At 47.0% G+C, this 57,671-nt stretch carries 46 protein-coding genes, 1 pseudogene and 1 riboswitch (1 of these 48 running past the window's edge); of the genes and pseudogenes, 30 read left to right on the forward strand and 17 right to left on the reverse strand.

What is annotated here, in order from left to right:
* Window positions 1–82 precede the first annotated feature (82 nt).
* The gene (locus tag ACN6NF_RS01825; RefSeq protein ID WP_025679609.1) at window positions 83–757 is read right to left on the reverse strand and encodes an NAD(P)H-dependent oxidoreductase; all 675 of its coding nucleotides are present in this window, start codon (window positions 755–757) and stop codon (window positions 83–85) included.
* A 187-nt stretch (window positions 758–944) separates the two neighbouring features.
* Between ACN6NF_RS01825 and ACN6NF_RS01830 the strand changes: the two are divergent.
* Window positions 945–1,328 (forward strand): annotated as a pseudogene (locus tag ACN6NF_RS01830) (winged helix-turn-helix transcriptional regulator).
* A 98-nt stretch (window positions 1,329–1,426) separates the two neighbouring features.
* Here ACN6NF_RS01830 and ACN6NF_RS01835 read toward each other — a convergent pair.
* The 5 genes from ACN6NF_RS01835 to ACN6NF_RS01855 form a co-directional block, all read right to left on the reverse strand.
* The gene (locus ACN6NF_RS01835) at window positions 1,427–2,674 is read right to left on the reverse strand and encodes a stalk domain-containing protein (protein ID WP_474314620.1); all 1,248 of its coding nucleotides are present in this window, start codon (window positions 2,672–2,674) and stop codon (window positions 1,427–1,429) included.
* Window positions 2,675–2,917: 243 nt separating this feature from the next.
* Window positions 2,918–3,667: a YcnI family copper-binding membrane protein gene (locus ACN6NF_RS01840; RefSeq protein WP_474314623.1), complete on the reverse strand. Its 750-nt coding sequence runs from the start codon at window positions 3,665–3,667 to the stop codon at window positions 2,918–2,920.
* Between the two features lie 31 nt (window positions 3,668–3,698).
* Entirely contained in the window at window positions 3,699–5,417 is a 1,719-nt protein-coding gene (locus tag ACN6NF_RS01845; RefSeq protein ID WP_474314625.1) for a copper resistance CopC/CopD family protein, read from the reverse strand.
* A 255-nt stretch (window positions 5,418–5,672) separates the two neighbouring features.
* Window positions 5,673–7,523, reverse strand: a complete 1,851-nt coding sequence (locus ACN6NF_RS01850) for a bifunctional diguanylate cyclase/phosphohydrolase (protein ID WP_474314627.1) — start codon at window positions 7,521–7,523, stop codon at window positions 5,673–5,675.
* Window positions 7,524–7,805: 282 nt separating this feature from the next.
* Window positions 7,806–8,399: a DUF5317 domain-containing protein gene (locus tag ACN6NF_RS01855; RefSeq protein WP_474314629.1), complete on the reverse strand. Its 594-nt coding sequence runs from the start codon at window positions 8,397–8,399 to the stop codon at window positions 7,806–7,808.
* Window positions 8,400–8,601: 202 nt separating this feature from the next.
* On the opposite strand from ACN6NF_RS01855, the gene ACN6NF_RS01860 reads away from it, so the two are divergent.
* The 5 genes from ACN6NF_RS01860 (at window position 8,602) to nfsA (ending at window position 14,152) form a co-directional block, all read left to right on the forward strand.
* Window positions 8,602–9,822, forward strand: a complete 1,221-nt coding sequence (locus ACN6NF_RS01860; protein ID WP_474314630.1) for a multidrug effflux MFS transporter — start codon at window positions 8,602–8,604, stop codon at window positions 9,820–9,822.
* Window positions 9,823–9,943: 121 nt separating this feature from the next.
* On the forward strand, window positions 9,944–10,294 hold the full coding sequence (locus ACN6NF_RS01865; protein WP_063212350.1) for a metal-sensitive transcriptional regulator: 351 nt from the start codon (window positions 9,944–9,946) through the stop codon (window positions 10,292–10,294).
* Between the two features lie 55 nt (window positions 10,295–10,349).
* Entirely contained in the window at window positions 10,350–10,550 is a 201-nt protein-coding gene (locus tag ACN6NF_RS01870) for a copper ion binding protein (RefSeq protein ID WP_017427195.1), read from the forward strand.
* 114 nt (window positions 10,551–10,664) lie between these two features.
* Window positions 10,665–13,121, forward strand: a complete 2,457-nt coding sequence (locus tag ACN6NF_RS01875; protein WP_474314633.1) for a heavy metal translocating P-type ATPase — start codon at window positions 10,665–10,667, stop codon at window positions 13,119–13,121.
* 287 nt (window positions 13,122–13,408) lie between these two features.
* The gene (gene nfsA, locus ACN6NF_RS01880) at window positions 13,409–14,152 is read left to right on the forward strand and encodes an oxygen-insensitive NADPH nitroreductase (RefSeq protein WP_474314634.1); all 744 of its coding nucleotides are present in this window, start codon (window positions 13,409–13,411) and stop codon (window positions 14,150–14,152) included.
* Between the two features lie 177 nt (window positions 14,153–14,329).
* Here nfsA and ACN6NF_RS01885 read toward each other — a convergent pair whose 3' ends face one another.
* The 4 genes from ACN6NF_RS01885 to ACN6NF_RS01900 are packed head-to-tail and all read right to left on the reverse strand — an operon-like array spanning window position 14,330 to window position 17,233.
* The gene (locus ACN6NF_RS01885) at window positions 14,330–15,175 is read right to left on the reverse strand and encodes a TatD family hydrolase (RefSeq protein ID WP_474314637.1); all 846 of its coding nucleotides are present in this window, start codon (window positions 15,173–15,175) and stop codon (window positions 14,330–14,332) included.
* Window positions 15,168–16,121 carry an ABC transporter ATP-binding protein gene (locus ACN6NF_RS01890; protein WP_474314639.1) on the reverse strand — a complete coding sequence of 318 codons (954 nt, stop codon included), beginning with the start codon at window positions 16,119–16,121 and terminating at the stop codon, window positions 15,168–15,170. Before ACN6NF_RS01890 ends, ACN6NF_RS01885 begins: the two co-directional genes overlap by 8 nt.
* Before the next feature lie 45 nt (window positions 16,122–16,166).
* Window positions 16,167–16,943 carry an ABC transporter permease gene (locus ACN6NF_RS01895; protein WP_474314641.1) on the reverse strand — a complete coding sequence of 259 codons (777 nt, stop codon included), beginning with the start codon at window positions 16,941–16,943 and terminating at the stop codon, window positions 16,167–16,169.
* Window positions 16,940–17,233, reverse strand: a complete 294-nt coding sequence (locus ACN6NF_RS01900) for a thiamine-binding protein (RefSeq protein WP_474314642.1) — start codon at window positions 17,231–17,233, stop codon at window positions 16,940–16,942. Before ACN6NF_RS01900 ends, ACN6NF_RS01895 begins: the two co-directional genes overlap by 4 nt.
* Window positions 17,234–17,292: 59 nt before the next feature.
* On the opposite strand from ACN6NF_RS01900, the gene ACN6NF_RS01905 reads away from it, so the two are divergent.
* A complete protein-coding gene (locus ACN6NF_RS01905) occupies window positions 17,293–17,736 on the forward strand; it encodes a hypothetical protein (RefSeq protein ID WP_474314643.1) in 444 nt (147 codons plus the stop codon).
* 8 nt (window positions 17,737–17,744) lie between these two features.
* On the opposite strand, the gene ACN6NF_RS01910 is transcribed toward ACN6NF_RS01905, so the two are convergent.
* A complete protein-coding gene (locus tag ACN6NF_RS01910) occupies window positions 17,745–18,788 on the reverse strand; it encodes an ABC transporter substrate-binding protein (protein WP_474314645.1) in 1,044 nt (347 codons plus the stop codon).
* A 194-nt stretch (window positions 18,789–18,982) separates the two neighbouring features.
* Window positions 18,983–19,092: riboswitch (TPP riboswitch) on the reverse strand.
* A gap of 268 nt (window positions 19,093–19,360) precedes the next feature.
* Here ACN6NF_RS01910 and ACN6NF_RS01915 point away from each other — a divergent pair.
* The 6 genes from ACN6NF_RS01915 (at window position 19,361) to ACN6NF_RS01940 (ending at window position 27,102) form a co-directional block, all read left to right on the forward strand.
* Window positions 19,361–19,795 (forward strand): pyridoxamine 5'-phosphate oxidase family protein, encoded by a 435-nt coding sequence (locus ACN6NF_RS01915; RefSeq protein ID WP_474314646.1) that lies wholly within the window; start codon window positions 19,361–19,363, stop codon window positions 19,793–19,795.
* Window positions 19,796–20,013: 218 nt separating this feature from the next.
* On the forward strand, window positions 20,014–22,116 hold the full coding sequence (locus ACN6NF_RS01920) for a bifunctional 2',3'-cyclic-nucleotide 2'-phosphodiesterase/3'-nucleotidase (RefSeq protein WP_474314649.1): 2,103 nt from the start codon (window positions 20,014–20,016) through the stop codon (window positions 22,114–22,116).
* Window positions 22,117–22,390: 274 nt separating this feature from the next.
* Entirely contained in the window at window positions 22,391–23,452 is a 1,062-nt protein-coding gene (locus ACN6NF_RS01925; protein WP_474314651.1) for an EAL domain-containing protein, read from the forward strand.
* A gap of 518 nt (window positions 23,453–23,970) precedes the next feature.
* Window positions 23,971–24,984 carry a zinc-dependent alcohol dehydrogenase family protein gene (locus tag ACN6NF_RS01930; protein ID WP_474314652.1) on the forward strand — a complete coding sequence of 338 codons (1,014 nt, stop codon included), beginning with the start codon at window positions 23,971–23,973 and terminating at the stop codon, window positions 24,982–24,984.
* Between the two features lie 153 nt (window positions 24,985–25,137).
* Window positions 25,138–26,295, forward strand: coding sequence for an SMP-30/gluconolactonase/LRE family protein (locus ACN6NF_RS01935; RefSeq protein ID WP_474314654.1), 1,158 nt, complete (start codon window positions 25,138–25,140; stop codon window positions 26,293–26,295).
* Between the two features lie 18 nt (window positions 26,296–26,313).
* Window positions 26,314–27,102: an SDR family oxidoreductase gene (locus ACN6NF_RS01940; protein ID WP_076294512.1), complete on the forward strand. Its 789-nt coding sequence runs from the start codon at window positions 26,314–26,316 to the stop codon at window positions 27,100–27,102.
* A 296-nt stretch (window positions 27,103–27,398) separates the two neighbouring features.
* Here the strand turns inward: ACN6NF_RS01940 and ACN6NF_RS01945 are convergent, their stop codons facing one another.
* Window positions 27,399–28,490 carry a hypothetical protein gene (locus ACN6NF_RS01945; RefSeq protein WP_474314657.1) on the reverse strand — a complete coding sequence of 364 codons (1,092 nt, stop codon included), beginning with the start codon at window positions 28,488–28,490 and terminating at the stop codon, window positions 27,399–27,401.
* 271 nt (window positions 28,491–28,761) lie between these two features.
* Here ACN6NF_RS01945 and ACN6NF_RS01950 point away from each other — a divergent pair, with 271 nt between their 5' ends.
* On the forward strand, window positions 28,762–30,462 hold the full coding sequence (locus tag ACN6NF_RS01950; RefSeq protein ID WP_474314659.1) for a glycoside hydrolase family 13 protein: 1,701 nt from the start codon (window positions 28,762–28,764) through the stop codon (window positions 30,460–30,462).
* A gap of 71 nt (window positions 30,463–30,533) precedes the next feature.
* On the opposite strand, the gene ACN6NF_RS01955 is transcribed toward ACN6NF_RS01950, so the two are convergent.
* Window positions 30,534–30,734, reverse strand: a complete 201-nt coding sequence (locus ACN6NF_RS01955; protein WP_474314662.1) for an HAD hydrolase family protein — start codon at window positions 30,732–30,734, stop codon at window positions 30,534–30,536.
* 282 nt (window positions 30,735–31,016) lie between these two features.
* Window positions 31,017–31,814, reverse strand: a complete 798-nt coding sequence (pdaA, locus tag ACN6NF_RS01960; protein WP_474314664.1) for a delta-lactam-biosynthetic de-N-acetylase — start codon at window positions 31,812–31,814, stop codon at window positions 31,017–31,019.
* A gap of 267 nt (window positions 31,815–32,081) precedes the next feature.
* Here pdaA and ACN6NF_RS01965 point away from each other — a divergent pair, with 267 nt between their 5' ends.
* The 5 genes from ACN6NF_RS01965 (at window position 32,082) to ACN6NF_RS01985 (ending at window position 42,043) form a co-directional block, all read left to right on the forward strand.
* On the forward strand, window positions 32,082–33,104 hold the full coding sequence (locus ACN6NF_RS01965; RefSeq protein ID WP_016818826.1) for a methionine ABC transporter ATP-binding protein: 1,023 nt from the start codon (window positions 32,082–32,084) through the stop codon (window positions 33,102–33,104).
* Complete coding sequence (locus ACN6NF_RS01970) at window positions 33,101–33,766, forward strand: methionine ABC transporter permease (protein ID WP_016818825.1); 666 nt, start codon at window positions 33,101–33,103, stop codon at window positions 33,764–33,766. Before ACN6NF_RS01965 ends, ACN6NF_RS01970 begins: the two co-directional genes overlap by 4 nt.
* 221 nt (window positions 33,767–33,987) lie before the next feature.
* Entirely contained in the window at window positions 33,988–37,431 is a 3,444-nt protein-coding gene (locus ACN6NF_RS01975; RefSeq protein WP_474314666.1) for an S-layer homology domain-containing protein, read from the forward strand.
* 161 nt (window positions 37,432–37,592) lie between these two features.
* Window positions 37,593–40,733, forward strand: coding sequence for an ATP-binding protein (locus ACN6NF_RS01980; protein ID WP_474314668.1), 3,141 nt, complete (start codon window positions 37,593–37,595; stop codon window positions 40,731–40,733).
* Between the two features lie 158 nt (window positions 40,734–40,891).
* Window positions 40,892–42,043, forward strand: a complete 1,152-nt coding sequence (locus ACN6NF_RS01985; RefSeq protein WP_474314670.1) for a response regulator — start codon at window positions 40,892–40,894, stop codon at window positions 42,041–42,043.
* A 141-nt stretch (window positions 42,044–42,184) separates the two neighbouring features.
* Here the strand turns inward: ACN6NF_RS01985 and rpoN are convergent, their stop codons facing one another.
* On the reverse strand, window positions 42,185–43,504 hold the full coding sequence (gene rpoN, locus ACN6NF_RS01990) for an RNA polymerase factor sigma-54 (RefSeq protein ID WP_474314672.1): 1,320 nt from the start codon (window positions 43,502–43,504) through the stop codon (window positions 42,185–42,187).
* 250 nt (window positions 43,505–43,754) lie between these two features.
* Here rpoN and ACN6NF_RS01995 point away from each other — a divergent pair, with 250 nt between their 5' ends.
* The 6 genes from ACN6NF_RS01995 (at window position 43,755) to ACN6NF_RS02020 (ending at window position 50,056) form a co-directional block, all read left to right on the forward strand.
* A complete protein-coding gene (locus ACN6NF_RS01995; RefSeq protein ID WP_474314673.1) occupies window positions 43,755–46,547 on the forward strand; it encodes a sigma-54-dependent transcriptional regulator in 2,793 nt (930 codons plus the stop codon).
* 198 nt (window positions 46,548–46,745) lie between these two features.
* Window positions 46,746–47,165 (forward strand): PTS sugar transporter subunit IIA, encoded by a 420-nt coding sequence (locus ACN6NF_RS02000; RefSeq protein WP_474314674.1) that lies wholly within the window; start codon window positions 46,746–46,748, stop codon window positions 47,163–47,165.
* Window positions 47,166–47,167: 2 nt separating this feature from the next.
* Window positions 47,168–47,656, forward strand: coding sequence for a mannose/fructose/sorbose PTS transporter subunit IIB (locus tag ACN6NF_RS02005; protein WP_474314676.1), 489 nt, complete (start codon window positions 47,168–47,170; stop codon window positions 47,654–47,656).
* A gap of 31 nt (window positions 47,657–47,687) precedes the next feature.
* Complete coding sequence (locus ACN6NF_RS02010) at window positions 47,688–48,458, forward strand: PTS mannose/fructose/sorbose transporter subunit IIC (protein WP_305167885.1); 771 nt, start codon at window positions 47,688–47,690, stop codon at window positions 48,456–48,458.
* Between the two features lie 11 nt (window positions 48,459–48,469).
* Complete coding sequence (manZ, locus tag ACN6NF_RS02015; RefSeq protein WP_474314679.1) at window positions 48,470–49,312, forward strand: PTS mannose transporter subunit IID; 843 nt, start codon at window positions 48,470–48,472, stop codon at window positions 49,310–49,312.
* Between the two features lie 591 nt (window positions 49,313–49,903).
* Complete coding sequence (locus ACN6NF_RS02020) at window positions 49,904–50,056, forward strand: hypothetical protein (protein ID WP_474314682.1); 153 nt, start codon at window positions 49,904–49,906, stop codon at window positions 50,054–50,056.
* 163 nt (window positions 50,057–50,219) lie between these two features.
* Here the strand turns inward: ACN6NF_RS02020 and ACN6NF_RS02025 are convergent, their stop codons facing one another.
* The gene (locus tag ACN6NF_RS02025) at window positions 50,220–51,989 is read right to left on the reverse strand and encodes an alpha-glycosidase (RefSeq protein ID WP_474314684.1); all 1,770 of its coding nucleotides are present in this window, start codon (window positions 51,987–51,989) and stop codon (window positions 50,220–50,222) included.
* Between the two features lie 150 nt (window positions 51,990–52,139).
* On the opposite strand from ACN6NF_RS02025, the gene ACN6NF_RS02030 reads away from it, so the two are divergent.
* Genes ACN6NF_RS02030 through ACN6NF_RS02050 form a run of 5 tightly spaced genes read left to right on the forward strand, consistent with a single transcriptional unit; the run spans window position 52,140 to window position 56,662 of the window.
* Window positions 52,140–52,814 carry a response regulator transcription factor gene (locus tag ACN6NF_RS02030; protein ID WP_474314687.1) on the forward strand — a complete coding sequence of 225 codons (675 nt, stop codon included), beginning with the start codon at window positions 52,140–52,142 and terminating at the stop codon, window positions 52,812–52,814.
* A complete protein-coding gene (locus tag ACN6NF_RS02035) occupies window positions 52,814–54,244 on the forward strand; it encodes a sensor histidine kinase (RefSeq protein WP_474314689.1) in 1,431 nt (476 codons plus the stop codon). Before ACN6NF_RS02030 ends, ACN6NF_RS02035 begins: the two co-directional genes overlap by 1 nt.
* A gap of 59 nt (window positions 54,245–54,303) precedes the next feature.
* On the forward strand, window positions 54,304–55,221 hold the full coding sequence (locus ACN6NF_RS02040; protein WP_474314691.1) for an ABC transporter ATP-binding protein: 918 nt from the start codon (window positions 54,304–54,306) through the stop codon (window positions 55,219–55,221).
* Complete coding sequence (locus ACN6NF_RS02045; RefSeq protein ID WP_474314693.1) at window positions 55,218–55,934, forward strand: ABC transporter permease; 717 nt, start codon at window positions 55,218–55,220, stop codon at window positions 55,932–55,934. Before ACN6NF_RS02040 ends, ACN6NF_RS02045 begins: the two co-directional genes overlap by 4 nt.
* Window positions 55,934–56,662 carry an ABC transporter permease gene (locus ACN6NF_RS02050; RefSeq protein WP_474314694.1) on the forward strand — a complete coding sequence of 243 codons (729 nt, stop codon included), beginning with the start codon at window positions 55,934–55,936 and terminating at the stop codon, window positions 56,660–56,662. The genes ACN6NF_RS02045 and ACN6NF_RS02050 overlap by 1 nt, the downstream gene beginning before the upstream one ends.
* 108 nt (window positions 56,663–56,770) lie before the next feature.
* Here the strand turns inward: ACN6NF_RS02050 and ACN6NF_RS02055 are convergent, their stop codons facing one another.
* A protein-coding gene (locus tag ACN6NF_RS02055; RefSeq protein ID WP_474314695.1) for an L-lactate dehydrogenase crosses the window boundary here: on the reverse strand, window positions 56,771–57,671 show its 3' portion. The gene runs 56 nt beyond the window's last position; the window shows 901 of its 957 coding nt (coding positions 57–957); the start codon falls outside the window, past its right edge — the gene reads right to left on this strand; its stop codon occupies window positions 56,771–56,773.

Raw genomic sequence — 57,671 nt, forward strand, 5'->3', positions numbered from 1 at the left:
GTGTTCATCATTCAGATGAACACACCGCAGCCCGCTTTTTAGATGTTTAATCTCCTAGGTTTGGAAGAGCATGAGTCCCAGGTTACAGGACCCAGCGTGTGACCTTCTCCAGTGGTTGTCTGGATTTTTCCCGCTTGGGTTCATGAGCACGATAACCGAAGGCGGCGATGACTGAAATATCCAGTAACCCGTTCTCCAGCAGGCCTTCTTCCTCCAAAATGGCGTGCACCTGATCATAGTTAAAGCCCTCAATCGGACAGGAATCAATGCCGATCTGAGCTGCCGCTGTCATCATATTGCCTAAGGCAATATAGGTTTGCTTGGAGGCCCAGTCGAATAACGTGCGTTCGTTTTCCAGCAGGCGTTGGTTTTCACCTTGGAAAATCTTATAGCGGCCTGGGAGGGAGGCAAAGTCTTCATCAGACATCCCCTTCACCTCTTTATACATGTACTCCACGTAAGGAGAATCATAACGAACATCCTTACGTGCCAAAATCAGAACGACGTGGCTGGCCGCTGGAATCTGCTTTTGACCACCACTGGAAACCGCAGCCAGTTTTTCTCTCAACGCCTGATTTTGCACGACCACAAACTGCCACGGTTCAAATCCTACGGAGCTTGGGGAAAGTCGCCCGGTTTCGAGAATGAACTGAAAATCTTCCTCCGGTATGATGCGATTAGGGTCGAATTCTTTCGTGGCATGTCTGAATAGAAAGGCATCCAAAATTTCCTGTTTTTTAGCTGATGTATTGGACATGAAATGTACTCCTTTAGATTTGGGTTTAGTTGGTACTCCATTGGTTTTCTGCTACTATAATGAGAGTTGATATCGAATATATAGTCATCATATAGAAAGTTTTTTGCGGGAACAAGTACGCACATATTTGTTCCTTGTCATAGGTCTGAGGCTATTAGTCTACATCCTGTAGAAAGAAGGGGAGTACATGGAACAGGAGAAGGAACATACAGTTAGCGTTAATTTTGGATGTCCTGTAGCGAAAACTGTTGGGATTATAGGCGGCAAATGGAAGGGAGTCATCTTGTATCATTTGACCACAGGACCGCGGCGCTATAATGAAATTCGACGGACCTTGCCTAATATTACACAGCGGATGCTAACCTTGTAGTTACGCGAATTGGAGCGTGATGGCATTGTGCACCGTGAAATTTATAACGAGAATCCACCGCGTGTGGAATACTCGCTTACCCCGTTGGGAGATACGTTAAGACCGTTGCTGGACTTTATGAGAGACTGGGGTATCTTCTACGGAGAACAGGGTTGTGAGCCTGTGGCGACAACTTCCAAGTCAGGCAAGTATTTTTGCTAAAATAAACATGAGAAAAGCCCACCGATGATTTCATAGAAGACGCATGAGAATCATTAGCGGGCGGAATAAGGGCGGATTACCTTTTACAAAATGTACACTTATTTAAACTCGATCGATTCGTTCATCTGTGCCCAGGCTGTTTCTCCGATGATGCCCAGACGCCAGATCGCAATTCCTTTGAGATCATAACGTTTGGCTAAACCGATCTTGGCGTTAACGGTGCTGTCTTTTTCGCTACCCATTGAAATTCCCAAAATGAGCTTATCCCGCGAGGTTTCCTTCAACGCCAGTTTTATGGCTTCGTCCACTTTATCCAATGGCTCAGGCGTAGATTTTTGTCCGTAATCATAGGCCATGATGATCAGGTCGTCCGCCAGATTACCCAGCGTTTTGTAATCATAACCAGTGTAAGAGCTATTCAGCGGATGCAGAACGACGGTGAGCTTGAGTCCAGCTTGATGAGCTTTGGCCGATAACTTTTTAATAAAGGCGTTGTAGTCAGAACGAGCTTTAGCTTTATCACCGCTCCAGCCTAATCCTTCAAGATCTAACGTAATCCCCTTGAACTGCTTATCGGTGGCAGTGCTGACGATTTGGGAAATGGTTTGTTCTTGAAGCTGCGTATTTTCCAAAACCTTGGTTAGCTCATGATTACCGTCTACAGAATAAACCATCAGGTAAGGGGAAGTCCCCTGGCTATCTGCTTCTTGTAGAATAGACTCAGGCGTTACAGCTCCAGCAGCTTGAGGCCATTTATATTCTTTGCCAGTCGTCGTGAACTGTCCGTTCGTATCAATTCGGCTCCAGCCGAAGGCAACGGTATTAAAATTCGGTATTTTGGATTTTTGGTCAAAGGAGGACAGCGCATAGAAGCCTACAGTATACATAGCTTCACGTGGCGATGTAATAGAGACCGTCCGTGTTCCCTGATTCCAGTTCACTGTGGCTCCAAACTGTTGTCCGAAAAAGCCCAGCGGAATCATCGTGCTACCGTGCACGGTTTGCGGTGCGGCTGTGAGTTGAACCGTTTGTCCGTCTACCGTGGCATTGCGGCTCCCCATTTTGAGGACCACCTGTTTGGTTACATTGCCTTGCGCTTTGGTAGCGGTGATGCTTTGGCTGGCTTGATCCCATTTCACTGTAATGCCTAGAGCCTCAGAAATAGCGCGAAAGGGAACCATCGTCGTGCCGTTCATCATGGCAGGCTGTACAGGGAATGGCAATGGATATCCGTCCAGCATGATGCTGACCTTACCCGCCTCCGCGTGTGCCATAGGGCTATAGATGACCGCTGCGGTACTCAGAAAGATAGCGCTAGATAACAGAGCCTTATTTACGATTTTCATCCTATGATCTCCTATGCTCAATAGATTGCAATGCTATCATGTTAGAATCGTGAGGTTCCTATCATTTTACCAAAAAAATGATAGATAGGTGAATGTGAAATGATAGGATGATAAATCTGAGGATGTATTTAGGCTGAATAGTATATGAAAACATTGTTATTTCTCATATAAAAAAGCTGACACCTTTTATAATGGTGTCAGCTTTTTCCTTTTAAAATAGTCTTATATTTATTGTAACCCCGTTTACTTGCGGCGCTTGAGCGCAATGCCTACTGCTGCTGCACCAAGCACGACTGCGACAATCGAGAGGACAAGTGCTGTGGTTTGTGCAGCAGAGCTGGCTGGAGCAGAAGCAGCAGGAGCAGCCTCAGCAGCATTGTCCGAGGTCGGCGCGGTGTTGCTGCTATCTTTTGCCGTATCTGTGCTTGCATGACCCTCTGCGGTGCCTGCCGAATCATGTCCGCTGTCTGCGGCAGGAGCAGGAGCTTCCGGTGTGGCGTCCGCCGTGATTGTAGTAATGGAATGAGGATTGTTACTTCCTTCATCACCTGTCCATTCCACAATACTTCCGTCACTGTAATATTGGAAGGCATCCCAGGCTGCTGCGGTATTCTGGTCCGCATTTTGTGCGACAAAGCTGAAGCGTTGGTACTGACCCGCTTGGATGCCGTCTTTTTCGGACGTCCAGGTGACGGTAGTTATCTTGCCGGAGCTGTCTTTTTCGGTGGCTACCTTCCATTCCGGTACAGGCTCGTATTGTTTGAAAACGACCTCTTTAGGAATTTTTAAGGCGACTTTAGTGGTTGGAATGTTTTTTTCCACAGGCACTTTCAACGTGTACGTTTCCCACGCATTAGGTTGTGAAACGGAAGGCTTGACCGTCACATGCGCACTGGCCATACCTGCAAAAAGCAAGGCGCCAGCCGCAATTAGACCCATGGAAGTTGCTAACCTGGAAAACCTGGATTTTGCTGTTTGAATCGTTGTATTCATATTTATTTCGCTCCTTTTAAGAATAAAATAATTATTTTTTACCGCCTACTTGCAGAGTGAATTCAGCATCAACCGCATCGAGTGATGCTGTCAGAGCATGTACTTTTACCGCCCATGTTCCTTCGGAGGTTATCAATTCCTGACTGCGGAAAGGCTGTTGCTGCTTCACGGGCAGAACAAATTCCTGTTGATCTTGGTCAGGATCAGCTGGGATAAGCGTTAATGTGACCTGCTGGATTCCTGAAACGGCGGTACCCTTGCTATCCTGAATGGCTACCTTAAATTCATTGCTGCCCACAGCATTAGGGCTGACTGTCAGTGTAATGCTGTATTCGCCAGTAGTGCGAGTCTCCTCAAACGGTACAGCAGGTGCCTGGCCGGGTGACAGGTGAGTGAGCACCGCTGCCAACAGCATCACAAGCAGACCGACGGACAGCTCGGCACGCAATCCTCCGGCGGCTCGCTTGCTCGCCGCCGCTTGCCGAGCGCTGCGAAACTGGCTGGCTGCGAAGACCAGCATCACTAGCAGTAGCGCTGCTTTACCAAGCAGAACGAGTCCATAAGACGTGTTCAGCAGCATGGAGGGAGCCGGAATGTACAGCACCGCTCCATAGATACCAGTGGCGAGTAGCGCCGCCACCATAGCCATGCCCCAGCCAGCGAAGCGGCGCAGGGCGGTTTGTCGCAGAGTTGCCTGCTCGGATACAGGCAGCTCCGATCCGGCAACAGGCAGGCACACCACCATGACGGCAAGTGATCCGATCCAAAAGGCTGACGCTGCAAGATGGACGAAATCTGCCACAATGGCTGGAGCCGGATGGGTGGCTGCTGCCGGATGCCCGACAAAGGCCTTGGACAGCATGAGGCTCAGTGTGAGTAAAACGGAGCTGTAGCCCCAAACACGGCGCTGGCGATCAGAAATGCTGGGATCGATCGCATAAATTAACGTTACGCTCAGAAGCAGCACGAGAATCATCTGGATAAACCAGATTTGCCCTGCTCCCGTAAATTGAAGGGCTTCTCCAAGAATGGGGAGTGAGAAGCCTTCCCCGATGGAAACCCCGGCATCCCAAGACGCCTGAAGCGGTAGGCTGATTAAAATGGCAGCAGACGTTATGCCATAGCCGCTCCATAGCAGCTTAGTCCAACGGGGTAATGCGTCAGAGGGGCGCTGACTAAGCATCTGCTGTTCACTACGATTCTTGTCCCGGTTTATGCTCGGTAAGAGGAACAGTCGGAAACAAATCGCTCCAAACAGCAGCGATAACCCTATGTAAAGAAGCCAACGAACAGCGATTAAGTCGATTCGTGATGTCCCAGAGCTTTCAGAAGGGGTAGCTTGATCGGTATACGCATTGGAACCGCTACCTACTTGAAATGGAATTACTCCATTGACTGGATGTCCATCTGCGGACAAAGCTCTCCAAGTGATGGTGTAAATTCCATTTTTCATCCCTGGAATCAATTGGATTTCCATGGTGGATTGGTGCTCTGGATTGAGCTGGGCTTTTCCTGTGTCGACCCGCTTGCCTGTTTCATCGGTCACTTTGATGGACATGAAGGCAGACTGCAAATCTTCGTTGAAGGTGATGGTCACCTGAGAAGGAGACTTGTCCAAAACCTGATTTTCGGTCGGACTGGATTCAACGACAAATGCATGAGCCCACGATAAGTGAGGAAACAGGAGCAGAAGAGGGAGACACAGCAATAAAAGACAAGCCGCACGGGCTGGTCTGGACAGGTACAACATGCCTGTGAAGTCACCTTCTCTCGATTACTTGAAGCGAGGATATCCTCATTTGTAGCATTTTATACGGACATAACCAATTCCTATTTTAATCATAGTGCATATGGCGTGAATAGATGGAGCGAATTATGACATTTATATGAAATTTGAAATAATAAGCATGATGCAAAATGCCAATCCTATGAAAAATCCCTGCTGTGAATGAAATCGCCTAAATTTCGTTCACAGTAGGGATAAAGAGGAATAGGGTATGAAATATTAGAGGTCTGCTTCTATAGACTGCGTGAAAGCAGGTTGCTTATGTTGAATATATTGGATAAAAATAGCCGTTAGTTCGGGATCGAATTGGCTGCCCGAACAAGTACGCAATTCTTCGATGGCCTCCTCGAATGTTTTGGTCGGTTGATAGGGACGCTCAGTTGTCATCGCATCAAAAGAGTCGATGATCGTTAGCATCCGACACAGCCTTGGGATTTGCTCGCCCTTAAAGCCAAACGGATAGCCTCCCCCGTCATAACGTTCATGATGCAGCTCCACAAAAGGAACTAAATCTATGAATCGTTCGTTGGCTTCGACAATACGTTTACCCCACATGACATGAGCTTGTACCATCTGCCATTCCTCGCCAGACAGTTTCTCTTTTTTATTAAGGATATTCCAAGGAATTTCGAGTTTTCCGATGTCGTGAATGAGGGCTCCCAGTAAAAAACGCCGCTTATCCTTTGGGCCGAGCTGAAGCACATCGCTCATGTCCGCTGCATATCTGAATACCCGTTTGGAATGCTTGAAGGTGTTAATATCCTTGTACAAGAACAGATTAAGTTGCTGCTCCAGATCACGAATATCCTGACCGAGATCGACCTCGCGTTCCACTTCATTTAAACTGCCGTGTGTATGAACGATGTTTTTGCCCTGTTTTTTGGCGTAGTACAGTGCTTTATCCGCTAGATCGACCAGCTGTGATTTGTCATAGATGTCAATGCGGCTTTGTGCAATACCTGCGGAGAAGGACAGACAACCGTGTGGGAAAATTTCGACTCCCTCGTGACGGGAATCATTCAGTTTTTTGCGGATAGCATTGACTTTTTCATAAGCTTGTTCAGCGGTATGATCGGGCATAAGCAGAGTGAATTCTTCTCCACCATAGCGGGATACGGTAATGTGGGTACCGAACGTTTCCTTTTTAAGAAACTCACCGAGGAACCCCAGTAGCTGATCGCCCTTGAGATGACCGAAATGATCATTGTATTTTTTGAAATCATCAATATCAATTAGCGCCAGACTTAGGGGAGTATTCTGCGATCTGGATGTATTTAGTTCAGCTTCGAGTGTATTTTCAAAGTAGCTGTGATTGTACAGCCCTGTTCTGCGATCCGTGTTGGCTTTTTCTTCAATCTCACGATACATCGTGAACATTTGCTTGAACGCGTGGGATAAGAGCATGCTTAGCCCCAGGAACAGCAAAAGTCCTAAAATGCCATTGTAATAAATCAGCGTGGTCAACACCAGAGACAGGATGAGTGTACATAAGTATACAAGCAGGGATTCAGCCAAAAAAGCCTGTTTGAGCTCATTGAACGACCCTTTATATGCGATATAAAAGTAGATGCCCAGGGTGATTGTGTTTACCGTAAAGTAGCAGATCAATGCGAGCAGGTAGGAAAGAAAATGGTCCTCGTTCAAGGCTCCCTGCGTTCCGCCGCTTAGTTCGAATACGGTTGACGACAGGAAAATGGAAAGTGCATAAATGGAAAAATTGACGGCATGTTTCCACCAGGACAGTTCTGTATGCCGAAATGCAGCAATGATCACATTGAACAGTAAAATCAAAATGGAAATTTCAGTGCCATGCACAAAAATACAAGCGAGGTACACGGAGGAATCCATGGACTGCTTGTTACTGGCTGGTGGCAACTGAAATGTAAAATGCTCCAAAATCAGAACTGCTCCCAACAGGGAATAGATCGTGACCCACTCTGTCGTCGAATAGTACAAAAAGGACCAATGGTTCGTATACAAGAGGACGATCAGGCCTACCATACATATGAAAAACACGTATATTCCCGTCGTGGTAACCCGTTCTTGCAGCTTTTTTAATATACTCATCATTTCTTCTCCTGCCTTGTCGTATCTTGATGTCAAAGCTACCAGGGGTGAATGGGATAATTTACAATTTTGTAATCGAAAATTTCACATGAAAAAACAGGCCGGAATCCAGCCTGTTTTGTTGAGCCTGTGCTTCCTTTTTTTCTTATCGGTGACTAGCCCCCGATTTTGTAACCGGAAGTCAAAGCGATTACGACAGAAGCAACGATAATAGCATTGATAATCACGCGGGAGTATTTCAAGTTTTTCATAAGGTTCCCTCCCTTCCTTGGAATAAGGTCTGAACTAGGCGTGGTGGGGATTAGTTTCTTGTTGATTATCCTTATTTCTTTTCATGACCATCACATTTTGGATAAACAGGAACATCCCGAAGTTCATGACGACATCTCCAATACTAATCACCTGCGTGCGGGGATAGGGCTTGGAAAGGGGGATGATGTCACCAAGTAATGATAAACGCGTGCTCGCATCCATCATGTAATGTTTTGAAATGACACTTCCGGATTTAAGCATATCTGTATAATAGGGACCCAACACCTCTGAAGCGCTCAACGAGACCGGCATCCTGCCGCCATTCACTGCCATAACGATAAAATTCATTAATACGCCAATTAAGATAAGCTTGAATCCCTTATGGTGTCTATTCAACCAGAGAAATATCAATCCGACCACGTAGATTCCCATAAATAGATATCCGTTCATGGCTGCCAGCCAAGCCCATTTTTCCTGAGCATAAAAAATAATGAATTGCACCAGCAACAGCAGGGGGAACATCCAGCCGGCTATAAGGCGAATATGACTGAAACGGATTAGACCTTGCCGCCAGCCTCCTCTGAACAGACCTACAATGAGACCCAGCAGCACTCCATCATAGACCATTATCATTCTCCAGATTCTACAATTTTTTTGTTTTGGATACCGTGTAATTCGACCTGAAATTGGTAAATTCCTGCCTGATTTATAGCAGTTTTGAAAAAAAATTGCGGATTAGCGTGTAATTATTCGAAGCCAGACGAAATGAATGATATCATAACATATTGAAGTCGTTTTTTATATTTTAGTGAAAAGGATGATTATTATCATGAATCGGTTATCCAATACGGTAATGGCTGCCGCAGATATGACCAAATCACGAATATTATGGATTGCCTTTGTCTTGGGTGCATTAAGTGCCTTCGGGCCATTGTCCATAGATATGTATTTGCCGTCACTGCCTACATTAGCCGACAATTTGCATACGACTACTTCGCTGGCACAACTTAGTTTGACAGCCTGTCTGTTGGGCCTGGCCGTTGGTCAGATCGTTGCTGGTCCGCTTAGCGATGTGAGGGGGCGCAGAGGACCGCTGGTGGTCTCGCTCATTCTGTACGCCGCGGCATCGCTGTTATGTGTGTTTGCGCCGAATATTGCTGTCCTCATTGCGCTTCGCTTTATTCAAGGGCTTACGGGATCGGCGGGGATCGTGATTTCTAGAGCTGTGGCCCGTGATTTGTACTCGGGCAAAGAACTGACACGCTTTTTCTCACTGCTCATGCTGGTGAATGGTGTGGCTCCCATTGCTGCACCTGTGCTGGGCGGTGTCATTTTGAATTTTGTTTCCTGGCGCGGTGTATTCATGGTGCTGTGTTTAGTTGGTGTGGCCATGCTGATTGCCGTCGTATTGGGTCTTCCAGAAACGTTGCCAACGAACCGCCGTTCATCCGGTGGCTTAAAGCAGACGCTAGGAACACTCGGTCATCTGTTTGCAGATCGCCGCTTTATGGGTTATGCTCTCTCGCAGGCGCTGATTACAGGGGCGATGTTCGCTTACATCGCTGGCTCGCCTTTCGTGCTTCAGGATATTTTCGGGGTTTCCCCCCAGACGTATAGCATCATTTTTGCGGTGAATGGTTTGGGGATTGTACTGTTTTCCCAGTTGACAGGTAGACTCGTGGGTCGATTTAGCGAACGACAGTTGCTCTTGTCGGGTCTGGTGATTGCGGCTGTGGCCGGGATCAGCTTGCTTACCGTAGCTTTTACCGGAGGCCAATTGTTAGCCGTATTGATTCCGATGTTTTTTGTCGTATCCTGCGTAGGTATTGTGAGTACAACGACGACTTCGCTGGCCATGCAGAGTCAGCAGCGTTCCGCAGGCAGTGCGTCCGCCATGCTTGGCTTGCTGCCTCTATTGCTGGGCTCCATCGCTTCACCGTTGGTGGGCTTGGGTAGTGGAACAACCCCTGTACCGATGGCGGTTGTTATTGCTATAGCTGAGCTTGGTGCGTTGTTAAGCTTTGTTGTACTTGCCAAGGAAGCGCGCTGAGAGTGTGAAACAAGGCAAAATGGTGACATTTTTTAGGGATGTTGACATACCCCGTGGGGGTATATTATGATGAGGGTATATCAAATGCATGAGTGCATTACACCACACAGGAGGCTGATGTATGGCTGAGGAGCAACCTGTTTCCCACACGGAAGTCCACGGGACTCATTGTGGGACAGATGGGGAAAAGACAGTTAGAAAAAGTCATCATTCGGCGGAATTCAAGAACAGCCTTGTAACCCGGTTAAACCGTATTGAAGGTCAGGTTCGCGGGATTAAGGGCTTGATTGAAAAGGACACCTACTGTGACGATGTGCTGAACCAGATTGCGGCTGTTCAGTCGGCCCTGAATGGTGTCGGCAAGCTACTGCTGGAAGGGCATATGAAAAGCTGTGTCATTGAGCGCATGCAGGCAGGAGAGCAAGAAGTGATTGATGAGCTGCTGGTTACGGTTAAGAAGTTAATCCGTTAAAAGTAGCAGATATACACATTATGGGTATGGACGTACCCTTGAGGAGGAAACGAAAATGGCACAAGTTACATTGAACGTAGAAGGCATGAGCTGCAATCATTGCGTGAAAGCCGTAGAAGGAGCTTTGGAGAAAGTAGGCGCTACCGGCAAGGTTAGCCTTGAAACGAAACAAGTAAGTGTAGAATATGACGAATCCAAGCTGAGTGTTGAAGCTCTGAAAACAGCCATTGAAGACCAAGGCTATGATGTTGTTTAAGATTAAGATGCTGTATGTGTGAACAGATTCGTTCGAGGGGGAAGCTTCCATATTAGGAGCTTTTTCTTTTTGAACATAATATACCCCACCGGGGTATGTAGAAGGGGGACTACCATGGAAAACCGTGCGACCGACGGTGATAAGCATACAACGCTTCATATTACGGGGATGTCCTGCGCCGCCTGCGCAAGCCGTATTGAAAAAGGTTTAAATCGAATAGACGGCGTAGCACAAGCTAATGTGAATTTGGCATTGGAGCAGGCATCCATATCTTATGATCCCAAGCAGGTGGAAATCCCAGAATTCCGCGATAAAATTGCTTCTCTTGGTTTTGGAACTGTGAATGAAGAAGCCAATTTGAATGTGACGGGCATGACTTGCGCGGCCTGTGCAGCTCGAATCGAAAAAGGATTAAACCGAATACCGGGTGTAACAGGTGCTACGGTAAATTTGGCGATGGAAACAGCACATGTGGAATATGCTGCTGGGAGTACTACGGTTAGTGATCTGGTAAGCAAGATTGAACAGCTAGGCTACGGAGCGATCCCACAGAGTGCTGAGGACAATATTGCGGATGTTCGCAGTAAGGATATCCAACGTAAAAAATGGAAGTGGATGATATCGGCAGTGCTGTCGCTTCCGTTATTGTGGGCGATGGTGGCTCATTTTTCCTTTACCTCATGGATTTATGTGCCGCAGCTGTTCTTGAATCCATGGTTCCAGCTTGCACTGACAACACCCATTCAGTTCATCATTGGATGGCAGTTTTATGTGGGCGCGTACAAAGCGCTTCGCAACGGAAGTTCGAATATGGATGTGTTAGTTGCACTGGGTACGTCTGCGGCTTATTTTTACAGCTTGTATCTTACCCTGCGTCCGTCTGATATTATGGAGGGAATGGCGGGAATGCCTGTCATGACCATGCCAGAGCTGTATTACGAGACAAGCGCGGTACTCATTACGCTTATTCTGGTCGGTAAATGGTTCGAAGCAGTAGCCAAGGGACGTTCGTCTGAGGCGATCAAGAGCTTGATGAACCTACAGGCGATAATGGCACGTGTGGTACGTGATGGACAAGAGCTAGATATACCGATTGAACAAGTGCGTGTGAAGGATATTTTTATTGTGCGTCCAGGGGAGAAAATTCCCGTCGATGGTGTAGTCGTGGATGGACGTTCGGCAGTGGATGAATCCATGTTAAGTGGCGAGAGTCTTCCGGTTGAAAAAGGAGAGGGTTCCCCAGTCACAGGAGCCACGCTCAATAAAAACGGAGTACTTCGTATCCAGGCTGAGCGTGTGGGTGGTGATACGGCGTTGGCCCGTATTATTAAGGTCGTGGAAGATGCGCAGAACTCCAAGGCCCCGATTCAGCGGATTGCGGATCAAATCTCGGGTATCTTTGTCCCCATTGTAGTTGCTATTGCCGTGATGACGTTTCTCGTCTGGTTTTTCCTTGTGACACCGTCTGATTTTGCAGGATCACTGGAGAAAATGATTGCAGTTCTCGTCATTGCTTGTCCTTGTGCGCTCGGATTGGCTACCCCAACGTCCATTATGGCAGGATCGGGACGTGCTGCTGAATACGGTATTTTGTTCAAGGGCGGCGAGCATTTGGAAATGACTCGTTCCGTCAACGCAGTGATTTTGGATAAGACAGGTACGGTTACGAACGGCAAACCAGAGCTGACGGATGTTATGGTTGGAGCAAGCAGCCTGGCTGAAACGGATTTGCTGCGATTGCTCGGTGCGGCAGAAAAAAGCTCGGAGCATCCGCTGGCGGAAGCCATTGTAAAAGGGATTGCTGATCGAGGCATTGAGCTTGTGGGAGCAACGGATTTTGAAAATATCCCGGGCTATGGTGTGAAGGCCTCTGTGGAAGGCAAGCAGGTATTGGTGGGCACACGCCGGTTAATGAGCAGGGAAGGCATCGCGATGGATGACTCAACCGAGCAGCAAATGAATGAACTGGAAGGCGCAGGGAAAACGGCGATGCTTGTCGCTGTGGATGGTTCCTATGCCGGATTAGTGGCCGTGGCAGATACAATTAAAGAAACGTCACGAGAAGCTGTCGCCCGTCTGCGGGCGATGAACATTGAAGTCATTATGATTACGGGTGACAATGAAAGGACGGCGTGGGCTGTTGCCGCCGAGGCAGGAATCGAACGGGTGCTGGCGGAAGTGCTGCCTGAAGGAAAGGCCGAAGAAGTGAAACGACTTCAGGACCAGGGCAAAATCGTAGCCATGGTCGGGGATGGGATTAATGATGCCCCGGCGCTGGCCACAGCTCATATTGGGATGGCAATGGGCACAGGTACAGATGTGGCCATGGAGGCTGCCGATATTACGCTCATGCGTGGTAACCTGAATAGCATTCCGGACGCGATCGAAATGAGCCGCCGGACTATGACAAACATACGGCAAAATCTGTTTTGGGCGCTCGGTTATAACGTAATCGGCATTCCGATTGCTGCTTTGGGCTTTCTTGCTCCATGGTTGGCGGGAGCGGCCATGGCATTCAGCTCTGTTTCGGTCGTACTGAATGCGCTGCGTCTCCAGCGGGTAAAGCTGTAAATGTATTGATGTATTAGGCAGACGCATGCTGCTTGGCATTTGTAGCGAGATCATTTTTTAATTGAAGCAAGTACGTACAATTTTGACTTTGTGCGTACTTGCTTTTTTGTTGTGTATTTCATTTATTTAATTCATGCAAACCCTCTTCATTGCGTCAGGTTGCTTATCATTCTCGAAAGTTTCATAATATTTGTAGGAGTGCCATGCAAGCATGCAAAAACCTACTCGTGTACTCACAGCTTGAAGCAGATAAAGAGCTTATATTATGGATTAGGAGTGAAGCAGTCATGAATGATACGATTTCCTTGTTGATGAACCACCGGTCTGTGCGAAAATTCAAGTCAGACCCCATTACCGACGAGCAGCTCGCAGCTATTGTGGCAGCTGGCCAAATGGCATCCTCGTCCAGCAATGTGCAGGCATATACCGTTATTGCCGTTACCGAGCCTTCTTTGAAAACAAAACTGGCCGAGTTGGCAGGAGGGCAGGCTTATGTTGAGCAGTGCCCGACATTTCTGGTGTGGTGCGCAGACCTGTATCGTTTGAAGCAGGTGACGATTCATCATCAGCCAGGCCAGCCTTCCTATGAAGGGTCCGTCGAAAATTATACGGTTGCAACCATTGATGCCGCGTTAGCTGCACAAAATGCAGCGGTGGCCGCTGAATCACTCGGCTTGGGCATCGTTTACATCGGGGGCATTCGTACTAAAATATCAGAGGTATCCGAGTTGTTAGGGTTACCAGAGCTGGTATATCCAGTGTTCGGTATGTGCATTGGTGTACCGGATCAGGAAACAGGCTTGCGTCCGCGTCTTCCACTGTCCGGTGTGTTGCATATGAACGGTTACGATAAAAATCAGACGATGAAAGCTGTAGAGGTATACGACCACACATCAGCCGAGTATTTGAAGGAACGTACGGGCGGTCAACGCTCTACACCTTGGTCTGAGCAAATGGCGACGAGACTGACCGAACCAGCGCGCTTGCAGTTGAAGCCATTTTTGGAACAGAAGGGTTTCTTGAAGCAATAAAAGTGGAGCAGCGACAAAAAAATGCTGCAATGGGTGAGCGGCATTTGAGCAACACGTGTATGTAAAATACAAGAACCTCCTTGATTACGCATGATTAAGTTTTGCGTATATAAGGAGGTTCTTTGCTTTGACTACAAGTTGTGGTTGTGAGCCTTTTAGTAAATAGCTGATATGCCTTTATGAATTACACAGGGAGTAGAAGCGGCTCGTATTATCATAAAATAATTGACGGACAGCAGCTTCATCTTGGCGGGTCAGCTTGCTATACGCGCGAATGACCTCGGCAGTCATCCGTGGATGTGTCTGCTGTCCGGTAAAAGGACCCTCGAACGGCCATGGGCCGTCTGTCTCTGCCATAACCTGATCAGACGGATACTGTCTTGCCAAACTGCGGATTTCTTCTTCGTACAGGAGATCCGGTGTGAAGGACACATAATAGCCATTCCGGGCCATACGCTCGGTTGTGGTGGCAGAGCCCTTGAACCAGTGAAAATGCGCCTGCGTAACGCCATGACGTTCCAATAGGTCGCAGGCTATGTTTGCATCTTCATAAACAGCGTGCAGCACGATGGGCTTGTTATGCTTGCTTGCAAACTGGATAAAATGCTCCAGCAGCGCTACGTAAGGAGCAAGGTCAAAGGGCTCTCCACGGCGTGAGGCCTCCAGCCGATTATAATAGGGCAAGCCGACTTCACCCACCGCGATCATCTGCTGTACATGTTTGTCCATCCAGTCAAACAGCAGATCAAGCTCAGCTTGTGATGGCAGAGCCTGTTCGGGATGAAAGCCGAAGGCTGGACGTACTAGCCCGGACCAACGCTCAGCTAGGCGCAAGTTGGCTTGGCTGGAGGCGAGATGCATGGACACGGCTATGATGGCTTCTACATGGTTGTCGGCAAGGGAAGCGAGCAATAGCTCCTGTTGTTCAGGTGGGTAACTGTCTACATGAATGTGTGCGTCGATTAAGGGAACAGTTGCTGCGACGTTCAATCTCAATGCAGAGTGCACATTCCAATCATTCATAATGGTTTACCCCGCCGTCAGAGGTGTTTTTACGGACACTTTCAGCGGTGTCCATATCGCCGTCCAGTTTGTGCTTTTCCTCACGCATCCAGCCAGTCATTGTCCGCTTCCATTCCATAAAGCGTGGATCGAGGGTGATTTCTTCCCTACGCGGGCGAGGAAAAGGAACGTCTACGACATGCATCACTGAAGCAGGTCGCGCCGACAGCACATAAATGCGGTCGGAGAGCAACAGCGCTTCTTCAATGCTGTGGGTAATGAACAGCACAGAGCGGCGGTTCTTCTCCCACATCCGCAATAACCATTGCTGCATGTCTGCACGTGTCAGCGCATCGAGTGCGCTGAACGGCTCATCCAGCAGCATTAATTCCTGTGGGCTAAGCAAGGCGCGAAGAAAGGCCGCACGTTGCTGCATGCCACCAGATAGCGTATGCGGATACGCATTCGCGAACTTGCCCAGCCCAACCTGCTCAAGCCATTGCAAGGCTTCTTTGCGCCGTTCACGTTCGCTGACGTATCGGGACTTTGCTGCTGCATCCTTTCGCGGTGCGTTTTCCTGCCCGAGCAGTATGTTGTCCAGCGTGGTGCGCCACGGGAAAAGGGCGGGCTGCTGCGGCATATAGCTAATATGACCGCGTTCACCAGTCACGTCCTGTCCATGCATACGAATATGTCCCTGCTGCGGCTTGAGCAGCCCGCCGATGATGTGAAACAGCGTACTTTTGCCACTGCCTGACGGACCAATGAGGGAGACAAATTCGCCCGGCTTAACGGTAATGGATACATCCTGTAGTACAGGCAGTGAGCTTCGCTTTTCCCGGAAGGCGAGGCTGATCCCGTCCAATTCCATAGCAGGAGGAGCAGGTGCCATTGCCTGCGGTTCTCCGGCTTGTTGCTGTTCATCAGCCACGGGTGGTGATGTCAAGTCCGTCGGATGCAGACTCATATGTGCCACGTCCTTTCATTAATGCTTTAATGCAATATGTGAAGGCTATTCTTGATCGGGCTTCCAGTGCACCAACCATTTCTCCAGTAGTAGAATAACGACAAACATCAGTAAGCTGAGTGTAACAATAATACCGATAGCGGCAAAAATGAGATCCGTACGATAGGCAGATTTTTGCAGCAACATATAATATCCAATTCCTTCACTGGCTCCAATCCATTCGGCAATAATCGCGCCCATCACACTGTAGGTAGCAGCGATTTTAATGCCAGAAAAGACTTGTGGCAGGGAGTGAGGCAGCTCCAGCTTCATAAAAATAGCCCGGCGGCTTGCACCCGACATCCGCATATAGTTCATCATCATACGGTCTGTCCGTGTCAGCCCATCCATGGCTGCTACAGCCACGGGAAAAAAGCATACTAATGTAATGACCATAAGCTTGGGCAGCACGCCAAAACCGAACCATACCATGAGCAACGGACCGAGGGCGATAATCGGAATGTTTTGGCTAAGGATCAAGAGCGGGTACAGAGCAGATTTGAGAAAAGGAATCGTATGAAGAACGATGGCGATCAACAGTCCAGTTGCTGTCCCTATAGCAAATCCCGCAAGTGTCAGGCGAATCGTAGCCCATGTATGGGTGCCAAGCAACGCCGATTGCGCCATGCCCTCTTGAACGATTAGGGATGGAGCTGGCAGCAGCCAGGATTCAATATGTAAATAGGAAACCGCTCCCTGCCAAGCCGCTAAAAAGAAGAGGACCGCCACAAGGGGCGGCCATACGCTTTTCCACCAGGATGCGTTCTTGCCTTTCGGATTCATGGGCGATACTTCTCGGTCAGCTTGTTCATGCTGATGCCCTGCGGGTTATGTGCGATTTTGATCTGTGAAATGACACTGGGACTTCCAGCTTCTGTCAAGGCCTCGTGCATATCTTTGACGACTTTCAGCAGTTCGTCCAGTTCGCCCTCCATTGTCGTATCCAATGGATTTACCTGATGCTTGACACCGGAACGCTGGATGAACTCAATCGCCTTGTCTACATAGGGATAAGAGTCTTCGTTATTAGGAGTTTTAGGGATGACTTGAATACTAAGAAGTGTATTAGCCATGTGAATTTCACCTGTCCTTTAGTTTTAAGTTCTAGGAAAATAAGATTGGTTTAAGGTGGTTGAGACCGCTTCGCGTTTCATTTGATCTTACGATCGCTGTTGCCGGGGGATTCTTTGAATTAATTTTTAAAGGTAAGAATCCAACAGCAAAGGCGACCGCTTCGCTTCTCCAGATTCAAATGAACCGCTCCGCTGCCAACCGTCTTAAAAGCACCTTATTTTTAAAGCTAAGTTGTGTGGCATTTTTACACATAAGCGCACCTGCTTTTGCGTTTAGATACCATGAGACTAAAGAAGTAGACCAAGTGGAACGAGAACGAAGTGGACGGAATGGTGCTGTACAAGCGAAGCGGTCGCTTTTGTCCCTGGATTTCTACCCTGCTGAGGACTTTATTTCGAGAAATCCGGGGGCGGTGGCGCTGGGAAGCACCATCCGTCCGCGTAGTGGAGCCTCGTTCACTTTTCTAGCTCAGTCTTATTTAGCTGGTAATTTAGCGTTTTAACAAAATGATCAACGCTTGGGCAAGAAGTCGTTTGTGAAGGCTTTATCGACTTCCAAAGGTTTGCTGAGCAGCTTGCGTTCATACATCCAGTCTGAGTAGTTTTGCCATACCTCCGCTTTTTGTACGCCCCATTGCGTGGCATCGTCCTGATAACGCGGGCTTAGCCATTTTTGGCTAGCAAGTACCAGTTTTTTGTCCAGCTCCGGCACAGCTTTGCTTAAGATATCTGCGGCTTCTTCCGGATGGGCGATGGTGTATTCATAGCCTTGTGCGGTAGCGTCCATGAACGCTTTGACTAGGTCAGGATCGTTTTTTATCGTCTGTTCATTGCTCACAATTACAGGTGTATAGTAATCGAGACTTTTGGAATAATCTTTTACATACAGCATATCCAAGGGCTCGCCTCGAAGCTTGGCCTCAATCCCGGTCCATGCGTAAAATATCCAGGCAAAGTCAATATCCCGCTTCACGGCTGTAAAATAGTCTGCATTGCCCATATTGACGATTTTCACTTTGCTCACATCACCTTGGTCTGAGTCCATGATGGATTTCATGACCGCTTCTTCTACAGGAGAACCCCAGCCGCCGTAGCTTTTACCCTCGAAATCTTTCGGGCTTTTAATTCCGCGGTTTACCGGAGCTGCGAAGCCAGAGGTGTTATGCTGAATCACCGCAGCGATAGATACGAGTGGTACGCCTTGGATGCGAGCCTGAGTGACGCCTTCTTGATAGCTGATACCAAAAGGTGCAGCATTCGAAGCAACCATTTGGTCGGCTCCCCCTGAACCAGGTTGAACAATTTGGACATTTAAGCCTGCTTTTTCGTAAAATCCTTTGTCCTTGGCGACATAGAGTCCCGTGTGATTCGTATTGGGTGTCCAGTCAAGTACGACTTTAACATCTTTGAGCCCCTTTGCCGAGGTAGACGTTGAAGTGTCGGCAGCAGGAACCTCCTTTTGCGATGTAGGGTGATTGCCGCCGCAAGCGGCCAGAGTCAGAGCCATGAGCCATAGACTGACCATACTCAGGCTTAACATTTTCATGCGCTTCATCGTTGTGTTCTCTCCTTTTTAATTACCCGTTATCCGTCCAATCAGACAGCTTATGTTCCCCATTTTCACAAAATAACATCTGCCGGAACGCAATCTTTCCAACAACTTCATCTTCAACAAAAAAAGCGCCCCGAGATTCGGGACGCTTGCGCTTGTATATACCAAAGTAAGGGATGTCCTGTTTTAATAAAAGGTACATCTTGCTTAAGCATTCCTACGCTGGCATTACCCAGATCAGGTTGTAAGGGTCAGTGTCTTGGGACACACTCTCAGCCGGCCGATTCCAGCACCCCTGGCATTGTATGGTTTAATGGGTTCGTTATTCGGGTTTACTACGACGATTATATGCCTTGAAGGCGGGTCTGTCCAGCCTTAAGGAAGCGCTCACGGTTCATTTGCCGAACGACAGGGTACACTTTTACTGTGAGCTTCGATCTGAAAATGAACATGAATCATTCAGAACTGATCCGGTCATGTTATTTCAGAACAGCTGCACAGTATGTCCAGAAGAGCTGGTGCCAAAGTGGCATAGCCCTATAGAATTCTAATTCGTAAAAAGGAGTTGTTGTACTGTGGGTAAAACGGAGACATTGGATCGTAGTCAGCTGGAACAGGCCATCGTGAAGGCTTTGGATAACAACAAATTTTGCTCGTTAGGTACGGTAGAGGACGGGAAACCGAAGGTACGCTATATGGCCCTTTTTAACGATGGAATGAACATTCATCTGGCGACAGATCGCAAAACACATAAAGTGGAGGAGCTAAAGGACAATCCGAATGCTTATCTGCTGCTGGGTTATGAAGTGGGTGGCACGAAGGAAGTCTTGGAAGTGGAAGCTACCGTCCAGGTTACAGCTGATGAGGGGTTACGCAAACAAGTGTGGAATGACTCTCTGAAAAAATGGTTTTCTGGACCGGATGATCCCGATTATGTCATTTTAGACGTCAATCCGACTCGTATTGAGTACGTGGGTCAACAAACGGAGCGCCAAGTGTGGACGAAATAGAAACAATATAAATTTATAAGTCAGTAAATTCCCGACCTTTTCAGGAGATTTACTGGCTTTTTTTGTGCAGAAACTAATTACTTTTTCATAAATATTTTAAGCAAATGACTACTCTTTTGTCCTACGTTGGATTAAAATAGGAATGGTGGGTTCAAAGCTTACATATATGTGCAAAAGTATGTATATGAGGCATACACCTTAATGAGGAGGGGTATATTTTGTTATTTCGTAAAAATTGGTTTAAAGGGTTTACAGCAGCAGTTGTAGCTTGCAGCCTGCTGGTGTTTTCAGCAGCTCCATCCTGGGCAGCTAGCGATTCCCGCGATAGCGCTACGGTGAATCTGCGGATCATGGAGACAACGGATATTCATGGGGCGCTGATGAATTATGATTACTATTCAGACAAAGAAACCAACGAATATGGCTTGGTTAGTACAGCTAGTTTGATCCAGAAGGCACGTAGTGAAACAAGAAACAGTATGCTGTTTGATAACGGTGATTTGCTGCAGGGCAACCCATTAGGCGATTATATGGCCCGCAACAAAACCTTTGAGAAAGAAGGCGGTGTTCATCCGGTCTATAAGATGATGAACTTGATGGGCTATGATGCAGCTACAGTGGGTAACCATGAATTCAACTACGGTCTCGACTTTCTGGACAAATCCCTCAAGGGCGCTGACTTTCCTTACGTAAATGCGAACGTTTATGTTAATAAAGGGGGCCAAGCTACTAAAAACTATTTTACCCCTTATCAGATTCTTGATAAAACAGTAATGGATGAGAAGGGCGAAGAGCACACACTCAGAGTGGGTGTAATCGGTCTGGTAACACCTCAAATTATGCAGTGGGATGAAGCCAATTTGAAGGATAAGGTCGTTACGAAGGATATTGTGGAAACAGCCAAAAAGTTTATTCCTCAAATGAAAACAGAAGGGGCTGACATTATTGTCGTGCTTGCACATACAGGGTATGAGGATGTGCCGCAAACGCCAATGATGGAAAATGCCGTTAAATATTTGAGCAAGGTAGACGGAATTAACGCGATTTTGTTTGGGCATGCTCATAAATCTTTCCCAAGCTCAGATTTTAAAGATATGAGCGGGGTAGATCTGGATAAAGGAACCATTAATGGCGTACCAGCAGTAGAAGCTTCATCGTGGGGCAAGGATCTGGGTATTATTGATCTGAGCCTTGAAAAGAAAAACCGTGAGTGGCACGTCATCGACTCTCAGTCTCAAGTTCGTCCAGTTGTGAGTACCACTAATCAGGCTGCGCAGTTTATTCCTGATTTTAAACTGGTTGAAGCGGTTAAAGAAGAGCACCAAGGAACGCTGGATTATATTCGTCAACCTGTCGGTACAACGACTGCACCGATTACCAGCTACTTTGCATTAGTGCAGGATGACCCGTCCATTCAAATTGTGACAAATGCACAGAAATGGTATGTTCAAAACCATCTTAAAGGAACAGAATACGAAAATCTCCCTGTATTATCGGCAGGCGCTCCATTCAAAGCCGGTGGTCGCAACGGTGCCGAGTATTATACCAACATTCCTGAAGGTACAATAGCGATTAAGAACGTGTCCGATCTGTACGTGTATCCGAACACGGTTCATGCCGTAGAAGTTACTGGTGCTGAAATTCAGGAGTGGCTGGAGTGGTCTGCGGGTCAGTTCAACCGCATTGATCCTAGCAAAACAGAGGAACAATCGCTGATCAACAGAGATTTCCCAACCTACAATTTTGATGTGATTGACGGTGTGAATTACCAGATTGATGTAACTCAGCCTGCACGATATGATGCCAAGGGAACTATTATTGATTCTTCGGCCCATCGTATCAAGGATCTGCAATACAATGGGAAGGCTATTGATCCTGCCCAGAAATTTATCGTTGCGACCAATAACTATCGTGCTTCCTCCTCCAAATTGGCCAACCCAGATGGCAAACGAATTGTGATGGCAGCACCGGATGAAAGTCGCCAAGTCGTTGTCGATTATATTCGTACGAACGAAACGATTAACCCGTCAGCGGACGGTAACTGGTCTATTGCTCCTTTTGGTCAGGCCAAGGTTACCTTTGAGTCCTCTCCTGATGCCAAAGACGTGCTGGCAGGCAATCAACAAATTTCATACTTGAGCAGCGCGGGAGACGGTTTTGCCAAATACAGCTTGAAAGCTGGTGCTAAACCTAGTGCAGCCACGACTCCTGCAAAGGAAGCTGTGGTTCCCGCGAAAGCTACAACGAAGACAGCTGTCAAAACGACTAAACCTGCGGCTGCAAAACCAGCTAAAACAACGAAGCCAAAGGCATCTAAGTAACTGGGATTTTAGTTTCCACTCCATATCAGAATGAAGCAGTAAGTCTCTTTAAATGAAGAGATTTGCTGTTTTTTTTTGATGCCAAATACAACATTACCGCGTCTATCATGAGTATAAAAAGGCTTTGTTTTTGTCGAAGATATACTTAAGTCCTAAGTTATTGTTCGGATTAAGCTTATTTTTTGTCAAAACACGTAATTATATAGTACTTTTGTTCTAATTATTTGTGATATAATGGTGAAAAAACCGGGGAATTGTTCCGAGGAGGACCATTATGACTTGCAGCAATTGCAGCATCATATTACCTATTAAGGATCAAGGATTGCTGAAAATTAGGCATTCTAGGGTGTCGCTTACTCCAGCATTAGAGGGCTTGGGTATGCTATCGGAACAAATGAAACAAGAACATTGGTGTGAGGGTAACATCGTGTTTCGCTATGACAGCCGTTCACAGTTGGAACAGCTGGTTAACGGACTGGCTCGTCTGCCGCAGGAGTGCTTGGACCGAATGCAAGTTGTGGTGACTGGCTTGCATCATGTTGAGGGATTTGAGGACTGGCTTTTATTTAGTCAATTGCAAGCTCGACTGCAACATCCGGATCTGGTGAGTATTATTAAGAATCAAAACTTTACCAGCCATATGCAGCCTATTGTTGACTATAAGCTGAATATCATCGGCTTTGAGTTTTTGCTGCGTCCATCACAGCCAGATAAGTCTTTTCAGCCTTTCCGACTGTTTGAAGTCGCCCGTGAAGCTGGCTTGCATGCTCATTTGGATCGCTCGGCTCGTATTTCCGCTATTGAAAAAAGTGCGACATACCTTCCGATGGGAATTAAACGATTTATTAACTTTCTCCCTTCAACCATTTATAATCCGGCTTATTGCTTGAATCATACCTTTGAGATAATTGATCGGTTATCCATGAATACAGAGGATTTTGTGTTTGAGGTCGTAGAGACGGAAGAAATAGACGACCTGAATTTTTTACATCAAATCTTTGAACAATATCGTACACGGGGAATTTCAGTGGCACTGGACGATGTAGGAGCAGGCTATTCTACGACAGAGCTTATGAATTGCCTCCAGCCCGATTATGTTAAAATTGACCGCAGTATAATTGATGGCTGTCATAGAAACAGTGATCAGAAACGGCAAATTACAGGGATAGTGGAATCCGCTTTTCGTTTTGGTGGTCAAGTGTTAGCTGAGGGTGTAGAGCAAATGGAGGATTTTGAATTTTGTCGTGATGCAGGTGTGTCACTGGCCCAGGGTTATTTGTTTGGTAAGCCGGAGCCTACGCCGCCCTCCAATTTTATACTTAGTAGAGTAGTATAGTCAGGAACAAATTTAAGTAGATGTAGTTTATAAAAATTGGAGCTTAAATGGGGTTGTCCCATGAGTGGATTACAACCATATTTTATAATTATTATACAAACATTAATGTGAGCATTTTGCATAAATCCCAAGAGGAATTTCAAATCAGAAATATATAGATCAAAACGGTCTAGTTTGTCTATATATTGTACTTTTAAGCGTTGGGAATCGAATATGCAAAATGCTGATGTAAAAAACGCGAGTGCAGAGGTTATTCACCCCTGCACTCGCGTTTTTTGGTCATGCTTGCCCACCTGAACAAGCTCTGGACAAGCAAAGCCACCCAGTCTTCAATTTTACTTGTTAAGGGACGTTAAAAGCTCGGAAGCAGTTTACGACCGTTTTTATTTTTAAAGTAAAGATTGACGTTTTGAAGACAATTGGATACAGTGTACTATATAAGAAACATAGTTTCCTTATTAATACACTGTATCTCTATATTAGGTAAAAGGTTTAACATTACAGGGAGGACAACCAAAATGAAAGCAGTGCAACTGAAAAACGGTTTTGGCTTTGAAGAGTTAACCTTGACGGAACTTGACACACCGGTGCCGGGACGGCTAGAAGTTCTGATCCGCATAAAGGCAGCGTCCCTCAATTACCGTGATTTGGTAGTTATCAACGGAGTCATGCCGATCGGCATTCAATTTCCCTTCATTCCGTTATCCGATGGAGCGGGTGAAATTGTAGCTGTGGGCGAAGGGGTGACAAAATTCCAGGTTGGACAAAGGGTAGCAGCAAATTTACAACAGAAATTCATTGGCGGGAGCACGAGAGCGGAGGTCTTAAAGGACAGTCTGGGAGGCCCGCTCAGTGGAGTGGCGGCTGAATATATCGTTTTGCATGAAGAAGGGGTCGTCGCCATTCCGGATCACCTTTCTTGGGAGGAGGCTTCCACCTTGCCGATTGCGGCATTAACCGCATGGAGCATGCTGATGGAATCCGGTGGGCTACGAGCGGGAGATACGGTGCTCTTGCAAGGAACAGGCGGTGTTTCCATCTTTGGGCTTCAATTCTCTCTGATGGCGGGAGCACGGGTAATTATCACTTCGAGCAGCAATGACAAGTTGGAACGGGCAAAGGCTCTCGGCGCATGGCAGACAATCAACTATTCGGAGGTTCCAGAGTGGGATAAGGTGGCTCTGGAGCTGACAGGCGGCGGAGTCGACCATGTCCTGGATGTAGGGGGAGCGGCAACAATGGCTCAATCCATCAATGCACTTCGTACCGGAGGGACTGTGAGCATGGTCGGATTCTTATCGGGCTTGACCATTCCTGAGTTCGATGTCACCAGCATTTTGCAGAAGGCTGCGACGATTCGCGGCAGCCAAGTCGGTAACCGGGAACATTTCGAAAACAAGAATCGTGCCATTTCCCGCCATCGTTTACATTCTGTTATCGACCGGGTATTCCCGCTCAGCCGAATCGGCGAAGCCTTCGCACTTTTGGCTGAAGGAAAACAGTATTTCGGTAAAATCGTCGTTCAAATATAAATGAGCATTTTGCATAAATCCCAAGAGCGATTTCAAATCAGCAATATATAGATCGAAACGGTTTAGTTCGTCTATATAGTGTACTTTCGAGCGTTGGGTATCGAATTATGCAAAATGCTGAAATATTATTCACATCACATAGGAGGCACTCTAATGCCCAGTAAACCTGATTTATCTGTCAAAGATTCTCAAGGAAGAAAGAATAAGAAACCGCGTAAGTGGGTACGCAGAACCGGATTATCGCTGCTGTCGGTAATCCTTCTGGGAGTGGTTATTTTTATGCTCATCCCTTCCCCGGTCCAGCCTGCAAAATGGCTTGCACCTTCGGCCCCCTCTTTTGAACAAGCGGGTCCATGGCAACAAAACAACAAACTCAGCTCCGCAGAGCTTGTTACAGATGCCCCTAAGTTTCCGGAATTTATCACCTTTGACAAGGAAGGAAATTTATATACGGGAGACTCCGACGGGAAAATTTATAAGGTTGCCTTCGATACAAAGGGCAATCCGCAAAAGGCCCAGCTATATGCAGATACCAAAGGAACGCCCAATGGACTTATGTTTGACGCAAGTGGAAATCTGATCGTAACGGATGTTAAGAAGGGGCTGCTGTCGGTAGATCCTTCCGGAAACGTGACGGTGTTGGCCAATCAAGTCGACGGCACACCGATCTATTTGGCCAACGAGCTGGATATTGCCAAAGATGGTACCATTTATTTTTCTGACACCTCCAATTATGGCAGTGTAGTCTTCAAAGAAATCGCCGAGAACAAGCCGCATGGACGTTTGCTGAAATATGATCCGGCGACCAAGCAGACGACAGTTCTGTTGGAAGGCCTTTATTTTGCGAACGGGGTTGCCTTGTCTGCGGATGAAGATTTTGTACTTGTGGCAGAATCGTATCACTACCAATTGACCCGATACTGGCTCAAAGGGCCGAAGAAGGGGACTTCGGATATTTTTGCGGATAATCTCGCCGGTTTTCCGGATAACATTACGCGTGATGATCAAGGCCATTTCTGGATCGGTCTCTTCACAACACGTATTCCCTTTGTAGATCAGATGCATGGAAGCCCGTGGCTGGCTGGAATGATGGCCAAATTGCCTCAATCGCTGCTCAGCGGTGCAAGCGCACCTGTGAAGCATGGACTTGCTGTGGAGCTTAATCCGCAGGGTAAACTCATCGGAAGCTGGCATGATCCTGAAGGCTCGCTTTATGGGGTAACCACGGCTGTAAACCATGACGGATATTTATATATAGGTACAGCTCCTGGAGGCAGCCAGGGTGTTCATCGCGTGCTTTTAACCAAATAAGCTTGGGGAGGGTTTAACATGATATTGGATGAGTTGAAATTATCCTGGAAAGCGAAGGAAAGCCTGGCCGGGAAAGTAGCTTTGGTAACAGGCGCAAGCAGCGGCATTGGGGCATCGATTGCAAAAAAACTGGCAAAGCGAGGCGCGTATGTAGCTGTATTGGCACGCCGTCAGGAGCGATTGGATGAATTGGTTCGCGACTTGCACCAAGAGGAATTGTATGAGGTCATGGCAATACCTGCCGATATCCAAAAAGCTGAAGACGTACAGCAGGCGGTCCACGCCATTCTTGAACGCTGGGGGCGGCTTGACATTATCGTTGCCAATGCCGGCTTCGGGTATCGAAGCCCACTGGCAGAGGTGGAGCTGGAACGCTGGGAGGAGCTTTACAAGACGAATGTTCACGGTCTTGTCCTGACACTGAAGTACGGACTTCAGCCAATGAGGGAGCAGGCCAAGGGGGATGTTGTCATTGTCTCCTCTATTGCAGCGAAGGAAGTGGTTGCCGGAGGAGGACTATACAGCGCTACCAAGTACGGCGTTAGCGCCATAGCCTCTGCATTGCGTTTGGAGACCAGTACGCAAGGAATTCGTGTAACTGCGATTCACCCCGGGGCGGTGGCGACAGAATTTTCGCAGGTGGCCGGATATCCTGAGCAGGAAATTCGGGCGTTTGCTTCGAGCGTTTTGCCGCTGCATCCCGATGATGTTGCAGAAGCTGCCCTTTATGCACTTGAGCAGCCGGAGCATGTCAATATTCCAGAGTTGACCATTATGCCTTCGAGGCAGGTTCAGCGGTTCAAATAGAGCGATATTTATTCTGACACAAATCGGGTATAGTCATCGCCGATGCCGGGTATGGCGGCGAAGAGGACTACGTACCTTCGCTTGACCATAACCGCTCAAATGGGTGAGCATGAACCAAAAAGCGCGAGGTACAGGGGAAATAACCCTTGCACTCGCGCTTTTTTATACTAATGACGAAGCGTGACTGTCCAATAAAATTTATAACCAGCTTTGGGACAGCTCCATTTACTATAGAGCAGACCATATCCTGTGAACATTTTGGTCCACGTTCGCTCATCCAGTTATCGTGAGCACAGCTATAGTGTAATGACGTACAGACCTAGCGGCGTAGTTGCACTGCCGGCGACCATGAAGCTGAGATCATAGCTGGATCTGCCGGGAGGGACGCTGATGTCAGTCAGCCGGCATACCTTGGTATTATCTCGTAGCAAAGGGATACCATATACACGTTCATCCACGCGTACAGACCCGGCGAACGCTCCCCCACGTGGATTGGCGTAGATTCTTACGATACGTACCTCGTCACTGTCGTTAACGATGGGAATGGTCGCGTTGTATATCGTCCCGAATTGTCCGCGATTATCAAGCGCAGGCCCCAGCTCGCTACGTTTCCCTGTAAACAGCAGATCGGCAGGAGTTTCGCCGTTCAGCTTCTTAGTGGCACATGCTCGGTAGTTGGCGCTTTGCCCTACTACATACTCCGGCATGCGCGCATTTGTTTCAGAAAAAGGCCATACTCCGCGTGGATGCGCCTGCGGTGGAGGTACGGGCGGGAGCGCATCCTTATCAATCTCGCGCAGATCGGTCTGCGTATCTTTGCTGATTACGGTGCGAATCACATAGTCCAGCGTACCATGGCCTTCGGCATATTCTACCGTGAGGTCATAGACGAATCCGGCCAATGATCCTTCGGGTAGCTCAAATTCCTCCAGCAGAGCGGTGCCTTTGCCGAATTTATGACGGTCTGCTGGCTTCACACGTTCCATCGTACCCGCCAAACAGCTTTTGGCAATAGACTGCCCAACATCAATAATCCAGTTGCCGTCCTCAGGTACAATCTCAAGGGCACGTTCAATATGACGTACTTCCAGACGGGCCGTGCTTTTATTCTCTATGGTGATCCCCAGTTTAACAGGACTGCCGATTTTGTTATAATGCCAGCCGAAAATCCGGTGCTTGACTGTCCGGGTGGTGGTGCGAACCACATCATGCCACAAAGTAGCTTGCTCGGTAGGTACCGTCACGTGGGTAAGCGTCTCCGGGTTATCACTAAGCATCAGGCGGCGTGTCCCCCCCTCAGTGGCCGACTCCACATCTACATGGATGTTGGGCGGGATCACAGCTGATTCCACAATTAAATCCTTTGGCTCCTTGGGTCGAAGGTTCATATACATTCCTCCCTAAATTCAAGAATGGCACCGCTTTTGATTCAAGTATATGGGTAGTTCATATATATAGGTAACGCCAAGTCCATGTATACAACCTGTTTTTCATAAAAATAAATTAAAAAATATATCGTAGGCTATAGCAGCTCTGCTTGTGCACCCAAGCAAGCTTACAAGTCCCTCGTTTCCCTGCACCAACGATTCGTATACAGGTATTGCGTGTATGTTAAGAGCATAAGCTATTGGATGTACAGAGAAGATACAGGAGGGAAACATGCCTAAAAAAATATGGTGGAAGGAAGCTGTTGTTTATCAGATATACCCGATCAGTTTTCAAGATTCTGACGGAGACGGAAAAGGGGATTTGCGAGGCATTTTGTCTCGGCTGGATTATCTGTCTGAGCTGGGTATTGATGTGATCTGGATTTGCCCGATATATAAGTCGCCCAATCACGATAACGGATATGATATTAGCGATTATTATGCCATTATGGATGAGTTTGGAACGATGGAAGATTTTGATGAACTCCTTCATCAGGCGCATGAACGAGGCATCAAAATTATGATGGATTTGGTATTAAACCATACATCGGATGAGCACCCGTGGTTCACGGAGTCACGCTCGTCCAAGGATAATCCGAAGCGGGACTACTACATATGGCGAACAAGCAAAAATGGCGGATATCCGAACAACTGGGAATCGTATTTCTCCGGTTCTGTGTGGAAATATGACAAGCTTACAGATGAATATTATATGCATCTGTATTCCGAGCATCAGCCGGATCTGAACTGGGAAAATGAAGAGATGGTGGGTGAACTCTATCGTATGGTGGAATGGTGGTTAAAAAAGGGAGTCGATGGCTTCCGCTTTGACGCTATTGCCCATATTGTCAAAGCTGAAGGGCTGCCGGATGCGCATAATCCTGACAAACAAACCTTGGTGCGTGCCTATCAGCTCTTTTCCAACCTGGAAAAGGTACATGTGCTTCTACGGATGCTGAACGAAAAGGTACTGGAGCGTTATCCCTTAATGACGGTTGGTGAAACGTCCGGTTTAGGGCCAGAGCAGGCACTGGATTATGTGGGAGATCAGCGGCATGAGCTGAATATGGTGTTCCAGTTTGAGCACATGTTTATTGATGCCCAAGGGTTAGGAACGGAAAAATGGAAGTACAAGTCGTGGACGCTGGTGGAACTGAAAAAAATAATGAGTAGCTGGCAGACAGTGCTTCATCAGGAAGGATGGAATGCCAATTATCTTAACAATCACGACCAACCGCGGGCTCTTTCTCGATTTGGAAATGATGGGCACTACCGTGTGGAATCCGCCAAAATGCTGGCAACCTTCACACATATGCTTGAGGGTACGCCTTATATTTATCAGGGTGAGGAAATTGGGATGACGAATATTGCCTTCCCGTCAATTGATGATTACCGGGACGTAGAAACATTGAATTATTATGAGCAGCAACGAAAGATCGGTGAGCCGGAGGAGCAGATTATGGCCGCGATCTGGCGAAAAAGTCGGGATAATGCACGCACTCCCATGCAGTGGAATGCCGGACCAGCAGCCGGATTTACCGATGGAGAGCCGTGGATGAAAATGAATGATAACTACGCGCACATTAATGCAGAGGCAGAAAGAAATAATCCGAACTCGATTTTTCACTATTATCGCAAGTTGATTGCTCTGCGCAAACAACATGAGGTCATAGTCTATGGCGAATATAAGCTGTTGTTGCCACTTGATACAGAACTGTATGTATTTGCGCGCATGCTGGGACAAGAGCGTTTGCTAATCATTTTGAATTTCTTTGACCGTGATCCGGTGTTCCACTGGCCCGACGGTGAGGAGTTTCCTGTCGCCAAGGCGGAGCTGCTTCTCTCCAACTATGAACCGGTAACAGGAGAAGATTTGCACGCTTTGAAGCTGCGCCCTTACGAAGCTAGAGTGTATAAGTTAACCTTAAAATAAATGTTCGTTATCCTTAAGATGATAAAAGAAGGGGAGGCTCATAGAGGAGCTTCCCCTTCTTTAGCGTTGGACTACACAGTTACTGTTTCAGCCAATTCACGTATTTTGGAGATAATCCGCTCTTCTTGATTTTCCCCCTCATTGGGGATAGATTCAGTCGCGTAGGCAGCCAGTTCAGCATGGTGATGAATCATAACAGCATGGTGTGCCTCTTTGAACATTGGAATATCATTCGCATCATTGCCAAAGGCGATAAATTGGCGAGGCTGCACACCAAGCTTCTGCAGCGCGTTCCAATATGGATATTCTGGGGGCTAATATCCAGTACCTGTTCATTGCGGTGTTGATGAATGACCACACCCAGCGGGAGAAGCTTAGCAGCCAAGCCTTCCATATCGTCAGCAGTTAAAATGAGTATTTTTACAATGGATTTCAGGGCCGCCAAAGTCAGTACCTTCCTTATTCGTAAACGAAAAAGCCCGATTCACACTGTCTGCTAGGGCAGATGTGGATCGGGCTGATTACGGTATTAAGTCATTAAGTTAGATGCTATTTTAGTGATAATGCTTAACTTTAAGGTCATCCAGGCTTTTGAACTCATATCCTTGCTTGCGAGCCTCGTCAATGATCGAGCCAAGTGCCTCGGCATTATCCTTGGATACGGAATGGAGCAAAATGACCGCTCCAGGGTGGAGTTGCTGCATAACTTGGCGATAGGCATAGTCTGTCCCTCGCTGTATATTCGTGTCCCAATCCTTGTAGGCCACCGACCAGAACACACTCGTATATCCGGCTTCTCGACAGGATGCCAATGCTTTTTCATTAAAAATGCCACGCGGTGGCCGGACATATTTCATTTCCTTTTGCCCGGTCAACTCAGCAGAGGCAGTTCGTACCCGATCCAGCTCAGACCGAATCTCTGCCGAAGAAATGGTGCTCATATCAGGATGGCTCCATGAATGGTTTCCGATAATGTGGCCTTCGCTCGCCATGCGGCGCATCAAATCCGGTTGATCTTTTACAAAATGCCCGGTTACAAAGAAGGCGGCCGGAACCTTTTTGGCTTTCAATACATCCAGTACCTTGGGAGTATATCCATTTTCGTAACCGTTGTCGAAAGTAAGAAACAATTCTTTCTTAGTCGTGTCGCCCAAAAAGATGCCGCCTTGTTTTTCAATCAAGTGCATAAAGCCTTCTTGTGCGATGGAGGGTAGTTCGCCTCCCTTACTTTTTTTAAATCCAAAATGATACGGCTGTCCGTCCATAGCTTGGGTAGCTGATGCCGATTCTCCCATAACTGTGGACATCCCCATCATTGCAATGCATAGCAATAAGGTTAATATTCGCTTCATTTATGTTCCTCCGCTTCCGCCCGATTCGGGTAAGATGTATATACTTCGGCATATTCCATACCATCTGCAATATCATGTTCATTTATGCAAAGAAAGATATGCTTGCACCAAACTTAAAACACATATTGACATCAATATAAAATCGAAGTAGTATACTCTATAAAACTTACTAAAATACTCGGATTTAATTCAAGCGTTCATGCCATAGGAAAGAAATCAACTTAGAGAGATCTTACTTACTTGATGGAACGGAAGGAGTTAGGAGTTATGATTGAACTTAGGAATGTATCCAAAACCTATGTAAGAAAAGGCTTAAGCATTCAAGCGTTAAAAAATATAAATATCACAGTAGATAAAGGAGATATCTTTGGTTTTATCGGATTTAGTGGTGCAGGGAAAAGTACGCTTATCCGTTTGGTCAATCGTCTGGAGAAAGTAACGACTGGTGAGGTTCTTGTCGAAGGAGAGAGCTTAAATGCCTACTCGACCTCCGGGCTGCGAAAAGTAAGGAAGAAGATCGGAATGATTTTTCAGCATTTTAATCTGCTGGAATCGAAAACGGTATTCGAAAACATTGCCATTCCGTTAGTGCTGCTCAAGCGCAACAAGCGGGAAATTGAGAGGCGTGTTACAGAACTGCTGGCATTCACAGGATTATCAGACAAGGCGAATAGCTATCCCAGCGAGCTGTCCGGCGGACAAAAGCAGCGTGTCGGGATTGCGCGGGCGCTTGCGAGCAACCCGTCCATTTTGCTTTGTGATGAGGCAACCTCGGCACTTGATCCGCAGACCACGCAGTCTATTCTTGATTTGCTTCGCAAAATTAACAAGGAATACAAGATCACCATATTGATCATTACCCATGAGATGTCGGTGATTCAGCGGATATGCAATAAGGTGGCCGTCATGGAAAAGGGAGAAATCATTGAGCAGGGCAACGTGCTGGAGGTATTCGGACAGCCGAAGCACCCAACAACACAAAGCTTTGTACGCACAGTTATTCACGATCAAGTGCCGGACAGTGTGCTGCAAACGTTCGAGCAACAAGAATCGCAACGCATTTACAAGCTGGAATTTATCGGACAGGCAGCTTCCGACCCAGTGGTTCATGAATTGATTCGGAAGCATGATATCCATGTGAACATTTTGTTTGCCAACATGACGGAGATTCAAGAAACGACGATTGGCTATATGACACTCCAACTGCGCGGTGAGCAGCATGCCGTTCAGCAGGCTGTTGATTTTATCAAGAGCAAAGGAGTTCATATTCAGGAGGTGGAGAGTCTATGATGATTACAGGAACCACGATAACCTGGGATCAACTGTGGGAAGCTTTGTATGAATCCGTGCTCATGGTCAGCATATCATTATTTATTGGCGCTCTGATTGGTATTCCTATCGGTATTTTACTCGTCGTCACCCGTCCAGGTGGAATTTTGGAGAACAAATGGTTGTACAGTATTTTGAATCCGATCATTAACATTGTTCGTTCCTTGCCGTTTATTATTTTGCTGATCGCGATCATTCCGTTAACCCGTCTAATTGTGCATACATCCATTGGGACCAGTGCGGCGATTGTCCCCTTAATTATTTATATAGCACCTTATATCGGTAGGCTGGTCGAAAATTCGCTGTTGGAGGTCAATCCGGGGATATTGGAGGCAGCAGATGCGATGGGAGCAACTCCGTTTCAGGTCATTCGATACTTTTTGCTGCCCGAGGCATTCAGTTCTCTGATTTTGTCGTTAACGACAGCCGCCATTGGACTGATTGGTGCAACGGCTATGGCTGGTGCTGTCGGCGGCGGGGGAATTGGCGATCTGGCGATAGCGTATGGGTATCAACGTTTTGATACGTTAGTTATGCTCATAACCGTCGTCATTCTAGTCGTGTTTGTACAAGGGGTTCAGTCCTTGGGCAATTTGCTCTCCCGCAAAGCACGCAGGGGCTGATGAATAATGATATATTGCGTCCACCTATAGAGGTGGGCGCTTTTTTATATTTTCATTTATGTAGTCTCATCTAGGTCTAATTGTTCAGAATCGGTTCAGTGGGGTTTCGTATAATTCTTTTAGCATAGTTCCTTGGTTGCATAAATCGTAGAACTAAACATGACTAAAGCCTTTGATATAACAGGATATATGCCAATAAATAGCGTCTAGGAGTGAAAATATTGAAACTTGTAAATCGAAATAAATGGATTGCATCTGCCATGGTGCTGGGGATTGCTTCAGGCTCCATCGTATCTCTGCCTTGGATGGGCGGCACCCAGAATGCTTATGCAGCGACAGCAGATGCACAAAGTGAAACTGGATTTGTTACACAAGCTCGCACGTTGGGTTTGATGACAGGTGGTAATCAGGGCGATTTTATGGCACAAAAGAATTTGACCCGCGCAGAAGCGGCTAAAATTTTGTGCAGTCTGTTCCAGTTGGAAGTTAACAATCAGCCGCAAACTTCTTTTATGGACGTGTCCTCGGATGCATGGGGTGCTCCCTATATTGAGGCAGTACGTGCAGCCGGGTATATGACAGGCAACGGAGAACTGTTCCGTCCGGGGGATGCCATTACCAAGGAAGAACTGATCGTATCGCTAGTACGCGCAATGGACTTGCAGGATGCAGGTAATGCGAACGCACAGCAAAATGCAGTTCAGGTAGCTCGCAATTATGGTCTATTATCAGAGGATGCTTCTGCAACAGATTTGAAAAATCCGTTGAACCGGGAGAGTGGTGCGGAAGTATTCATTAGCCTGTTGGATCATCCAGTAGGAGAAGTGAAATCAGAGGGCAACACGGTTCGAATCGGAAATATCCCTTACCAGCTGGAAGGATCTTTGCAAGGTTTGTTCGGTGAAAATAACAAAGCGGTATTAAAAGGGGCCAAAATCGATCTTAACCGTAATTTGCGTACACTCACAGGTGTAAAACAGTTGGAAATTAACGCAAACGGTGGCGTATTTGACGGTAAGGGTGTGTCTTTTGATGGACGCCTGATCGTCAATGGTTCGGTAACCTTGAAAAACATGTCCTCCACAGGCATATTGGAAATCAAAGGCTCAGGTACCCAGCCGGTATCAGCCATTTTGGAAAATACAACATGGTCCGGTGTGGAGCTTGGCTCTCAAGATGCACAATTGATAGCAACCGGGACGACAAAGATTGACAACTTGACGCTGAAAAATGATGCTTCGATCGTGACCGAAGGTAATGCCGCGATTAGTCGTGTTTCATTGCAACAGGGACTTGGCAAGCTGTTGGTTAACGGTAGTATTGGTTTGCTGGATGCATCTCAATATGTGGGCGTTCCTTTTATTACGTTGGCTAAGGGAGCAGCAATCAGCCAGCTTAACCTGCCGGAACAAAAACAGCCGCAGGATGTTATTATCAACTATAATGCGATGAAAGAAGCTGTTAGTCTCGTGAATGGTACGACGAAATCGTCCTCTACTAGAGCGGTTATCACGGATACAGACAGCAAAGATAAGAAAAAACACAACAGTGACATGATCAGCGTAGACCGCAGTCGGCTGGAGACAGAAGTCCATGCAGCCAAAGAACTGCTGGAGCGTGCAGGCGAGGGTGGAACGGATCAAGCGCTTTACCCAGCCGCAGCGAAGGAAAACCTGTCCATAGTCATCAATCAAGCTATGCTGGTACTAAACAATACAGCAGCTACACAAGTAGAAGTAGATCAAGCGCTCAGCACATTGAAACAGGATGTTTCTGTGTACACAGCCTCAGCCACAGAACCGATGATTGGAACAGAGGAATTAACTAGACTGATTCAGTTAGCTTCGACTACCCTTGAACAAAACCGAATGATTGGTGACGAATTTCCGCCTCTTTGGGATGACTCCCTAAGTCAAGCGATTCGATTTGGCAACAATGTGTTGGAAGGGAATGCGCCTCAGAATATTGTGGATCGGGAAGTAGAAAGCTTGGGTCGAGTAATCAAGGTATACAAGGCATCAGTAAAACTCAGAGATGCCTATCTGCATTTTCTCGATGTAACGGATCGTGTGGAGAATTTGAAAACGGACAAAGCGCGTTACAAGTCCATAGTGAGGGAAGGATCAAAAGTATATCTGAATCCATTATCTACAACTGAGCAGTTGGACGAATGGACACAAAAAATAGAAGGTGCCACAGAATCATTCCTGGCATTGCAATCAGCGGACTTCTCAGTGCTTAAAAATACTTTACAAGAAGCGCAGGTTATCTATGATCAGAGTGGTTCTCAAAATGCTGAACTAGACAACCTCATTCAGGAATATACAGAGAAGATGCACACCGCTATGACGCAGCTGGATGTATTGAACTTGAACATGGAGCTGAGTCAAAGGCTTACGGTATTCACTGCGCCAGTGTCTGCTACAACACGGGAAAAACTGCAGCAGTTGGTTCAAGATATTCAACTCAAACTGCTGTCTGATCCTGTGGCTCGTAATTACTTGAATACGGAAATGATGCTTTTAGATCAACAAACAGTACAAGCCCACTTTGCACTCATTATGCCGTTTACTCCTGAGGAACAATTGGTGATCTCTTATAATCAATTAAGTCAGGCTAAAGGGATCTATATTGAAAAATATAACGAGAAAAGGCTACAATTGAGAAACGAAGTCATCGAAATGCAGACAGCGATCAATGGAATTTTGGTGCAAAATTCAGGAGCGTTAAGCGCTGAAGCTCAGCAATCCTTGTCTTCTGCTTCAGAGCATGCCTCCATCTTCTTGGGGTTGTCCAGCTTTGAATTGCAAGACGTTGTTCCCGTATACGAGGAACTGCAACGGGTACAGAGCCAGTATGCTGCACCTATAGCGGTGGATACTATGTTGTTGAATTACAATATCAATTTGGCTAATAATGAAGTTTTGACGTTCGGCCGTCATTATATCGAGCAAGATAACGAAGAACTTCAAGGGCAAATTAATCTGGCAAACCTTGTGCTTAATAATCCAGATAGCACACAACTGCAGGTAGACCAGGCTAACACAGATTTAATTACAGTGCTTTCAAACTACCAATCCAAATGGATCGTAACTGATCTTGATATCCAAGAGCTCAAGAACATTGCGAACAATCTTCTTACAATAAATGGTACAGATTCTACGACGGTCTATTTTCACAAAGTAGTGGATGCATTCAATCGTCTGGACCCGTATTATCCTATGCCGGAAGTTAAGAAAAATTATATGAATCTGGAAGATGCGATTCAGGAGTATAAAGATTTTATAGACAGCCAGCAACAAAGCAGTGGTGGAGCAACACCGCCAAGCGATAACAGCGGAACAGGAAGCGGCGACAGCAATGGTGGAGCAACACCGCCAAGCGATAGCGACGGAACAGGAAGCGGCGACAGTAGCGGTGGAGCAACACCACCAAGCGATAATAGCGGAACAGGCAGCGGCGACAGCAGCGGTGGAGCAACACCACCAAGCGATAATAGCGGAACAGGCAGCGGCGACAGCAATGGTGGGGCAACGCCGCCAAGCGATAACAGCGGAACAGGAAGCGGCGACAGCAGTGGTGGAGCAACGCCCCCAAGCGATAGCAGCGGAGATGATTCGGGCTCGATTCCTGGCGGTAGTATTGATGACGTTATGATTCCTTAATAAGGGGAATACAGGAAGTACAAGGGTGTATAGAAGGGGACGATTCCGCACAGATTTTATCTGCGGCGGACGTCCCTTTTTGTGTGGATAACGCTTCTAATGTAGCTGGATAGAATAACCGATACAAAAAGATAGACGTTATTGAAAAGAGCGGGGGATTTATGAAAAAACAGGGTGTTTTATTTTTTATTATACTTCTGCTTGCGGTTGCGTTGCCGGTGTATCCGTTAGTGTCGGGTGTATTATCCGGAAACAGTCATTGGAAAGCTCACAACGGTGTTATTGATTTGCGTAATTGGGACCCCGACAAGGAAGGCGCTGTACAGTTGGGAGGAGAGTGGGAGTTTTATCCTAATCAGCTTTTGCAGCCTTCATCTTTTCAGGAAACGCGAGATCAGGATTGGGAAAATCATCGAAACTCCTCCAAATTGGGGTCAGGCACCGGATCTTCCCCCAAAATTGTGGATGTGCCTGGTAGATGGAATCAGTGGATGCCTGGGGGACAGGCGACTGGATATGGTACCTACCATGTTCGTGTACTGTTACCTGAAAAAGTGGAGAATCTGTACGGCATCCATATGCAAAATATTCGCAACTCCAGCCGAGTATGGATTGACGGAGCAGAGGTGGGTGCGAGTGGTGTTCCCTCCGTTTCAGCCGACAAGGGCGAGCAGGGCAACGCCCCCTTTGTTGGATTTGCTGCAGTAGATGGACATTCGGCTGATATTACCGTGCATGTGGCTAATTACAGCTATTCCTCCGGTGGAATCATTTATCCGCTGCTGTTTGGGGAATATGCCAGTATTACGCATAGCCGGGAAGTAGCGATGGCGGAGGACACCGTACTAGTCGCAGGATTTTTTATTCCTACTGTATTTTTTATCATGCTGTACCTTTTACGTAAAAAAGAGAAGGCCTTGCTTTACTTAGCATGCTTTTGCGTCGCGGCACTATTTTACATTCTGACACATGGAGAGAAGCTGCTAGTCTGGGGCATGCCGGATTTGCCTTATGAATGGATATTGAAAATTCAATCGTTCTCTTCGACGCTGTTCTACTATTTTCTGATTCGGTATGTTCATCTTACGACACAGATTGTTATGAATCGAATCGTGCTGCGTCTCTATAGTATTACAACCGCACTGATGCTGGGTATGGGGCTATTGTTGCCTACACTGGTGCTCTCATCCTTTGAAGCGTTTATCCTTCTTTTTGGTGTAGTCAGTGTGGGATATGTATTACTGATCCTGATTCGGGGACTTCTTCAACGGACGGATGATGCTGCACTGCTAGTCATTAGTATTATGAGTATTCTTATGATTGTGGTGACCAGTTTTGTATATGTTCTGGGATGGGGAGATGTACGTGGGGTGACAGCCTATGAAATGCTCATATTCGTATTGGCTCAAACGCTGTTGCTGGCCAAACGTTTTGTATATTCGTTCATGGAGGTAGAGAACCTGTCACGACGGTTGCTAACCCTGGATGGGCTAAAGGACGAATTTCTGGCGAACACGTCACATGAGCTGCGTACTCCTCTACATGGAATTATTAATATTGCTCAATCCATGCTAGACCGCTATGGAACACAATTCAATGAGCCGCAAAAGCACAATTTGGCCTTGATTGCGAATGTAGGGCGCAGGCTTTCCTATTTGATTAACGATATTTTGGATTTTTCTAACTTGAAAAATGGAAGATTAGCCTTAAACCGCCGGCCTGTAAACATACAAGCTGCAGTGAACTCTGTGCTGGAGGTATTGGGTCATTCGGTAGGTAAGAAAAAGCTCCAATTCGTCAAAGAATGGCCTAATTCGTTGCCTAAGGTGGATGCAGATGAACATCGCCTGAATCAGATCTTATACAATTTATTGGGGAATGCGATGAAGTTTACGGAGGAAGGCGAAATCGTAATCTCTGCCAAGACCAGGAATCGCGAAATGGAAATTAGTGTGAAGGATACCGGACCAGGTATTGCCCCAGACCATCTTTTGCACATCTTTGAACCTTTTAACCGAGGGGCGAATGCTGAGGACGAAGGATATAGTGGAACTGGGCTTGGGTTAGGCATAACCCGTCGTCTGGTGGAGCTGCATGGAGGCCATATCCGGGTAGAATCCAGATTAGGTAAGGGTTCGACCTTTTATTTTACACTGCCCTTAGCGGAGACGGGTACGTCGGCACATGAAGCTCAAAAAAATGTTTTGTCTGAGGTTATATTGCAGCCTGGTGTGACCTCAAGTCAGGATGTGAATCTGCTTGAAGAAGATGGATTGGAGCATGTGAGGAATGTTCCTTACAGAGTGCTGGCTGTAGATGATGATGAGGTTAACCTTCGGGTGTTGGAGGAGCTGTTATACACCACAGGTTGTAGTGTGGTGGCTGTGGAACATGCTGAGGAGGCGCTTCAGCTGCTGAATGGCCGTACCCGATTTGACCTAGTCATTACGGACTGGATGATGCCAGAAATGTCCGGTATTGAGCTGTGCCGACGGATTCGCGAACGGTATTCTCTCTCCGAACTACCCGTGTTGCTGCTGACGGCACGCGACCTGCCCGGCGATATCCGTGCAGGCTTCATGGCTGGAGCCAATGACTTTCTACGTAAGCCTGTTGATGCGGAGGAATTAAAGGCGCGTGTGCGCACTCTGCTGAACATGCGCCATTCGGCAGAGGAAGCGGTGCGTTCAGAAATGGCCTTTTTACAGGCACAAATCAAGCCGCACTTTCTGTACAATGCATTAAATGTCATTGTTTCGACCGTAGCAGTAGACCCGGATAAAGCAGCAGAGCTGCTTATGGAGCTGAGCCAGTATCTGCGGGGAAGCTTTGACTTCCAGAACAGGGAGAATACAGTTCCGCTATGCAAGGAACTGGAATTGGTAGAATCGTATGTGGCATTGGAAAAAGCCCGTTTTGAAGAACGGTTGAAGGTGACTATAGAGGTAGGGAGGAACATCCGGTCGCTGATCCCGCCATTAAGCATTCAGCCCATTGTGGAAAATGCAATACGACATGGTGTAATGCAGCGGGCCACAGGTGGAACGGTGCGGGTGATTGTACAAGAGGCTGGAGCCGATTTTGTGGTCAGCGTGACCGATGACGGCGTAGGGATTCCGCCAGAGCGACTGCAACACTTACTGTCGGAGGAACATGTATCCTCCAGTGTGGGACTGCGTAATATCCATCGCCGTCTGATCCATATGTATGGAGAAGGATTGCAGATTGAAAGCAATCCTATGCAAGGGACGACGGTAAGCTTCCGTGTGCCGGAAACGACCTTATCTCGCCCTACTGAATGAATAAAAAATACAGTGCATCTGCCGAAAAAAGCTAATGTCGCGCCCGAGTTTATACGATATATAAAATATAAGAAATTAAAAATCGGATGATAAAGCAGGCAGCTTGGTCATGGAGCATTGTAATGGATGGTTGCAGCAGGAAGGGAGCGCGGAAACAGATGAAGGCGATATTGATTGATGATGAGAGGTCGGCACTAACCTACTTGGAACGGTTGCTGGAGGCGGACGGACGATTAACGGTCATGGGCAAATATACGTCTGCACAAGCTGGGTTGGATCATCTGACGGGAGAACGTGTGGATATTGTTTTTATAGATATCGGAATGCCGGAGATGAACGGACTGGAGGCTGCCGAGTGGATTCAACAGCTGGACTCGCATATTCATATCGTCTTTGTGACTGCGTACTCGGAATATGCTATTGAAGCATTCGAACTGCAAGCACTGGACTACTTGTTAAAACCTGTTCATGCTCGGCGGCTTAATAAAACGTTAGATCGGATTGTAGCTTCGCTAGCAGATTCCCGTCCTTCCAGTTCGGTCGTGGCAACAGAGCAATTACCCAAAGTGCGTTGTTTTCAAAAACTTGAAATTTTGGAGGATGGCCAAGGAGCTGTGGGAACAAAGCCATTCAAATGGCGTACATTAAAGTCGCAGGAGCTGTTCTCCTTTTTACTACATCATGAAGGGGAATGGGTTAGCAAGGAGCAATTGCTGGATGCGCTGTGGCCCGAATATCATTTGGACAAGGCTGTTGTTCATCTACACACGTCCATTTACCAGATCCGCAAGGCGTTGAAAGAACGGATGCAAGATACGAAGCTGGAATACAATCTGGATCGCTATCGTTTGAACCGTAATGGCTGGGTTACAGATGTGGAGCTATTCGAGCGGGGCATTTCCGAGTGGGCGGCATCTGGCAGCGGTGGTACGCCGCGTATCGAGAGCCTGTTGGCTCTGTACCGTGGCAATTATCTGGAGGAGCACGATTACCCTTGGGCGTATGCAAAAAGAGAAAAACTGCGCAATATGTATCTGGCATGTGCTTCAGAACTGGCTAGAGAAGAGCTCCGTTCAGGTCGTGCCCGGCAGTCTGTCCAACGCTTGCTCCACCTACAGCAGCGGGAACCTTATTCAGATGATATCTGCGGTTTGCTGCTGACTGCTTATGCCCAGCTGGGAGAGTATATAGCTGCTCAAAAGCATTATGAAAGCTTCGTCAGCTTACTGGAAGATGAGTTGGGTATTGAGCCACAGCAGGTGACACACCAGTTGTACGTGCAATTGAAAACACAGACGCGACCTGCGTAGACTACTGTACTGGCTCAGGTCATATGAATAGGTCAACCAGAGATTACTGGTTGACCTATTCTCTTGGATGTTCTACGAGGGAGGCAGCGGGGAGAACGTAATAGCGCTGCTTCTTAGTTTTCACAACGGCTTGCTGAAGCTTTAATACACTTTTCTCTTGATTGAGGATAAATACCCCAATTCTTCACGGTATTTGGCTACCGTTCTACGTGACAGCTCCAGTCCTTCCTTTGCCATCAGCTCTGTGATTGCCTGATCTGAAAGTGGTTTTTGCTTCTCTTCGCCGTCGATGATCTGTTTTATACGCATTTTTGCGCTCTCTGATGAAGTAGCATCTCCGTCTTTTGATCCTAGGGCGGAGGTGAAGAAATATTTGAGTTCAAACAATCCACGGGGCGTCTGCATGTATTTATTACTGACCGCCCGGCTGATCGTGGATTCATGCAAGCCGGTTATTCCAGCAATCTCCTTTTGGGTCATCGATTTGAGATAATGACCGCCATGCTCAAAAAATTCTCGCTGCCTATCAACAATGGCCTGGGCCACACGCATCAGCGTCAGGCGGCGCTGCTCAAGGCTATGAATAAGCCATAATGCCGTATTCATCTTCTCACGAAGAAATCGTTTCTCTTCCTCCATCGCCGGCTTCCGAAGCATACTTTGGTAAAAAGGATTAATCCCGACGCGTGGGACTGTGATATCATTAACTGTCACAATGTAGTCGTTTTTGGATTTATCCACTGAGATATCTGCTATATGATACTGGCGTTCATATGGAGCAAATGCCGCTCCCGGACAAGGATTCAGCTTGCGTATCTGATCGGTAATTTGTTGTACCATGTGAATGTTGATACCTAGAGCATCTGCGATTTTTTGTATGCGGTTACATGAAAGATTGACCATGTGATGCCGCACGATTTCTTCCAGGTAAACATCATCATTCCCGGCATATCGCAGCTGCAAAAGAAGACATTCCTCCAGACTGCGGGCAGCGATTCCTGCCGGTTCAAAGCCTTGGATCAGGGCGAGTATATTTTCAACCTCATCGGTGGGAACGTCAAGTATTCCGGCAACTGTATTTACATCCAGCTCAAGGTAGCCTTTTTCATTTAAATTTCCAATCAGAAACATGCCAATCATCTGTTGTAGTTTGGATAGCCCGCGGACCATCCCAAGCTGCGCTTTGAGATGTCTATATAAATTTTCTGCGGGATTAGAGACAAAGTCCAGAAGGTCTACCGGATTATCATTTTTTCGTGGCGAATATTCTTCTTCTGTATTTATTCTTTCGATGGACATATCGATCTCTGTCAAATCAATGATCGGATTTTCATTTGCTTGCTCATGAAGATATGACATTAGATCGACCGAAGAATATTGAAGAATTGTGATGGCTTGTCGTAATTCTGGAGTCATAGCCAGCCTGAATGTTTGCTCTTGCTGTAATCCGTAGCGTATCATTTTATCTCAGCTCCTTACTGGGCAACAATATAACTTTTTATGCAGCTTATTCGTGAAGCTTATGCAATTATACTGCCAACCTTTGATCTTGGAAAAGAAGTGAATGGAACGGGTTAAGTTAGAGTTTTGGATAGATTCAATGAAAAGGGTATCAGATTAATGATTAACTTGTCAGTTTATTTTCTTGTAGAGGATTATTTCTTTTTTTATATACTAATTAAATAAGAACTAGTCAGCATGGGGGAATACCGTGAAACGAATTGATGAGATCTTAGAGTATATTGCCAATGGTACAAAGAAACTGTCGGTAGAGGCCTTGCAGGACGGCGGTGGAATTACGGCTGCGGAAATAGCCGATCAACAGAATATGTTAAGAAATAATGTAAGCAAGGAGCTTAATAGTCTACTTCGCGCCGACTTGATTATTAAAATCAAGGGGAGACCCGTCAAGTTTTTGCACAAGCAGGTGATCGAGGAGACCTTTCGGGTTCAGCTTAAAGAGAAACAAATCCAAGTCAACAGCATTCATGAAATATTGCTGCCTGGAGAGCAAGTGGATCCGTTTCACGCCTTAATCGGTTTCATGGGGAGTATGAGAAACCAGGTTGAGCAGGGAAAAGCGGCAATATTATACCCGCCGAAGGGCTTACATACGCTGATTGTGGGGCAGACTGGTGTTGGAAAAACAATGTTCGCTAGGTTGATGTATAATTATGGTAAATATATGAAGCGCTTTTCAGAGCAAGCACCGTTTATCGTATTTAACTGCGCCGATTATTACAATAACCCTCAACTGCTACTTTCCCACATTTTTGGCCATGTAAAAGGAGCATTTACCGGGGCTGATCGGGAGAAAGAGGGGCTGGTCGAGAAAGCGGATGGAGGCATCCTGTTTTTGGATGAGATTCATCGGCTGCCCCCGGAAGGCCAAGAAATGATATTTTATTTTATGGACACGAACAGTTACAACAAATTGGGCGAGTCGGAGCGCAAGCGGGAAGCAAATGTGCTGCTCATCGGCGCTACGACCGAAGATCCCGGTTCTTCCATGCTGAAAACCTTTATCAGACGGATACCGATTACGATCAACATTCCTTCCTTGCAAGAGCGAACCGTTGAAGAGCGGTTTTTGATCCTGAAGCATCTCTTTGCAAACGAAGCCCATCGTGTCAACAAGCCCATTAGGGTTGAATTGGAAACTGTAAAAGCACTGATTGGCAGCGTAACCTATGGCAATATCGGTCAGTTGAAATCGAACATTCAGCTTGTGTGTGCCAAAGGATTTTTGAACAGCATACATGAAAATAAGGAAGAGATTGAACTTGATTTTAAAATTTTGCCCGGAAATATCAAGGAAGGTCTATTTAATATGGGGAAGAACCGCAAGGAGATTGTCGAAATGGAGATGGTCAACTCCTCGCTGTATATTACTCCTGAAGGCAGCAAAGGAATGGATGAAGCAGACGCTTCTGAACTGCCGTTCAACCTGTACAAATTGATTGAAGACAAGATAGGGATGCTCAAAGAAGAAGGACTCGACGACAGTTTTATCAATAAGTTTATTACTACAGATGTCAATATTCACATCAAAAGCTTCTATAACCGATTTTATAACATCAAAGGGGGAAGGGAACGGATCCTTAAGATCGTAGGCAGAAATATCCTAGAGTTCGCTGAACAGGTGCAAGAGATGGCTCAAAAAGAATTGAACAGAAATTACAGCGACAGGTTTGTTTATGCCTTCAGTCTTCATTTGAGTGCCTTTTTAAAGCGAATCCGGGAGAAAAAATATGTCAGTAAACAAATCTATGATTCGATGAATGATCAAGATGAAGAATACAGACTGGCACTTATTATCAAGGATTTGATCGAATCAAAGTTTGAAGTAAGCGTACCCGATGCCGAGACTACCTATGTGGCGATTCTTCTGAAATCGGTGGAAGAGGAGCATCAGGGAAATGTGGGAATCATCGTGGCTGCACATGGCAACAGTACGGCAAGCAGTCTCGTTAGCGTTGTCGACAGTCTGCTGGGAAGCTCAAATATTTGCGCAGTAGACATGCCTTTGGATGTTAGTCCCAGAGAAATCCTGGAGGTTATTGTAGATAAAGTTAAGGACATTGACAATGGCAGAGGCGTATTGCTGCTGGTTGATATGGGCTCCTTGCTCAATCTTGAAGCAACCATTATGGAACGTGTCGGGATTAAGGTGAAGACTATTGATATGGTTTCAACCCCGCTTGTGTTGGAGGCTGTGCGAAAGGCCAGTATTTTTGATATGAATATAGAGGAAATTTATCAATCTTTGAGGGATTTTCGTGGATATAACAATGGAAATGCCGGGGTGAAAGTGGAAAAGAACAGTAATAAGGTAATCGTGACGGTCTGTTCCTCCGGCAAAGGCGCCGCAGCCAAGCTAAAGGAATTTGTAGAGAAGGTCGTTTATGACTTAACCGAAGAGAAAATAGTCGTTGTACTGGCAAAGGTCAGGGAATTGGATAAAGTGGTGAAGGATTTACGGGCCAAGCATACGCTTCTTGCGGTGATTGGAGTTAAGCGTCCAAGCGAGCTGAATGTACCGTTTATCCCTTTGGAAAAGCTGATCGAGGCAAGCGGTGAGCAGGCATTAAGAGAATTGTTGCTGAACAATCAGTTGCCTGTTATGCATGAACACGGAAGCGTGGTCGTAAGAGATCTATGTGAGGATACGCTAAAGGAGTTTATGACTTATTTGAATCCTCACAAAATTTTAGGGATTTTGATGAAATTTATCGAGCAGTTGGAACAGGAACTGGAGGCTGATTTCCATTATGCAAAGAAGGTTCAGCTTGCTGTTCATACGGCTCATGCGCTGGAACGAATGGTCATTGGAGAAGGGCTAGTGTATCAGGAGGATGTATCCTTGCTTGACCAACGATTGCTCGATGTGGTGAACCGTTCCTGCAATATATTTGCCTCCAGTATTAACATTAAGCTGACTAATGATGAAAAATATTATATTTGCGAAATCCTAAGCGAAGTATATAACTGTATCCCCGAGTAATGGCGTAAGTGTATAAAACGATGCTGGATGTGTATTAATCATGCGGATAAGAGTAATAAGCAAGTGGTGAGAAAAGACCAAATTCCCGGAGTAGCCGAGGGTTTGGTCTTTTTTTGATGATTAATCGCATCATACAGAATCTTGGCATGAGACTTGCATATAAGTATAGGCGAAGGATGCAAGGAGGGGGTGAAACAAATGATAGGTGTTATTGTTGGCACTCATGGAAAATTTTCTGAAGAGATCCTAAGATCCACGGAAATGATTTTCGGCCATCTGGAAAATGTGGTGGGTGTAACGTTTGAACCAGGTGAAAGTGTTAACGGACTTGTTGAGAAGTACAAAGCGGCCTTGGAAACAATTGATTGGACGGACGGATTGATTTTTCTCGTCGATTTGTTTGGTGGCAGTCCCTATAATGCGGCCAGCAGGATTGTAGCCGGGTATGAAAAAATGGACATTGTAACAGGGGTAAACCTGCCAATGATCGTAGACCTGCTGACCAATAGAGGGCTGGAGAACGTTGAGAATCTAAGTAATCTGGCCATCCGTGCGGGTCAGGATTCAATGAAGTCTTTTCGTGTCATCCGGGACATACAAACAGAGGAGGAATTGTAGGTATGGAAATATCATTTGTTCGTATTGATGACCGTCTGATTCATGGTCAGGTGGCTACTGTGTGGGTGAAGGAAACAAAGTGTAACAAAATTATTGCCGTCAGCAATGAGGCCGCTGCAGATACGCTGCGCAAAACCTTACTGTTACAGGTGGCGCCGCCGGGGATTAAGGCTTATGTTGTCACGATTGCGAAAGCGATTGAAGCTTACAACAATCCTAAATATAACGATTTCAAGACCTTGTTCCTGTTTACCAATCCCACGGATGTACTGCGGGTTGTAGAAGGCGGGGTACCGTTTACATCGGTAAATGTAGGTGGAATGTGCTTCAAAGAAGGCAAAACACAAATTACCGGAGCGGTGTCCGTAGACAAGCAGGATGTAGAGGCATTTTATAAATTGCACGAAAAGGGGATAGAACTGGAGATTAGAAAAGTGGCCAGTGATCCTAAAATTAATTTGATTAACAAGCTCCAAAATGTCCAGTTTTAACAACACGTACGCATAAGAGAGGGGGTCAAACATGAGTGTTTTTGAAATCGTAATGGTCACGCTGGTTGCAGCCATTTGCGGAATGGGCAGTGTTTTGGATGAAGGACAGACTCATCGTCCTATAGTTGCGTGTACACTGATCGGTCTGGTCCTGGGAGATCTCAAAACCGGTATTATTTTAGGCGGTACGCTGGAATTGATGGCTTTGGGCTGGATGAATGTAGGGGCGTCCATGGCTCCGGATGCGGCCTTAGCCAGTGTAGTCTCAACCATATTGGTTATTGTCGGCCACCAATCGATCGGTGCGGGAATTGCCGTTGCGATCCCGATTGCGGCTGGCGGACAAGTGTTAACTATCTTTGTTAGAACGATTACCGTGTTCTTTCAGCATCTGGCAGATAAATATGCCGAATCTTCAAATTTCAAAGGAATTGAATTATGTCACTTCATAGCCCTCCTTCTTCAGGGATTACGTGTCGCTTTGCCTGCCGTATTGGTGGCTATTGCAGCAGAAACCGGTCTAGTTACGACTTTGCTGGATGCCATCCCGGAGGTCATTACAAAAGGGCTGCAAATTGCAGGGGGATTCATCGTCGTTGTAGGATATGCCATGGTTATTAACATGATGGCAGCCAAATATCTGATGCCTTTCTTTTTCTTGGGCTTTGTCATCGCGGCATTTACAAGCATCAATCTGGTTGGCTTTGGAATCATGGGAGCGGTTCTGGCTCTGCTGTATATCCAGCTCAATCCCAAATATAGCCAGCGCAAAGATCAAGTGGGTGAAATTGAAGAGCTCTAAAGAAATTCTTAATGAAAGAGTGGGGTACTATGGAAGAAAAAAAGTTGACCAAAAGCGATTTAAACAAAATGTTTTTCCGTTCATGGTTCCTGCTGGGCTCGTTTAACTTTGAGCGTATGCAGTCGATTGGTTTTTGTGTCACCTTGATTCCGGCAATTAAGCGGCTATACAGCAAGAAGGAAGACCAAAAAGAAGCACTAAAGCGGCATCTGGAGTTTTTTAATACTCAACCGTTTATCTCTGCACCGATTATGGGGGTAACGGCGGCTATGGAGGAGCAGAAAGCCAATGGACAGCCGATTGATAATGCTACCATAAGTGGCGTGAAAGTTGGCTTAATGGGACCTTTGGCTGGAGTAGGGGATCCTATTTTCTGGGGAACGTTACGCCCTGTTCTGGCTGCATTGGGAGCTTCCATTGCGTTGTCCGGAAGCGTTATCGGGCCTGTCCTATTTTTCTTGCTTTTTAATGTTATTCGCCTGGGCACCAAGTGGTACGGACTGAAATACGGCTACCAAAAAGGGACGGAGATTGTGTCCGACATGTCCGGAAACCGGCTGCAAAAGCTTACGGAATCGGCCTCCATCCTGGGACTTTTTGTTATGGGCGCACTCGTATCCAAATGGACTACTCTGAATGTGCCACTCGAAGTATCCCGATATACCCGTTCGGATGGAGTAGAGGTTGTTACGACGATACAGATGATTCTAGATCAATTGATACCTGGTCTGTTACCTCTCTTGCTGACTTTTTTATGCATGAGACTGCTCAAAAAGAAAGTGAATGCTATAGCTCTGATTTTTGCTTTATTCGCAATAGGGATTATTGGATACGCTCTTGGTGTATTGGCTTAAGCCATTTGTAATGTGATCCGGTCAAGCAGCGGCCTCTGGCCGGCAACCTGCTTCTTGACTTGTAAACGCTTTAAATTTTACTAATTAAAATATTCAGTCATCTACAGGCGAAACTGCAAGCGTTCAACGATGGTCATGAAAGGCTGATGGCTTGTTAAAAGCTGACATAAGCAATGATTCTCTATCATTCATCACTACAGGCTCAATGATGGTTTTAAAGCCACATTGAGCCTGTAGACTTTCATCCTCATGAAATAGGGAAGGCCTGTTGGAGATGCTCACAGAGTCGCTTCCTTTCACATTAGCGTGCTGTAGTAAAGTTTGCTTTATTCTATTCTAGCTTTTTTTCTTGACTGTTTCCTGGCTTTTGTTGTAGTAGTCATGTCTCGGGTCATCAGAGAAAGCTTCAATATTCGTTGCAATTTCTTGGAGGAGCTTGCCAGCTCAGGTATTAACAGCCTCTTTTCTCTATGATCTGATATTCGCCGATACCTGTTTTCTTCAGCGGCATATGCATATAGCATATCTCTTCACAGTTTGAGTCGTAATTGAGAGCTTTAAAGAAGTTATGTAATTTAGGAGGTCATTGTATTGGGAAGAAGGAGACGAACTGGCTTTAAAGGCAAAAGAATTAGGGTGGATGTTAGACAATCTTCTTCAGCTCACACAGGACAAGGCGGTAACCCCATTTCGATCAATGCTTCGGATGTTGGGGTAGTAAGAACAGATGTCAAAAATAAATAATCAGCTTGTGCAAAAGCTACATCCTTGACGGAAAAAGATCGCCGGAACAAATTATCTAACTTGTTCCCGGCGATCTCGTTTTTTTGCCATAGTCGGCAGGTGCTTTCATCAGCATCCGCGCCTACATAACTTGTGCTTTTTTTCTCGTCTTGAAACCACCCTCTTAAGCAGGTTTTACTGACCGGGCAGGTGCTGCCTTCAGCACAGCGTATCCGTAGGGTGGAAGCTCGGCATGCAGCCTCTTTGCTCCTACGGACCACTGGCTTTCGCCAAAAACCAATTGCCAATCCTGCTCTGGAATGGACAATTGAAAAACGTGTTCCTCACTGGAACGGTTGAGCAGCACGAGCAGTACTTCTTCGTCGCTGCGGCGCTCATAGGCGAGTGAAGCACCTTCCGGCTGTGCCTCCAGGAAAGTGATGCTTCCTTGATCACGAAGGACAGGGTGTCCCTTGCGAAGAGCGATCAGCTCACGATAAAAGTCGAACAGCTCGTGGTCCTGCTTATCGGTGTCCCACTCCATGCACTGCCGGCAGCCTGGATCGGCATCTCCATCTAAGCCGATCTCATCGCCGTAAAAAATGCAGGGCGCGCCCATATACGTGAACTGGAACAAAGCAGCCAGCCGCATCAGTCGCTTGTCACCCCCGCACAGTGTCAACAGGCGCGGTGTATCATGACTATCCAGCAGATTGAAGGCAACCTCGGATGCCTGTTGCGGATAGCGGGCAAGCTGGCGTCCGATGGCGAAGGCAAAGCTTTGCGCATCGGTCACTTTCTTGACGAAAAAATCATTCACCGCATAGGTGAACGGATAATTCATCGTCGCATCGAACTGATCGCCCTGAAGCCATTCTGACGATTCATTCCACATTTCGCCCAAAATATATGCATCCGGATGAGCCTGCTTGACTGTCGTACGGAATTCACGCCAAAAGGCGTGATCCACCTCGTCTGCCACGTCCAGTCTCCAGCCGTCGATACCAATCTCTTCAATCCAATGTTTTGCCACATTCAGCAGGTACCTTTTTACCTCAGGGTGCTCTGTATTCAGCTTGGGCATCATCGGTTCCAGCCCGAATGTATCGTAGGTCGGTGTGCCATCGACCACTTCCAGCGGAAAGCTATGGACATGGAACCAGTCCTTGTAAGGCGAGGCTTCGCCTTTTTCCAGTACGTCCACGAACGGTTTAAAGGTACGCCCTGAATGGTTGAACACCGCATCCAGCAGTACCCGGATTCCCCGGTCATGGCAGGCCTCGACCAGTTTTTTTAATATCTCCTTGTCCCCAAAGTGCGGATCTACCTCCATGTAATCCTCGGTGTCATATTTATGATTAGTCGTCGCCTTGAAGACAGGAGTCATATATATGGCGTTGATCCCTAGCTCGCTTAGATGATCCAGATGATCGAGAATGCCTTGTAGATCGCCACCGAAAAAATTGTCTCTTTGCGGTGTGCCACCCCAGTCCTCAGCACCTTCCGGGCTAATGGAGGGGTCACCGTTGGCAAAGCGTTCCGGGAATATCTGATAAAAAACAGCATCCTTCACCCATGCAGGTGGCTTCAAAATATCAATCGGATTTAGAAACGGGTATTGAAACAGACTGTCTGCATTTTGAGGTTCCTCAGTGGTGAAATCGTCCTCGTTCATCCAAATTCGTTCCTCGCCGTCTTCCAGCAAAAATCCATATTTCAGCCGACGGTGAGTAGGCTTTACAGTACATTCGTAATAATCGAACCTGCCATCGGTGGCAAATTTGGACATCGGAATAAGTTGCCGAGTACGATCCCAGTCGTACTTATCTACGGTAAGAACATGAACAGCAGTCAGGTCATTTTTCTTTGTACGGAGCCGTAAAATTATCGTTTCATCATCATAACCAAAAGCCCAATTACGTTTCGGGTGGTGGTATATCGCCTCTAGCAGCATTAGATAGGCCTCCTTGTTCACCTGCATTCAAATTTGAAATTATGAAGCGTATGTCGTATAAGGTAGTTATTAACCTTTTTAAGTGGGTTATGTACCATAAGTGCTATAATGCCCATTACATAAAAGAAAAACGATAAGTAGGTGTCTATTATGAAAACAAATGTGCTCTACATTGAAGATGACCAAGACATTGGTGCTTGGACGCATCAATATTTGGAAGAGCGGAATTACGTTGTAACCTGGCTTCGCAGCGGGGAGGGGGCTATGGAAGCAGCTGGTATGTGTCAACTCGTGATTTTGGATGTAATGTTACCTGGTCTGGATGGGTTCACCATTGGGAAGCGGCTCAAGAAGGAGTATCCAGAGCTTCCCATCCTCATGTTGTCTGCCCGTACATCCATTGATGATAAGCTGCAAGGACTAGATTTTGCTGACGATTATGTGACAAAGCCCTTTCACCCCGACGAACTCATAGCACGTATGGAGATTTTGCTGCGGCGTTCAGGAAGCGTGTCCGAAGAATCTCTACAACTGGGGCATCTGTCTGTGTTTCCTCCGGATAATCGTATTGTGAATCGTGATACCGGGGAGGAAATTACGCTGACAGGCAAGCAGTATCATATCTTTGCTTATTTGCTGCGGCATTTGGGCCAGATTATGACCAAGGAGCAAATGTATGAGGCGGTGTGGGGAGATCCGTATATCGACGGAGACAAAACCTTAATGGTCCACATTCGGCACTTACGGGAGAAGCTGGAGATTGACCCTGCGGCACCCCGTATCATTGAGACGATCCGTGGTGTAGGTTATCGGGTGAAAGCGTAATGGACGGTATGCGTAAGAGGTGGGCAGGGTTGCGTCGCAGCTCCCGTCCAGGCCAGAGAGGGCGGTTTCGCAATTCACTGTTGTTCCGCTATCTGGTCATTATTGTGTTGGCTATGCTGCTGTTACCCATTGTATTGCCTGTTACAACCTTGATATATAGCATACTGTTGAATTTGCAGACGGATATCAAGCCTAAGAATCCTTACTATCCCTCTACGACCCAAACTGAAAATAGCTGGCATCGAGAAGCTATAGACTTGAAGGGAGCTAGTCCAGAGCAAATTTCAGCCCATCTGCGCAAAATACAGCAGGATATGTTCCCAGATTCACAAATATTTTGGGTCGATACCGCAGGGTTAACCAGACTGGAGTTGCCGACACAACCTAACATTCCAAAACAATGGAGTGCGGCGCAAGCTATAGCTTTTATGAAGCAAGCCAGCTATGAGGGGCCGTTTACGGTCGTGGCCTTTATTGGTGGGGGCAAGGATGATATGAACCAGGGCTATATGGTATTAAAAGTACCCCGTTCATTCTTTGAACAGTCTTCTACTGATAACGGCATGTTGATGTACTATCTCCTTTTTATTTTATTGGTTCTGGGAGCTTTTATATTCGTATCTCTTCTGTTTTTTGGGGGCATTCGGCGGAGGCTGTTACAGCTTCAGGCCGCCATGTCGCAGCGAAGCGAGGATGGATTACCCATTCTCGTTGCCACCGGACGCCCGGATGAAATCGGCAAGCTGGAGGAAGCGTTTAATCGGATGGTTGAGCAGTTGGCAGAGAGTCGGGGACGTGAACGTCAGGAAGAGGAGCTACGGAAGAGACTGGTCGCCGATCTGTCTCACGATATTCGAACGCCACTTACGGTTGTGCGCAGCCATCTGTATACCCTGGATGCGGAAAATCTCAGCAGTAGAGGGAAGCAGTCGGTTACACTGATGGAAAATAAGCTAAAGGACCTTGGGAGTCTGATCGACAACTTGCTGACCTATAATCTGCTATCCAGTGGCAAATACACCATGAATAACGAGCCGCGTGATATTTTGCGGCTGGTGCGGGAGTGTGCGGCCAGCTGGTACGCGGTGTGGGAAAAGGAAGGCTTTGAGGTGGATATCGACCTGCCCGAGCATAGTCTGGTGTGGAATGTTGATGAGCAAGGCTTCCGCCGTCTGCTGGACAATCTCTTTCAAAATGTAGTTCGTCATGCTGCCTCAGGCCGATACATCGGTATTCAAGTACAGAAGGTTAACGGGAGGGAGGCATTGGTCATTGCTGATAAAGGCCCGGGAATGGAGCAGCAATCCAGTGAAAAAGGAGCTGGAATTGGCTTGGCAATTACAGAACTATTGGCCCGCGAAATGAATTTGGAGAGGGAGATTTTTAGTTCATCAGCCGGGACACGAATCCGTTTTTTAAACAAAACTTAAACTCAAAGTTCCCTTGGCTTTAAACTTGGCACGTTACGATAGGTGTCGAGGTGAGGAACTTGAACGAATTAATCATTGAAACGAACAGTCTCAGCAAAATATACAAAGGCCGCGCCGCGGTTAATCAGCTGGACTTGAAAATAGCGCGGGGAGATATCTACGGATTCCTCGGACCGAATGGAGCAGGGAAAACGACAACGATCCGCATGCTGCTCGGGCTTATCCGCCCAACTCGAGGAACGATTCGTATATTCGGCAAAGATATTCGCAGACATAGACTCGATATTTTGCGTAAAGTCGGTTCGTTGGTAGAGTATCCTTCATATTATGGTCATTTGAACGCCGTCGAAAATCTGGAGGCTATCCGTCGTATTTTGAATGTACCGAAAGAGAACATTGCGGAAGTATTGGAGGTCGTTCGGCTGACCAAGCACGCCAAACGCCCGGTTAAAGGCTACTCGCTGGGTATGAAGCAGAGACTAGGTATCGCAGCAGCCCTACTTGGCAATCCCGAAGTGCTTATTCTGGACGAGCCCACGAATGGCTTGGACCCCGAGGGCATTCAGGAAATGCGCGAATTGATACAGGCGATGCCTAAGCAGCGGGGAATCACTGTACTGGTATCCAGTCATCTGCTGAGCGAGGTAGAGCATATGGCGAATACCGTCGGTATTATTCGTGAAGGGCAACTAGTCTTCCAAAATACGATTCACAATCTTCGACAGGAGTCCGCAGGGGGGATTCGGATTGTAGTATCGGAACCCGAAGCAGCCCAATTGATTGCACGTGAACAGGGCTATCATTCAGTGAAGGACGGGTCAGCACTGAATTTTGACAACATGAATGATGCGGCTGTTGCGCTGCTGGTCAGAAGATTGGTCGAAAACACACATGCTGTATATCGTGTGGAGGAACGCCGCAAATCGCTGGAGGATATGTTCATGCAGGTGGTGGGCAAAGGAGGGGGCTCCCTATGATGCTGCGAGCGCTGACAGCGGATTTGCTCAAAGCACGCAGAAAGGGAATCTGGTTCCTGGTATTCCTCGGTCCTCTTGGACTGGTGGCCATGCAGGGACTAAACTTTGGGCTCCGTTATGACTATCTGATTCCGCGGTACAAGGGCCGCTTATGGGAAAGCTTGATGGATAACATCGCGTTGTTTGTTCCTCTTGCACTGGTGCTAGGAGCCACGATGGTCGCTTCCATGTTGGCGAATGTGGAGCATACCTCTAACTCCTGGAAGCAACTGCTGGCTTTGCCTATTTCCAAATATAGTGTTTATATGGCAAAGTTAACACTAGCCATTGGAATGCTGTGCGTATCCTGTCTACTTTTGACGATTGGGACTTGGACATTGGGAGTGCTTCTTGGCTTTGGGGGAGAGCCTGCACCGATAGGGGAGCTAATGCGGCTGGGATTTTGGCCCTTGGGCGGCACGCTACCTATACTCGTATTGTTGTTGTGGCTAACGGTCACATTTCATAATCAAGCGCTACCTGTAACACTGGGCATTACGTTAGGCATTGGGAGTTTGTTTGCTTCCCAGTTGTCCGAATGGTTTCCGCTGGCTTGGCCGCAATTCGCATGGGTTGCGCCACAAGCGTGGATATTTGCGTCCGTCGGATGCGGAACAGGTGCAATTCTCAGCCTGCTGACCGCAGCTCATTTTAGCCGAAAGGATGTGGCGTAATGTTTGGAGGATACGTGCGGCTACTTTCTGTCGAACGCATGAAAATGGCAAAGTCGCCTGTCTGGCTGCTTGCGCTCGTCAGTCCAGCGATTGCCGTCCTGATTGGTTTGCTGGCGAATCCAGGAGGAAACTGGCTGTTGCTGCTGGCTGCCATGCTTACAATACATGCAATGCTGTTCCTGCCGATGCTGACTGCCGTGTTTGGGTCTCTAGTCTGCCGATTCGAGCATGGGGGTGGCGGCTGGAAGCAGCTGATGTCGTTGCCGTTGTCCCGCACGGGTCTGTACGCAGCCAAGCTGACCATCATTATGGCTATGGTCGGATTGACTCAGCTGTTGTTCGGAGGAGCGCTGCTGGGGGTTGGAGCTGTGCAGGGAATGAACGGACCGATCCCTTGGGCCGTGATCGTCCAAAGCCTGCTTGCAGGCTGGGTTGCTTGTCTGCCGCTGGCTGCCCTGCAGCTGATGGTGTCCTTTCTGTGGTCCAGCTTTGCCGCACCGCTTGCTTTAAATTTCGTCTTCACCGTGCCTAATATGCTGATCGCCAACTCCCAGACCTATGGTCCATACTATCCATGGACACAGCCTCTATTGGCGATGATGCCGAGTGGGGGAGACAATTTCGGGGCCTTCATGGTGCCAACGGATACACTGTTAATGGTGGTACTGGGTAGCTTTGTCGTGTTTACGTTTGCCGGTCTGACGATATTTCGTTATAAAGAGATATAAGACGAAATGTGGAAACTGCAAAAGCTCCTTATCCTAAAAAGAGGGTAAGGAGCTTTTTTTTGCTGTGCTGCAGGTTCGTATTCTGAATGAGGTACTTACTCTATTGGCTTACACTAAGCCTGAAATGGTACGAATATTATCGCTGATCAGGCGGCAAGAGGCGTCGAACTTGCCTTGTTCTTCTGGACTTAGTTCAAGCTCGATGACCTCCTGAATTCCTCTACTGCCGATGATTGCTGGAACGCCCGTGCAGACATCAGTGTGTCCGTACTCGCCGTCCAATACGGCAGAGATCGCTATTATTTTACCATCGTCATTCAAAATGGAACGGGTGATGTACGCCAGCGCATTGGCAATACCAAAATAAGTGGCACCTTTGCGGGTGAAAATCTCCCAACCGGCATCCCTTGTTTTACGGGCGATGTCATCCAGATCAACGTGTCTGAATCGTTCCTTATGCTGACGCAAAATGTGCAAGAGCGGCTTGCCGCCAATCGTAACGTGCGACCAGGCCACGAATTGGGATTCGCCATGCTCGCCCAAGGCATAGCCCTGTACACTGCGTGGATCTATGGAAAATACTTCAGAAAGCAACGTCTTAAGTCGGGAAGAGTCAATAGAGGTGCCCGTGCCGATCACCTTGTTGCGCGGCAGACCGGATATACTCTGCACCAGATAAGTAACAATGTCGACAGGATTAGCGGCAACAACGAAAATACCGTCGAAACCGCCGTCCATAATAGCTGTTACAATCTCTCTGGTGATGCTCACGGCATCGTCCAATACAGAAAGGCGGTCTTGACCCGGTTTAGGATTGGAGCCAGCCGTTATAATCACAACATCCATATCCGTGCAGTCTGCGTATGTGCCTGCACGAACCTTGGTGCGTGTAGATGTAAAATCCATACAGTGAGATAGATCCAGTGCATGGGCCAAAGCACGGTCATACGTGCGGTCAATCATCATGATTTCATCACAAATGGACTGATTGACCATTGAGTAGGCACAG

Source organism: Paenibacillus sp. TSM33 (assembly GCF_056099025.1).

Coding starts and splice junctions, on each gene's coding strand:
- ACN6NF_RS01825 (WP_025679609.1), bottom strand. CDS start 757: ATGTCCAATACATCAGCTAAAAAACAGGAAATTTTGGATGCCTTTCTA.
- ACN6NF_RS01835 (WP_474314620.1), bottom strand. CDS start 2,674: ATGAAAATCGTAAATAAGGCTCTGTTATCTAGCGCTATCTTTCTGAGT.
- ACN6NF_RS01840 (WP_474314623.1), bottom strand. CDS start 3,667: ATGAATACAACGATTCAAACAGCAAAATCCAGGTTTTCCAGGTTAGCA.
- ACN6NF_RS01845 (WP_474314625.1), bottom strand. CDS start 5,417: ATGTTGTACCTGTCCAGACCAGCCCGTGCGGCTTGTCTTTTATTGCTG.
- ACN6NF_RS01850 (WP_474314627.1), bottom strand. CDS start 7,523: ATGATGAGTATATTAAAAAAGCTGCAAGAACGGGTTACCACGACGGGA.
- ACN6NF_RS01855 (WP_474314629.1), bottom strand. CDS start 8,399: ATGGTCTATGATGGAGTGCTGCTGGGTCTCATTGTAGGTCTGTTCAGA.
- ACN6NF_RS01860 (WP_474314630.1), top strand. CDS start 8,602: ATGAATCGGTTATCCAATACGGTAATGGCTGCCGCAGATATGACCAAA.
- ACN6NF_RS01865 (WP_063212350.1), top strand. CDS start 9,944: ATGGCTGAGGAGCAACCTGTTTCCCACACGGAAGTCCACGGGACTCAT.
- ACN6NF_RS01870 (WP_017427195.1), top strand. CDS start 10,350: ATGGCACAAGTTACATTGAACGTAGAAGGCATGAGCTGCAATCATTGC.
- ACN6NF_RS01875 (WP_474314633.1), top strand. CDS start 10,665: ATGGAAAACCGTGCGACCGACGGTGATAAGCATACAACGCTTCATATT.
- nfsA (WP_474314634.1), top strand. CDS start 13,409: ATGAATGATACGATTTCCTTGTTGATGAACCACCGGTCTGTGCGAAAA.
- ACN6NF_RS01885 (WP_474314637.1), bottom strand. CDS start 15,175: ATGAATGATTGGAATGTGCACTCTGCATTGAGATTGAACGTCGCAGCA.
- ACN6NF_RS01890 (WP_474314639.1), bottom strand. CDS start 16,121: ATGAGTCTGCATCCGACGGACTTGACATCACCACCCGTGGCTGATGAA.
- ACN6NF_RS01895 (WP_474314641.1), bottom strand. CDS start 16,943: ATGAATCCGAAAGGCAAGAACGCATCCTGGTGGAAAAGCGTATGGCCG.
- ACN6NF_RS01900 (WP_474314642.1), bottom strand. CDS start 17,233: ATGGCTAATACACTTCTTAGTATTCAAGTCATCCCTAAAACTCCTAAT.
- ACN6NF_RS01910 (WP_474314645.1), bottom strand. CDS start 18,788: ATGAAGCGCATGAAAATGTTAAGCCTGAGTATGGTCAGTCTATGGCTC.
- ACN6NF_RS01925 (WP_474314651.1), top strand. CDS start 22,391: ATGACTTGCAGCAATTGCAGCATCATATTACCTATTAAGGATCAAGGA.
- ACN6NF_RS01930 (WP_474314652.1), top strand. CDS start 23,971: ATGAAAGCAGTGCAACTGAAAAACGGTTTTGGCTTTGAAGAGTTAACC.
- ACN6NF_RS01935 (WP_474314654.1), top strand. CDS start 25,138: ATGCCCAGTAAACCTGATTTATCTGTCAAAGATTCTCAAGGAAGAAAG.
- ACN6NF_RS01940 (WP_076294512.1), top strand. CDS start 26,314: ATGATATTGGATGAGTTGAAATTATCCTGGAAAGCGAAGGAAAGCCTG.
- ACN6NF_RS01945 (WP_474314657.1), bottom strand. CDS start 28,490: ATGAACCTTCGACCCAAGGAGCCAAAGGATTTAATTGTGGAATCAGCT.
- ACN6NF_RS01950 (WP_474314659.1), top strand. CDS start 28,762: ATGCCTAAAAAAATATGGTGGAAGGAAGCTGTTGTTTATCAGATATAC.
- pdaA (WP_474314664.1), bottom strand. CDS start 31,814: ATGAAGCGAATATTAACCTTATTGCTATGCATTGCAATGATGGGGATG.
- ACN6NF_RS01965 (WP_016818826.1), top strand. CDS start 32,082: ATGATTGAACTTAGGAATGTATCCAAAACCTATGTAAGAAAAGGCTTA.
- ACN6NF_RS01970 (WP_016818825.1), top strand. CDS start 33,101: ATGATGATTACAGGAACCACGATAACCTGGGATCAACTGTGGGAAGCT.
- ACN6NF_RS01980 (WP_474314668.1), top strand. CDS start 37,593: ATGAAAAAACAGGGTGTTTTATTTTTTATTATACTTCTGCTTGCGGTT.
- ACN6NF_RS01985 (WP_474314670.1), top strand. CDS start 40,892: ATGAAGGCGATATTGATTGATGATGAGAGGTCGGCACTAACCTACTTG.
- rpoN (WP_474314672.1), bottom strand. CDS start 43,504: ATGATACGCTACGGATTACAGCAAGAGCAAACATTCAGGCTGGCTATG.
- ACN6NF_RS02000 (WP_474314674.1), top strand. CDS start 46,746: ATGATAGGTGTTATTGTTGGCACTCATGGAAAATTTTCTGAAGAGATC.
- ACN6NF_RS02005 (WP_474314676.1), top strand. CDS start 47,168: ATGGAAATATCATTTGTTCGTATTGATGACCGTCTGATTCATGGTCAG.
- ACN6NF_RS02010 (WP_305167885.1), top strand. CDS start 47,688: ATGAGTGTTTTTGAAATCGTAATGGTCACGCTGGTTGCAGCCATTTGC.
- manZ (WP_474314679.1), top strand. CDS start 48,470: ATGAAAGAGTGGGGTACTATGGAAGAAAAAAAGTTGACCAAAAGCGAT.
- ACN6NF_RS02025 (WP_474314684.1), bottom strand. CDS start 51,989: ATGCTGCTAGAGGCGATATACCACCACCCGAAACGTAATTGGGCTTTT.
- ACN6NF_RS02030 (WP_474314687.1), top strand. CDS start 52,140: ATGAAAACAAATGTGCTCTACATTGAAGATGACCAAGACATTGGTGCT.
- ACN6NF_RS02035 (WP_474314689.1), top strand. CDS start 52,814: ATGGACGGTATGCGTAAGAGGTGGGCAGGGTTGCGTCGCAGCTCCCGT.
- ACN6NF_RS02045 (WP_474314693.1), top strand. CDS start 55,218: ATGATGCTGCGAGCGCTGACAGCGGATTTGCTCAAAGCACGCAGAAAG.
- ACN6NF_RS02050 (WP_474314694.1), top strand. CDS start 55,934: ATGTTTGGAGGATACGTGCGGCTACTTTCTGTCGAACGCATGAAAATG.